General features: G+C 67.9%; 35 protein-coding genes (1 of these 35 only partly in view). 10 read left to right on the top strand and 25 right to left on the bottom strand.

The features are described 5' to 3' along the window. The 3 genes from Q9Q40_07890 to cas6 all read left to right on the top strand — a co-directional run. A partial coding sequence (locus tag Q9Q40_07890; protein ID MDQ7007139.1) for an AAA domain-containing protein occupies positions 1 to 354 on the top strand: 354 nt, incomplete at its 5' end. 6 nt (positions 355 to 360) lie between these two features. After that, positions 361 to 1479 carry a DUF1887 family CARF protein gene (locus Q9Q40_07885; GenBank protein MDQ7007138.1) on the top strand — a complete coding sequence of 373 codons (1119 nt, stop codon included), beginning with the start codon at positions 361 to 363 and terminating at the stop codon, positions 1477 to 1479. Further along, entirely contained in the window at positions 1476 to 2378 is a 903-nt protein-coding gene (gene cas6, locus Q9Q40_07880; protein MDQ7007137.1) for a CRISPR system precrRNA processing endoribonuclease RAMP protein Cas6, read from the top strand. Before Q9Q40_07885 ends, cas6 begins: the two co-directional genes overlap by 4 nt. Positions 2379 to 2444: 66 nt before the next feature. Here cas6 and Q9Q40_07875 read toward each other — a convergent pair whose 3' ends face one another. Both Q9Q40_07875 and Q9Q40_07870 read right to left on the bottom strand, forming a co-directional pair. Continuing rightward, positions 2445 to 4235: an ABC transporter ATP-binding protein gene (locus Q9Q40_07875; GenBank protein MDQ7007136.1), complete on the bottom strand. Its 1791-nt coding sequence runs from the start codon at positions 4233 to 4235 to the stop codon at positions 2445 to 2447. Next, positions 4232 to 5980, bottom strand: a complete 1749-nt coding sequence (locus Q9Q40_07870) for an ABC transporter ATP-binding protein (GenBank protein ID MDQ7007135.1) — start codon at positions 5978 to 5980, stop codon at positions 4232 to 4234. Before Q9Q40_07870 ends, Q9Q40_07875 begins: the two co-directional genes overlap by 4 nt. A gap of 207 nt (positions 5981 to 6187) precedes the next feature. Between Q9Q40_07870 and Q9Q40_07865 the strand changes: the two genes are divergently transcribed. Continuing rightward, positions 6188 to 6802: a superoxide dismutase gene (locus Q9Q40_07865; protein MDQ7007134.1), complete on the top strand. Its 615-nt coding sequence runs from the start codon at positions 6188 to 6190 to the stop codon at positions 6800 to 6802. 36 nt (positions 6803 to 6838) lie between these two features. On the opposite strand, the gene Q9Q40_07860 is transcribed toward Q9Q40_07865, so the two are convergent. From Q9Q40_07860 to Q9Q40_07845, 4 genes are all read right to left on the bottom strand, one after another. Beyond that, positions 6839 to 7063, bottom strand: coding sequence for an RND transporter (locus Q9Q40_07860; GenBank protein MDQ7007133.1), 225 nt, complete (start codon positions 7061 to 7063; stop codon positions 6839 to 6841). Then, on the bottom strand, positions 7060 to 7560 hold the full coding sequence (locus Q9Q40_07855; GenBank protein ID MDQ7007132.1) for a PH domain-containing protein: 501 nt from the start codon (positions 7558 to 7560) through the stop codon (positions 7060 to 7062). Before Q9Q40_07855 ends, Q9Q40_07860 begins: the two co-directional genes overlap by 4 nt. 12 nt (positions 7561 to 7572) lie before the next feature. Then, positions 7573 to 8085: a tRNA (N6-threonylcarbamoyladenosine(37)-N6)-methyltransferase TrmO gene (gene tsaA, locus Q9Q40_07850; protein ID MDQ7007131.1), complete on the bottom strand. Its 513-nt coding sequence runs from the start codon at positions 8083 to 8085 to the stop codon at positions 7573 to 7575. Between the two features lie 285 nt (positions 8086 to 8370). Continuing rightward, a complete protein-coding gene (locus Q9Q40_07845; GenBank protein MDQ7007130.1) occupies positions 8371 to 10071 on the bottom strand; it encodes an ATP-binding protein in 1701 nt (566 codons plus the stop codon). A gap of 161 nt (positions 10072 to 10232) precedes the next feature. Here Q9Q40_07845 and pyrB point away from each other — a divergent pair, with 161 nt between their 5' ends. After that, entirely contained in the window at positions 10233 to 11324 is a 1092-nt protein-coding gene (gene pyrB / locus Q9Q40_07840) for an aspartate carbamoyltransferase (GenBank protein ID MDQ7007129.1), read from the top strand. A 46-nt stretch (positions 11325 to 11370) separates the two neighbouring features. On the opposite strand, the gene Q9Q40_07835 is transcribed toward pyrB, so the two are convergent. From Q9Q40_07835 to Q9Q40_07810, 6 genes are all read right to left on the bottom strand, one after another. After that, positions 11371 to 14151: a prolyl oligopeptidase family serine peptidase gene (locus Q9Q40_07835; protein ID MDQ7007128.1), complete on the bottom strand. Its 2781-nt coding sequence runs from the start codon at positions 14149 to 14151 to the stop codon at positions 11371 to 11373. An 83-nt stretch (positions 14152 to 14234) separates the two neighbouring features. Next, positions 14235 to 15350: a hypothetical protein gene (locus Q9Q40_07830; protein MDQ7007127.1), complete on the bottom strand. Its 1116-nt coding sequence runs from the start codon at positions 15348 to 15350 to the stop codon at positions 14235 to 14237. Beyond that, on the bottom strand, positions 15347 to 16645 hold the full coding sequence (locus Q9Q40_07825) for a hypothetical protein (GenBank protein ID MDQ7007126.1): 1299 nt from the start codon (positions 16643 to 16645) through the stop codon (positions 15347 to 15349). The genes Q9Q40_07830 and Q9Q40_07825 overlap by 4 nt, the downstream gene beginning before the upstream one ends. 124 nt (positions 16646 to 16769) lie before the next feature. After that, complete coding sequence (locus Q9Q40_07820) at positions 16770 to 17249, bottom strand: biopolymer transporter ExbD (GenBank protein MDQ7007125.1); 480 nt, start codon at positions 17247 to 17249, stop codon at positions 16770 to 16772. Between the two features lie 4 nt (positions 17250 to 17253). Continuing rightward, positions 17254 to 18000 carry a MotA/TolQ/ExbB proton channel family protein gene (locus Q9Q40_07815; protein ID MDQ7007124.1) on the bottom strand — a complete coding sequence of 249 codons (747 nt, stop codon included), beginning with the start codon at positions 17998 to 18000 and terminating at the stop codon, positions 17254 to 17256. A 19-nt stretch (positions 18001 to 18019) separates the two neighbouring features. Next, entirely contained in the window at positions 18020 to 18487 is a 468-nt protein-coding gene (locus Q9Q40_07810; GenBank protein ID MDQ7007123.1) for a hypothetical protein, read from the bottom strand. Positions 18488 to 18744: 257 nt separating this feature from the next. Between Q9Q40_07810 and Q9Q40_07805 the strand changes: the two genes are divergently transcribed. Then, positions 18745 to 19512: an alpha/beta fold hydrolase gene (locus Q9Q40_07805; GenBank protein ID MDQ7007122.1), complete on the top strand. Its 768-nt coding sequence runs from the start codon at positions 18745 to 18747 to the stop codon at positions 19510 to 19512. A 15-nt stretch (positions 19513 to 19527) separates the two neighbouring features. On the opposite strand, the gene Q9Q40_07800 is transcribed toward Q9Q40_07805, so the two are convergent. After that, complete coding sequence (locus Q9Q40_07800; protein MDQ7007121.1) at positions 19528 to 19704, bottom strand: hypothetical protein; 177 nt, start codon at positions 19702 to 19704, stop codon at positions 19528 to 19530. A 290-nt stretch (positions 19705 to 19994) separates the two neighbouring features. On the opposite strand from Q9Q40_07800, the gene Q9Q40_07795 reads away from it, so the two are divergent. After that, on the top strand, positions 19995 to 20780 hold the full coding sequence (locus Q9Q40_07795) for an exodeoxyribonuclease III (GenBank protein MDQ7007120.1): 786 nt from the start codon (positions 19995 to 19997) through the stop codon (positions 20778 to 20780). 304 nt (positions 20781 to 21084) lie between these two features. On the opposite strand, the gene Q9Q40_07790 is transcribed toward Q9Q40_07795, so the two are convergent. From Q9Q40_07790 to Q9Q40_07775, 4 genes are read right to left on the bottom strand one after another with little or no spacing between them, the layout of a single operon-like run. Continuing rightward, a complete protein-coding gene (locus tag Q9Q40_07790; GenBank protein ID MDQ7007119.1) occupies positions 21085 to 24537 on the bottom strand; it encodes a methylmalonyl-CoA mutase family protein in 3453 nt (1150 codons plus the stop codon). A 4-nt stretch (positions 24538 to 24541) separates the two neighbouring features. After that, positions 24542 to 24934 (bottom strand): MerR family transcriptional regulator, encoded by a 393-nt coding sequence (locus tag Q9Q40_07785; protein MDQ7007118.1) that lies wholly within the window; start codon positions 24932 to 24934, stop codon positions 24542 to 24544. Between the two features lie 50 nt (positions 24935 to 24984). Then, positions 24985 to 27105 carry a GDSL-type esterase/lipase family protein gene (locus tag Q9Q40_07780; protein MDQ7007117.1) on the bottom strand — a complete coding sequence of 707 codons (2121 nt, stop codon included), beginning with the start codon at positions 27103 to 27105 and terminating at the stop codon, positions 24985 to 24987. Then, positions 27102 to 27602 carry a hypothetical protein gene (locus tag Q9Q40_07775; protein MDQ7007116.1) on the bottom strand — a complete coding sequence of 167 codons (501 nt, stop codon included), beginning with the start codon at positions 27600 to 27602 and terminating at the stop codon, positions 27102 to 27104. The genes Q9Q40_07780 and Q9Q40_07775 overlap by 4 nt, the downstream gene beginning before the upstream one ends. A 179-nt stretch (positions 27603 to 27781) precedes the next feature. Here Q9Q40_07775 and elbB point away from each other — a divergent pair, with 179 nt between their 5' ends. Then, complete coding sequence (gene elbB, locus Q9Q40_07770) at positions 27782 to 28441, top strand: isoprenoid biosynthesis glyoxalase ElbB (GenBank protein MDQ7007115.1); 660 nt, start codon at positions 27782 to 27784, stop codon at positions 28439 to 28441. 109 nt (positions 28442 to 28550) lie between these two features. Next, positions 28551 to 32552, top strand: a complete 4002-nt coding sequence (locus Q9Q40_07765; protein ID MDQ7007114.1) for a S8 family serine peptidase — start codon at positions 28551 to 28553, stop codon at positions 32550 to 32552. A 45-nt stretch (positions 32553 to 32597) separates the two neighbouring features. Here the strand turns inward: Q9Q40_07765 and Q9Q40_07760 are convergent, their stop codons facing one another. Then, positions 32598 to 37052: a hypothetical protein gene (locus tag Q9Q40_07760; protein MDQ7007113.1), complete on the bottom strand. Its 4455-nt coding sequence runs from the start codon at positions 37050 to 37052 to the stop codon at positions 32598 to 32600. Positions 37053 to 37173: 121 nt separating this feature from the next. Between Q9Q40_07760 and Q9Q40_07755 the strand changes: the two genes are divergently transcribed. Further along, positions 37174 to 37908: a single-stranded DNA-binding protein gene (locus Q9Q40_07755; protein MDQ7007112.1), complete on the top strand. Its 735-nt coding sequence runs from the start codon at positions 37174 to 37176 to the stop codon at positions 37906 to 37908. A gap of 46 nt (positions 37909 to 37954) precedes the next feature. Here Q9Q40_07755 and Q9Q40_07750 read toward each other — a convergent pair whose 3' ends face one another. The 7 genes from Q9Q40_07750 to Q9Q40_07720 all read right to left on the bottom strand — a co-directional run. Next, complete coding sequence (locus tag Q9Q40_07750; protein MDQ7007111.1) at positions 37955 to 39886, bottom strand: AMP-binding protein; 1932 nt, start codon at positions 39884 to 39886, stop codon at positions 37955 to 37957. Next, positions 39886 to 41046 (bottom strand): homogentisate 1,2-dioxygenase, encoded by a 1161-nt coding sequence (locus tag Q9Q40_07745; protein MDQ7007110.1) that lies wholly within the window; start codon positions 41044 to 41046, stop codon positions 39886 to 39888. Before Q9Q40_07745 ends, Q9Q40_07750 begins: the two co-directional genes overlap by 1 nt. 43 nt (positions 41047 to 41089) lie before the next feature. After that, positions 41090 to 41908: a phenylalanine 4-monooxygenase gene (locus tag Q9Q40_07740; protein MDQ7007109.1), complete on the bottom strand. Its 819-nt coding sequence runs from the start codon at positions 41906 to 41908 to the stop codon at positions 41090 to 41092. A 141-nt stretch (positions 41909 to 42049) separates the two neighbouring features. Next, entirely contained in the window at positions 42050 to 42526 is a 477-nt protein-coding gene (locus tag Q9Q40_07735) for a GAF domain-containing protein (protein MDQ7007108.1), read from the bottom strand. Continuing rightward, positions 42526 to 43485, bottom strand: coding sequence for a CsgG/HfaB family protein (locus tag Q9Q40_07730; GenBank protein ID MDQ7007107.1), 960 nt, complete (start codon positions 43483 to 43485; stop codon positions 42526 to 42528). Before Q9Q40_07730 ends, Q9Q40_07735 begins: the two co-directional genes overlap by 1 nt. 185 nt (positions 43486 to 43670) lie before the next feature. After that, positions 43671 to 44264, bottom strand: a complete 594-nt coding sequence (locus Q9Q40_07725; protein MDQ7007106.1) for a Spy/CpxP family protein refolding chaperone — start codon at positions 44262 to 44264, stop codon at positions 43671 to 43673. A 245-nt stretch (positions 44265 to 44509) separates the two neighbouring features. Further along, on the bottom strand, positions 44510 to 45806 hold the 3' portion of the coding sequence (locus Q9Q40_07720; protein ID MDQ7007105.1) for an AMP-binding protein. 434 nt of this gene lie beyond the right edge of the window; 1297 of the gene's 1731 nt are visible here — the last part of the coding sequence; the start codon falls outside the window, past its right edge; it ends in the stop codon at positions 44510 to 44512.

The raw sequence follows: 45806 nt of genomic DNA, 5'->3' as shown, positions 1-45806 counted from the left end.
GCCATCGGTTGGCCGAAGAAGATCATGGTGGCCACGCCGTACCGGGCGCAGGCGAAGTTGCTGCGCGAAGTGGTGGAGCCCATTGACGAAGACAAGATCATTGCGGGGACGGTGCATCGAATGCAGGGAGGAGAGGCGGATCTGGTGTTCTTCGACCCCGTGGTTCCAGACAGCCCCTTCGTGCAGACCATGAGCGTAGCGCCGAGGCTCATCAACGTGGCTTTGAGCCGGGCACGCCAACAACTCGTGGTTTTGGGAGCGCCTACAGAAATCGGGAAGAATCCCTTCCTGGCGCCGCTGTTGGACTGCGCTGAGCGCTGGGTTCCCCAATGGGAACTCCTGCGGGGGGAGTAGGCGGCCGTGAAGGGGGTCGCCTGCGTCGTGTCGGGGCAGAATATCCCGCATATCGAAGTGTTGCTGCATCTGAACCCGGCTAGAATCGCCTTGTTGGAAACTGACGTCATGCGTCGTTACCGCCGCGGGGACGACATGCTGGAGGCGCTCGAACTGGCCGGTATCGGCGGCGAGACGGTTTGCGGTCGGTATCGCGTCGAGCGGCAGGACGAGCCGGGGGCCACGATCCGCGCGATGCTCAGGGTGATGCGAGAGCACGACTACTGCGAGTGGAGCGCCGTGATCGCCGGGGGAACGAAACCCATGGCGATCGGCCTGTGGGAGGCGCTCGCCGATTCCGGTGGCGCCGTCTACTACGTGGATGCCGCAAGTCCGGAGGTGCTGGTCGATCTGCGGACGGGCCGCAGAGAAACCCTGGAGCGCAGAGTTTCCCTGAGAGTATTTTTGCGGAGCTACGGTTTTTCAGTGGGTACATGCCGCCAGACCCGGCACTGGGAGAGGATGGCCGACGTAGCCCGTCGCGTCGCGCTTCTGGATGCGCCCGTGTTTCTTGAGTCAATGGCGGACGAGGGTGTGCGGTGGCCTCCGAATGCTCCCGCCGCGTTGATCAAAAACCTCGAACGCGCGTTCGGTGCCGGCGTGAACAGTGCGGCGGAGGTCGGGGCCGAGGCGCGGCGCTTTTTGTCCGGGCAATGGCTTGAGATCTTTGTCTGGAGCCTGCTCGCACGGCACGCGAAGGCTGTGGGGATAAGAGATGTCGAGGGCGCTCTGCAGACTGTCCACCGCCGGAGCCGAGTGCGAAACGAGATCGACATCGCTTGCATGGGGCGCGACGGTTTGCTGGTTTTCGAGTGCAAGACGAGCGCTAATCGGCTCGACGCGGCTCTGTACAAGCTTGAAGCGGTGATCGGCCAGTTCCGGGCACTGGCCGTGCGGAGTGTTCTCGTGGCGGCCGGCCTGCGCCGTGACGGCGAGATGCTGGGCGCGTTGCGCCGCAGAGCCCAACATCTGGGGTGCCATGTGGTCGGGCATGATGAAATCGTCGCCTTGGCGCGCAAGCCGGATTCCGCTCGGCTGGTCGAGAGAATCCTGCTGCCGCCGCGTCGAGAAAGGGGGACGGCGTGAGCACCGGTGAGATCTATGCCCAGGCGGCAGCCCGCGTCCGGCGGCGCAGGATGCGCTTTACGCTGCAGTTGGAGCGCCCGTTGAGGCTGCGTTTCCCGGCGGCCCTTTTACGGGGCGGGCTGGGTAATCTTCTGCGCAGGCGCTACTGTCGAAGCCCCTCCCAACGGTGCCACGGTCGACACCGCTGTGCTTATTGCGAGCTGTTCGAGGCCCGTGGAGAGGCGGCGGGCGGGGGATGGGCCGGCCGGCAGAAGTCCGCGCCGGTACCACTGGCGATTCGTTGTGAACCCGGCGAGTGGGCGGCGGGACGCATGGTGGTCGAACTCTTTGGACAGGCGGTCGATCACGGTCGAGTCATCAAGGACGCTTTCGAAGAAATGGGTGAGCGCGGCCTGGGTCGGGAAAGAGTGCGTTGTGCCTTCCGGGCCGATGAAGGGTGGCAAACGGTGGAGGGTTGTGACGAGGGGATTCGGCGCATCCTGGGTGGATTGAGCCGGGCCGGAGGATTGCGTGTGCGGAGCGAGTCGCCGCTGCGGGTCAAGGCCGGAGGTCGTTGGGCGCAGGCGGTCGGACCGCGGTTGATGATTGTCAATGCGGCCCGGCGGTTTTCCGCTCTCGCTTGTGAGTCGCCCGAGGTCGGTAGTCTGCCGGCGCCTTGTCGAGAGCTGCTTGAACGGGCGGCGTCGATCCCACTGCGCCAGGTGCGCTGGGTCTGGACGGACAGGCACCGATATTCTTCGCGGCAGCGAAGGCGGGTTCCGATGGGGGGCGTTGAGGGCGGCTTCGAACTGGATATTCCAGATGTGGATCTGCTCTTCTTTTTCGCCCTCGCCGAATCGGTGGGGATCGGCAAGGGCATTCCCTTCGGTTTCGGACGCGTGAAACTCGAAACCGCGTGAGGCGTGCTCGTGCTTCGGTGGGAACTTATCGCGATGGGGCTCGGCGCGAGCGCGATGTGATTCTCCTCACCCCCCGGCCTGTAACGAGTAGAGGGTACGGTAGATGCCTGCCTCGATCGCCATCAGCTCGTCGTGGGTGCCGGATTCCACCAGGCGGCCGCGGTGCAGGACGAGGATGCGTTCGGCGGTGGAGGTGGTGGCCAGGCGATGGGCGATGATGATCGACGTGCGGCCGGCCAGCAGGCGGGCCAGGGCTGTGCGGATCAGGGCCTCGGTACTGGAGTCCACCGAGGCGGTGGCCTCGTCGAGAACGACGATGGCCGGGTCGAAGGCCAGCACCCGGGCGAAGCAGATCAGCTGGCGTTCGCCAACCGACAAATTGCCGCCCCGCTCCCGCACCGGCTCGTCGTAGCCTCCCGGCAGACGCCGGATGAAGGGGTCGGCACGAACCGCCCGGGCGGCCCGGCGAATTCTCTCGGGGGTGATGCGGGGGTCCGACAGGGAAATGTTGCTGGCGATGGTGCCGGCGAAAAGGAACGGATCCTGGGGCACGACTCCCACCATCCGGCGCAGGGTGTGCAGGTCGAGGGCGCGGATGTCGACGCCGTCGACGAGGATCCGCCCGCGGTCCACGTCGTAGAGGCGCGAGAGCAGGCGGATCAGGGTCGACTTCCCCGATCCCGTGGCCCCCACCACAGCCACGGTCCGTCCGGGCTCGATGGTGAAGTCGAGGCCCCGCAGCACGGGAGCGGCGGGATCGTAGGCGAAGTCCACCTTCTCGAAGCGGATCGCCCCCCGGGGGGAGGTCAGCGTCACGGGCTCGGCGGGGGAGACGATGTCCGCGGGCGTGTCGAGAAGCTGGAAGATGCGCTCGGCGGCGGCCATGGCCGATTGCATCACCGTGTAGCGTTGGGTCAACTCCTGCAGGGGGCGGAAGAAGCGCCGGGAATACTCGATGAAGGCCACCAGCGTGCCGAAGGTGATGTGGTCGTCCATCAGTCGCAGACCCCCGGCCCAGAGGATGGCGGCCAGGGTCAGCGAGCCGAGGAGTTCGGCGATCGCGGAGAAGGCGGACTCGTAGGCGACCGCTTGCAGCTCGGCGTCTCGATGGAGCCGGTTGAGGTCTCCGAATTCCTCCCCGGTGCGCTGCTCACGGCCGAAGAGCTGCACCAGGCGCATGCCGGAGACCATCTCCTGGATGAAACCGTTGAGTTCCCCGATCAGCGCCCGGGCCCGGCGGTAACTCCAGCGCACCCGCTGGCGGAAGAACCAGGAGATCCCCAACATCGGCGGCACGATGACGAAGGTCACCAGGGCCAACCAGGGATCCATCAGGACCAGGATCACGACGATCGCGGCCAGGCGGAAGAGGTCGGCGAAGATCAGCACCAGGCCGGACGAGAAGGCTTCCTGGATGGCCTCCACGTCGGTAGTCACCCGGGCCACCAGCCGCCCTACCGGGTTGCGGTCGAAGAACGATGAGGACAGGGCCTGGAGGTGGGCGAAGAGCCGGGTCCGCAGGTCGTAGACCACGCCCTGGCCCAGCTTTTCCAGGCTGTAGATCTGCCCGTAGCGCAAGGCGAATTCCGCGAGGAGGAAAGCGCCGAAGGCCAGCGCGTAGAGGGCCAGAAGTCCCCGGTGGCCGGGAATCACCGCCCGGTCCACCGCCAGTTTGACCAGGTAGGGCTGGACGAGTTGGGCGGCACTGCCGGCGAGCACCATCAGCAGGCCGATGGTGACCAGCGCGCGTCGCGGCCGAACCAGCGGCCACAGCCGGCGGAAAAGCCGCGCGTCATAGACCTTGCCGGCCTGCTCCTCGGCCAGCGCGGCGCCGGCGACCTTCCCCGCCCGGCTCATTCCCGGTCCAGCCGGCGGGTGAGATGCGAGTGCCTGTGGAGCTGGGCGTAGAGCCCGCCCAGGGCGAGCAGTTCCCGGTGGGTGCCGTCCTCCACGATGCGCCCCCGATCCATCACCAGGATGCGATCCATGGTGGTGGCCGCCGCCAGGCGATGGGTGATGAAGAAGGTCGTCCGCCCCTCCATCATTTCAGCCAGCTTCTCAAGGATGCGGGCCTCGGTATCGGCATCGACCGCCGAGAGGGAATCGTCGAGGATCAGCATGCGCGGCCGGCCGAGCAGGGCGCGGGCCAGGGTCACGCGCTGGCGCTGGCCGCCCGAGAGGGTCACGCCGCGCTCGCCGATCAGCGTGTCCAGGCCGTTGTCGAGAGCCGCGATGTCAGGCTCGAGCTGGGCCAGGCGAATCGCCGCCGCCACTTCGTCGTCGCTCGCCCCGGGCCGTCCGAAGGTGAGGTTTTCCCGCAGGGAGCGCGAGAAGAGAAAGCCGTCCTGGGGCACGTAACCGATGGACGAGCGCAGGCGGCGCGGGTCGATGTCGGCCAGGTCTTCCCCGTCGAGAAAAATCTTTCCCGGCGGAACCGGGTAGACCCGGCACAGGAGGTTGGCCAGGGTGCTCTTGCCCGCTCCCACGGGACCGACGACGGCCACTTTCTCTCCCGCGGCCACGCGCAGGGACTCGATCCGCAAGGGGTGGTGCTCTCGGCGATCGTCGTAGCGGAAGTCCAGGTCCTCGACCCGGAGGGCGCCCCGAAGGGGCCTGGAGACGGCCGGGGGCGAGCCGCGCCCGGGGGCTGGGATGGCCGGTTGGGCCCGGAAGACATCGAGCAGCCGCTCGGTGGCCGCCGCTCCCCGCTGAAAGACGTTGATGATCCAGCCCAGGGCGATGGTGGGCCAGGCGAGCATGCCCAGGTAGGAGTTGAAGGCTACGAACTCGCCGAGAGTCAGCCGGCCCTCGATCACGTGGGAGCCTCCCAGGGCGAGAACGATCAGGGTGCCGATGCCGGCGACGGCACCCACCGAGGAGATCATCGCTCCCCGCAGCGCCGCCACCGACAGGCAGCGGCTGCGGTACTCGGCGGAGGCCGCTTCGAAGGCGGCGATCTCGCGCTCTTCCTGGGCATAGGTCTTGACCTGGGCGATGCCGGCGAAGTTTTCCCGGGCCTGTTCGGAGAGCGAGGCGAGTTGCTCCTGCACCGCGCGCGAGCGTTGGTAGATTCGGCGGGAAAGGCGCTGGGCGACCAGCAGCACCACGGGGAAGGGGAGAAGCGCCACCAGGGTCAGGCCGGGGTCCAGGCTGAGCAGCAGGCTCAGCGCGGCGGCGTAGGCGATGGCGGTATTGAGCACGTTCATCACCGCCGGCCCGTAGAAGGAACGGAGCTGGCGCAGGTCGTTGACCACGCGCGACATCAGGTCGCCGGTGGAGTGGGCGTCGTAGTAGGGGGCGTCGAGAGACAGCAGGTGGGCGAAGAGCCGGTCGCGGATTTCGCAGGTGATCCGGCGGGAATTGCCGAGGATCATCAGCCTCGAGAGGGTGCGGATGGCCGCCTGCGCCAGGGCGATCAGGCCCATCGTCCCGGCCAGCAGGGCCAGGCGTCGAGGGGCGACCCCCGCCCGCAGGGCGTCGATGCCCCGGCCGAGCAGCAGGGGTAGGGTCATCGCCAGGGCATGGGTCACCAGCAGGGCGACGAGCCCCGCCAGGTAGCGGCCCCGGTAGCCCCGGGTCCATGTCCAGAGGGTCCCTAGCATCGCTCGTCCGGCCGCCGCATCTGGGCATTCTGCGCTCAAGATCGTGGCGAAGCCAAAGGCGGGGTCGGGTGCGCGGGGGCGGCATTCAGGGTAAACTAGAAAAAGTAATCCACTATCAAGCCAACGTTAGATTTCGAGCGTTTCCGCCTGGCTCCCAGGCCCTGGCCGGGACCGCGGGCAGGCGCTCCCCGCAGGAGGTAACACAAGATGTCTCACCAACTTCCCGAGCTTCCCTACGCCCCCGACGCCCTCGAGCCCCATATCGACACCCAGACCATGGAGATCCACCACGGCAAGCATCACGCGGCCTACGTGGCCAAACTCAATGCCGCTCTCGAGGGGCACCCCCAGTTCCAGGACAAGCCCCTCGACCAGCTCCTGGCCGACCTCGATCAGCTTCCCGCGGAGATTCGCACGGCCGTGCGCAACAACGGCGGCGGCCACTACAACCACAGCCTCTTCTGGAGCCTGATGGGACCCGGTGGCGGGGGCGATCCCACCGGCCCCGTGGCCGAGGCCATCGCCCGGGACTTCGGCAGTTTCCAGGCGATGGTCGAGCGCTTCAACACCGCCGGCGCCGGGCAGTTCGGCAGCGGTTGGGCCTGGCTGGTCTGGACCCCCGAAGGCAAGCTGGAAGTGATGAGCACACCCAACCAGGACAGCCCCCTGAGCCAGGGTCGTATTCCCGTGCTGGGCAACGACGTGTGGGAGCACGCTTACTACCTGAAGTACCAGAACCGGCGCCCGGACTATCTCAAGGCCTGGTGGAACACGGTCGACTGGAAGGCGGTCAACAACCGCTTCGAAGAAATCATCCGCTGATCGATCGGGCGCTCTTCGCGGTACGGAGGGCGCCCTTCACTTTGCCCCGGCCGTGACCCGGCGCAACCATCGCAGGGCCAGCAGGGTCGGGGCCGCGCCGTGGAGGAGCAGGTCGAAGATGTCGATCGGACGCTCCAGGTCGCCCGCGGCGAGCATCTTCAATTTCTCCGCCAAATGAGGCTCGGGCAGGAAAGGGGCCAGCCCCAGGGTCAGGCTGCCGATCACCAGCAGGCTCCAGGGGATCCGGTCGAGCCACTTCACCGGAAGGGTTCCCGGGACGTGCGGACGCCCTCCGGTCCGGTGGTGAGGCGCCGGCCCGCGGCCTCCACCGCACGGCGGATGGCGTCGCGCAGTTCCGCGGGGTGGTCGGTGCCGATGCGGAACTTGCGCTCCCCCTCGAGGGTCAGTTCCACCGCATCCAGGCCCCGGACGTCGCACATCCAGCCAGGGGGCGCCAGGCGCATCCCGAAGCCGTACCACCAGTGGTTCCGCACCGTGCGCACGGCCTGGATGCGCTCGAGGGGAAAGCGCCGGCGGATCATCCCCAGGCCGTATCGGGCCGTGACCGCGGAGCCGTCCACCGTGACGGTCAACCAGCCGAAGAGTCCGGCCAGGGCGGCCCCGCCCAGGGGGAGGGCCAGCCGAATCGCCGGGTGAACTGCCCCGGGCGGGAGCAGCAGGGTCGCCGCCACGATCGCGGCCATGGCCAACAGGACGAGGTGTCCCGACTGGGTGTGCTGGTAGAGCGGAGTCGTCATGATCGGGAGCCATTATTCCTGTTCGGGCTCCGGAAGGACAGGGCCCCGGTAGTCTCGTCGCCCACGGCGCCGGCGCTCGGCGGGAAGGACCCGGTCGAGCCAGCCCCGGTGGACGGGATCCCCCGGGTCGGGAGCGGCGTAGAACGGCTTGATGTCGAGCAACGGTGTGCCGTCGAGAACGTCCAGGTCCGTCAGCAACAGGCGCGGGCCTTCCACGCCCCGCAGGCGAACCAGGCTCATGCCGATGGGATTCGGTCGCCACGGCGCCCGGGTGGCGAAAATGCCATGGGGCTGGTCGTCCATGAAGGGAACGCACTCGAGCCGCGTCTGCTCCACCCTGTGCAGGTGATAGAGCAAGTAGGCGTGGGAGAACTCCTCCAGTCCGGCCAGGCCCTCGATCAGGTCGGGCCGAAGTTCCGCGTAGCCCTCGATGCCGCGACTGAACTCCGGTTGGACGGGGATGGCTTCGAGCTGTCGATGCGGGCTGCGGATCACTCCGATGGGCTTGTAGACGATGGTGGCCATGGTTCGCTCCCGGTGGACAGGCCATGGTGCCAGTCTTCGGCGGCCGGAGCGAGAGCCTGTATCCTCGAGGGCCACGGTGCATCTGATGATTGCCGGCATGCGGGCCGGCGCGGGAGATACCCGGCGTGAGTGATTTCTGGCTGAGTCTGCTGCTCTTCGTGGTCTGGATCGTGCTGATGCGCTGGGTCCTGCCCAAGGCGGGGGTCGGTACCTGAATCGGCGGCACCTGCGATCTTCCCGGTCGGGAAGAAGACGAAGACGATCCCCGCTTCCGCGAACGCTGATTCAGCGCTGTTTCGGGGCGGGGGCCTCGGCTCCCGCGCCCATGTGGGCACTGGTCTCCATCGCCCTGGCCACAGCGAGCAGCAGGTCGCGGCGCGTCACCGGCTTGCTGACGAAGCCGTCCATTCCCGCTTCCAGGCAGGCCTCCCGGTCCTCGGGGAAGACGCCGGCCGTCAGGGCCAGGATCGGGACGTGGCGGGGGCTGTGGTGCTCGAGGGCGCGGATCGCGCGGGTCGCGGTGCGGCCGTCCATCACCGGCATCCGCACGTCCATCAGGACCAGGTCGATGCTCTCGTCCAGTCGATCGACCGCTTGTTGCCCGTCGGTCACCTCGATGACCCGGTGCCCGGCCTTTTCCAGCATGCGGCCGACCACCTTGCGATTCACCGGGTTGTCCTCGGCGACCAGGATGCGCAGGGAACCGATTTCCGAGGCGTCGCCGGTCAGGCTCGCGGTCTCCAGGCTGCTGGCGCCGGGCTTGTCGCCGAGGGTCGTAGGGCAGCTGAAGGAGAAACTGAAGCGGCTTCCCTCCCCGGGCGTACTCTCCACCTCCAGCCTGCCGCCCAGCAGTTCCACGATCCGGGCGGAAATCGTCAGTCCCAGGCCCGTTCCGCCATGGATGCGCGTGGTCGAGGCGTCGGCCTGGGTGAAGGGCTCGAAGATCCGTCGCATCTTCTCCGGCGGGATGCCGACCCCCGTGTCCCGCACGGCCAGGGTCAGGCGTGACCGACCCCCGGGCTCGGGCTGGGCCGAGGCTTCCAGCACGACCTGTCCTTTCGCTGTGAACTTGACCGCGTTGCCGAGCAGGTTCAGCAGCACTTGCCGCAGGCGCAGGGGGTCGGAGACGACGCAATCGGGAAGGTCGGTCAGGGCTTCGAGATGCAGCAGCAGGCCCTTGTCCATGGCCTGGGGCAAAATGGCGCGCAGTGCCGCTTCCAGGTGCTCGAGCAGGGGGAACTCCTTTTCCTCGAGTTCCAGTCTGCCCGACTCGATCTTGCTCAGGTCGAGCACGTCCTCGATCAGCATCAACAACGATTCCGCGGACTGGCGGGCGGTGGTCAGGTAGTCCCGCTGTTCGGGATCCTCGGCGTGGTCGAGGGCCAGTTCGATCATGCCCAGCACACCGTTGAACGGGGTGCGGATCTCGTGGCTCATGTGGGCGACGAACTCGCTCTTGGCGCGATTGCCGGCCTCGGCCCGGGCCGCCGCGGTTTCCAGTTGAGTCGCCTGGTGTCGGAGTCGCGCCTCGGCCTCGCGGCGTTCGGCGATCTCGACTTCCAGGGCCCGGCGCTGGCTTTCGGTCACCAGCAGGGCGCGGATGAAGCTGCCGATGACCAGGACCAGGCCGGTCATCATCAGGAGATCGCCCCCCGCTTCGATCCGGGGGTGCCAGGCGGGACTGGCCGGACCACCGGCGCGCGCCACCTCCATGGCCTGGTGCAGGATCGCGCCGGCGGGCAGGAGAACCACCCCGGCGGCGAGCATGCGGCCTGAGCTGTAGGCGTAGCGGACCCGGCCCATGGTCCAGGCCATCGCCGCGATCAAGAGAACGACCCCGGCCACGACCAGGAGCAGGTGCAGCGCCAGGGGGGCTCCCGAGACAAAGCTCGCGATGCCTGCTGCCTCCAGCACGGCGCCAAGCCCCAGCAAGCTGCCTGGCACCAGCCAGCCCAGCCCGGGCCGGCGTCTTTCCTCGCTCGGCATCGCGGTCCCTCCACCCCGGAGGAACTTAGATTCCGACGCGCCCGGCGTCTACTCGTCTCCGGCCCCGGGGGCGCGGGCGATGCTGACGGTTCGGGAGCGGCCCGCTATGATGGCCGGCGGCGGCGCCCGCGGGTGGCAGGCGCCCCCTGAGGAGGTACGCGGTGATCGACATCTCCCTGGCCGACTTCCTTTCCCTTCCCGATTCAGCCAAAGTGGGCTATATCAAGGACTTCGGTGTCCTCTACGCGCAGCAGTTCTCACGTGAGGATCTCGACGCCTACTGTCGCCTGGCGGATGCATCCCGAGACCTGCACAAGGTGCCGGAAGGTCGCGAACTGATGTCCAGCCTGCTTCGCCATCGCATGGTGCTGAACTTCTTCGTTCAGCCCTCCTCGCGCACGTTCATGTCTTTCAACACCGCCCAGGCCTTTCTCGGCATGAGCCGCATGTCGGTGCGGGACATCAACATCTCCTCGATGTCCAAGGGCGAGAGCCTGGTCGATTCAGTGAGGACTTTCATCTCCTACGTCGACATGGTCGTCATGCGCCACAGTGACGAAAACGCGGCGGCGGCCGCCTTCTGGACCGCGATGAAGGCCCACCGCCGTATCGAGGTCCATGGGCAGGAGCGTCCCGTGCCGATCATCTCGGGCGGATCGGGAACCAAGCAGCATCCCACCCAATCCCTGCTCGATGTCTATACCCTGCAGAAGTCGTTCAAGGAGCAGGGGGGGATCGACGGCAAGACGATCATGCTCGTCGGGGACCTGGCGCGGGGGCGCACGGTGCGCTCCCTGGCCTACCTGATGAAAAACTACAGCGGCGTGAAGCTGCTCTTCGCCGCTCCCGAGAAGTACCAGATGCTCGACGATATCCTCCGGTTCCTTGACGACAATGGGGTGTCGTGGAAAAAGATTGCCTCGATCTCGGAGGGGATCGACGAGGCCGATGCGGTCTACATGACTCGCATCCAGGACGAATACGACGAACTGGCCGCGGGCACTCACGAGGCGGCCTCCAAAGATTTCGTCTTCACGATGGAGCACCTCGCTCGCATGAAGTCCACGGCCTGCCTGCTGCATCCCCTGCCCAAGCGGGACGAAATCGAGATCGAGGTGGACTACGTCAACGATCGGCGCGTGATGTACTGGCGGCAGGAGCGCAATGGGATGTGGATGCGGGTCGCCATCATCGCCCGGCTCTTCGGCGTCGATTCCAGGATTCTCGCCGCGCAGCAGGAGCTTTGCGCCTGATCCCCGCCCCGGGGGCTCGGGGCGGGGGCCTGCCGCGGCCCTGGCGTCAGGGCCGCGCGAAACTCTGCAGCTCGCCGTGGCCCGGAATCGTGCCCGTGGGCGTCGGCAGGGAAATCTCGTAGGCGACAGTCATCCGCGGATCGGTGGCGATCCAGAAGGTGCCGCCGCCGCCTTCTCCGTCGAGATCCGCCAGGCGCATGCGGAAGGTGTCGAAGGTGCCGGCGGGTGTGCTGCGCGACTCCTTGCCCTCCACGGCGACCGACCACAGGCGGATGCGTTGCCGCTGCACGTCGAAGGTGCGCAGGGTCGCCTCGTAACCCTCGGCCAGGGGTAGGGCGGCGAAGACGGCGGCCAGCGCGCTGTCGTCGCCGTAGACCGGTGCGTCGAGAGCCACGTCGACGGCCATCGGACCGCCGGGGGCCTTGATCTCTCCCTCGATCTTCCGGGTGGTGAAGGTCAGGTCGAGGGAGACCGGGCCCTGCCGGGCGCTGCGGCTGCGGGGGAGCAGGGTCTCGGCATCGAGGATGTAGGTGTCGGTGCCCTGGCCCATCGGGCCGCTGACCTGGGACTCGATCTGCCAACTCTTGCCGTCCTCGCCGGCACGGATGGAGCGCCGGCTTTCCAGTTTCAGTTCCCGGTTTTCGGGCAGCTTCAGGATCGTCGTGAAGGCCTGGTCGAGGGGAACGATGGCCGCCGGGACCAGTCGGGGCAGGGGGGCGGTCCGGGCTTTTTCGGCCAGGGAGCCGGTTCGGGGCATGGTCACCGACGCCGGGTCCACCCGCAGGGCGTCGAGTCGCTCGGCCAGGGCGGCGGGCATTTCCTGCTGGTAGCGGCCGCCGATATGGCGGGCGAGGAAGGCCTCGATGGCCGCGAACATCGCCAGGCGGTTCTGCGCTCCGGCGAAGCCGTGGCCCTCGTCGGGTGCGACGAGGTACTCCACCTTGCGACCCAGTTCCCGGAGGGCGACGACGATCTGGTCGGCCTCGGCCTGCTTCACCCGGGGGTCGTTGGCGCCCTGGATGACGAGCAGGGGGGCCTGGATCCGTTGCGCATGAAAGAAGGGAGACTGCTCGATCAGGCGCTTGCGGTCCGCCGGGTCGTCGGGGTCGCCCACCCGCATCAGGAACATCTTGCGGATCGGTTTCCAGTAAGGCGGGATGGAGTTGAACAGGGTGATGATGTTCGATGGACCGACGATGTCCACGCCGGCGGCGTAGAGTTCGGGGGTGAAGGCCAGGCCGGCCAGGGTCGCGTAGCCCCCGTAGGAGCCCCCCATGATGGCCACCCGCTTCGGATCGGCCAGGCCCGAGTCGACCAGGTACTTCACCCCGTCGCTCAGGTCGTGTTGCATGACCCCGGTGCCCCAGCCTGCGTTGCCGCCGTTGAGGTGCGCTTTGCCGTAGCCGGTGGAGCCCCGGAAATTGGGTTGCAGAACCACGTAGCCGCGGTTGGCCAGGAACTGGGAGAAGCCGTCGTAACCCCAGGTGTCCCGGGCCCAGGGGCCTCCGTGGGGCAGCAGAACCGCCGGCAGACGCTTGCCCTCGACGCCCTTGGGGACGGTCAGGTAGGCGGGAATCGTCGCGCCGTCCCGCGCCGGGTAGCGTACCGGACGCATCGTGGCCAGGTGTTCGGAGGGCAGTTCGGGCCGGGAATCGTAGAGCTTGGTGACCTTGCCCTGCTTGCGGTCGTAGAGGTAGACCGAGCCGGGGTTGACGTCTCGGCTCACCGACACGATCCACAGGCTTTCGTCGGCGGTCATCGAACCCACACGGATCTCGCCGTCGGGAAGCTGTTTCTCAAGCCGGTCGAGATCGCGTCGAAAGGCCTCGGTGCGTGGATAGATGCGGGTCCTGTCGCCGATGTAGTAGGTGGCGATCAGCTCGTCGCTGAGGTCCGAGAAAATGGCGCCTCCCAGGTCCACTTCACCTTCGGGGTCCTCTTCCACCAGTTCCGTCTTGCCGCTTTCCAGGTCGAAGAGCAGCAGGCGCTGGAGGTCCACCTGTTTCCCGGCGTTGCTGCGCAGGTAGACGTGCCGGCCATCCTTGTGGAAACGAATCGGGGTGCAGGTTTCTTCGAACGAGCAGGAGTAGATCGTCTTGCCCGACGCCTCGCCACCGACGAGGAAGATCTCTCCGCCGCCTTCCTCGTTCATCCTCCAGCCCAGGCGGGTCCGTCCCTCGAGATCGGTCAGGAACGCCGCTGCGCCCCAGGTGTTCTCGACCATCAGCGTTCTCTCGCCGCTGGCGATGTCCAGGGTGTAGACGTCGTGATAGGCGGGATCGCGCTGGTTGAGGGCGATGACGATCCGGTTCGGAGCGTTCTTGGGCAGGCTGAGAATCATCGCCCGGACGTTCTCGATCGGCGTCAGGTCACGGGCGACGGGGACACCGTCGGGCCCCGGCTCGCCGGCAGGGTCCAGGGCGTAGATGTGGAAGTTTTCGTTGCCGCCCTTGTCCTGCACGTAGAGCACGTAACGGGAGTCACGGCTCCAGAAGTAGCCGCGGACGGGGCGGGCGGTGTCGGCGGTGATCGGCCGCGCCTTTTCGAAGGGCTCGTCGATGCCCCGGATCCAGATGTTCATCTGCCCCTTGTAGGGCCGGCGGAAGGTGATGAAACGCCCGTCGGGGGAAACCTGGGCCCCGCTGATCTCCGGATCGCCGAAGAAGAGTTCACGATCGAGCAGGGGGGGGAGCTGCTCGAGCCAGCCGTCGTCCGTGGCCGATGCGGAAGCGCCGGGTTCGTCGACCGCCGCGAGAGCGGGCAGGGCGGCGGAGGGAAGGAACGTGACGAGAAGGACGAAAATCCGGGACAAGGACCGTGGGCGCATGGCTTCCTCCTGGGGCATCCTTCACGCTACCGGAGATCCTCCCCTCGCACCACGCCGCTCGTTCGCCCGGTGTGACCGTCGGGTCAGAAGCGCAGCTTGTGGGTCTTCCCGGGGGGGAGGGTGATGAACAGCAGGATCGGCTGACCGTCGCGCACCAGGTCGAGGCGCTCCGGATCGGTGCGTAGGGTGACCTCCGAACGCTGGGTGACGATGATCTTGTCCGGCAGCCGCCGCTCGCAGGAGGCGCCGGTCTGAACGACGAAGGTGCCGTAGTGAAGGTTCTCGAGCCGGGAGACGGGAAGGCCGTTGTGGATCAGCCGGGGTGTGCAGCCGTCCTGCAGATCGTTGAGGGCGAACGAGAAGGTGTTGGGGTTGACGACCACCGGATCCGGGGTGCTGCCGGCGACCACCTGGAGGTCCGTGGCCGGTACGGTGCCGTCGGCCGAGGCCACCCGGTAGTGACCGGGCGGGAGCACCACTTCGAAGTCCTCCCGGCCTCCGTGGACTCGCGTCGCGAAGCGCTCGGCGGCCAGGTTGAAGACGGCCTCCGTGTGGGGATCGGTTTCCGCCGTGACCCGCAGCAACGCCAGGGAAGCCCGCTGGGCGGCGCTCAGTTCCTGGACCTGGAAGCGGGTGACCTCGCCGGCACTCCAGAACAGCTCGAGGCGCTTGACGACCTCTTCGGCGGGGGCGATGCGGTAGACCAGCTCGGTGGCCTCGGGCAGCTCGCCTTGCCGACCGAAGAATTCGAGGCCTTCGCCCCAGCCCGAGGGCTCCTGTCCCATCAGTTCCACCGCGCGGCGGTAGTGGTGGATGGAACTTTCCATGTCGATGCCCTCGGCGTGGAGCAGGGCCGCCTGCAAGTGGGCCCGCGCCACGACGCGCGCGAAACGCTCCTCGATCCGCGGGTCGTCGACGAAGAGGCGGCTGAGTTCGTAGCGGCTATCCATCTCGTCCACGTAGTGGGAGACGTCGAAGACCAGCGCCCTGGCGAGGTCCTGGCCCACGCTTTCCCGCGCCAGCACGACCTGGTAGCTCAGCACCGCCCGGTAGAGGTCTTCGAGAGCCGCCAGCTCGGCGTCGGTGTCGAAGAGCGGAGCGCCCTGCGGGCTCGCGGCCCCGCCGTCCCGGGCCATGCCGGCGCCGACGGCGAACAGAATGACGAGCAGCGCGACCGCGGTGCCGCGCAGGTGCTTCATGGCCGGCCTCCTTTCCCCGTGTCGTGCTCGACTATCGTGGCCTGGCGACCCATGCCGAACTGGCGAAGGATGTTGGCGTAGTTCTGGCGGTAGGGCTGGACCTCGTCGCCTCCCAGCTTGCGCAGGGCCTGCTCGTAGGCCTGCTGGGCGTGGCGCAGAGCCTCGAGTTTCATACCGAAGTTGGCCTCGGCCCGGGAGAGGTCGAAGTAGGCCACCTCGTCGCCCTCCCACTGGAAAGCGATCGCTTCCCGGGCCAGCTCGAGCGATTCGCCGAAACGCCCGGAGTTGTAGTGGGCATAGGCCAGAACGTGCAGGCTGGTGCCGTACTGGACCTGGATTTCCGGCTCCGCCGGATCGAGCTTGAAGGCCTGGCGGGCATATTCCACGGCGCGCAGCCGGTAGTCGTAGCCGTCCTGCCGACTGGCGAAGTCCGACATCTGGCGGTAGATCTCCGCCCGCTCGGGCAGGCCCCGGGTTTCGGCGGCCGCTTCGGAGAACAGGCCGAGGACTTCCTCGGGATCGGCGCCGTCGGTGTTCATCAGGTCGAGACCGGACTGCCAGAGAACGCCGGCGCGGACGTTACCCCGGTCGAAGCCCACGACCCGGTAGAGTTGGGCGAAACGGTCGGTGAAGCGGCCTCCGAGGCCCATCCGGCAGGCTTCCCGCACGCGCACCAGGTAGATCTCGGGTGCCGTGGATTCGCGGGCCATCTCGAACGCGCGGCTGATGTAGAGCAGCAGGTATTTTTCGAAGGCCAGGAATGGCTCGTCGTCTCGCGGGACAGTCCGCAAGGTGTCGCGACGAGAGATCAGGGCCTTGAGAAAATGCCAGTTGGCCAGGTTCTCCAACTCCAGGTTACGGAAATTTTCGCTCTTGAGTTTTTCGTAGCACGCGGTGGCCAGCACGTTGTGCTTGAAAAAAGGGTCATCCTGGAGGATGTGCAGGCTTTCCTGCATGGCGCCCAGCACATCGCGTTGAAAGTCGTAGGAAAAGGACGGCGGGTCGGCCTTCCAGACTTCGAAGCGCGCGTGTCCACCGATGAAGGCGACCAGCGCATAGTCGGAACCGGCGTGAGGCAGGCCGAAGCCGTCGAGGGCCTCGACGTAGCGATCGGCCGCTCCCGCCGCCTGTCGCCACTGCCGGTCGTTGTAGGCGGCGATGGCTTCGCGTTGGATCTCGGCCAGGCGATCGACGGGGGTGGGTTCGGTCGCCGCGCCCGGCGACAGAGCGCCGAGGGCGACCAGGACAGCCAGCAGCAGCATGGAGTGGCGCCGGGGAGCGCGTGGAGAGTTCATGGTGCTTCGACCTCCAGGGCCTCTGGTACGGAAAGGCGGGTCAGGGGCCGGAGAAAACCTCCGTCCCGCTGCGGTACGGGGCCGGTCGGGCGGGTTGCCGAGACCGGGCGGTGGAGGGGGCTGCTCATTTCCCCGCCCGCTCCTGCTCGAAAAGAACCTGGGGTGTGATGCCGCGGTCGAGGCAGGCCATGATCGCGTTGAGAGCGGCGCCGGCCGGGGATCGGCGGTCGGCGGTGATCAGGACTTCCATCGTGCCGGCCGGGTCGGCGCCCCCGTCGTCGGGGTGCGTACCGGTGATCCACCCCTCGAGGGCCCGGGAGATCGCCTGGTAGGCCTCGATGGAGGTGGTATCGACGACATCCAGTGGCCGGTGATCGACCAGGATGGTGGCGTCCTCCAGGACTGCGATCTCCAGCTTTTCGCGCTCCTGGGGGCGCAGGGCCGTCGCCTGCTCGGGATCCCGCGGGGGGAGAACGAGTTTTTCGCGCACGGTCTTGTCGAAAGAAGAGGCGACGAGGAAGAAGATGATCAGCAGGAAGACCACGTCGACGGCCCCCTCGAAGCCGTCTTCCATGTCGAAGCTGAACCGCTCGCCGCGCCTCATCGGTTCACCTTTCGAAAAGTCGCTGGTAGACCAGGAAGAGCTGATCCTCCCGCCGGGTGATGGAATGCATGACGAAGGTCTTGAGCACCATGGCCAGTGTCTTGAGTACCAGGCCGATGACGGTCGTGATCAGGGCGATCTGGATCGACAGCGCCAGGTCCGCGGGAGTGACCGAGTCCTGGATCGAAATCTCGTAGAAAGCGGCGACCATGCCCACGGCGGTGCCCAGAAAACCGAGGGCCGGAGAAACCACAGAAGCGAAGGAAAGAAAGACCAGGTTGCGCTTGAGTCGATCGAACTCTTCGTCCTGGATCGCCAGCCAGACGCTGGCGGGCCGGGCGCTTTGGGGCCCGTTCTCGCCGAGGAAGCGCAGCAAGATGTGGGCGAAGACCGTCTCGTCGCCCGCAAAGGCCTCGCGGGCGGTTCCGATGATGCCGGTGGTACCACCGTCGGCCTGGAGCGAGGCGCGCCACCGCTCGGTCCGCGGGCGGTCGAAAATTTGGGGGTCGCGAAGTTCGAAAAACAGGTAGTGCAGGAAGATGCCGACGATCAGGGAGAGAATCACCGCGAAGGCGAACATGATGAAGGCGTTGAGGGGGACGACGAAGCGGGTGATGACCTCCGAGAGCATGTCGATCATGCTTCGCCCGCGGACCACGGAAAGTCCCAGCAGGGCGCTGGCGCTCAGCAGCGTCACCGCGTAGAAGAGCAGGCGGGCCGAGCGCACCCTGCGCCGGGGCGCGTCGATCACCGGGAATCTCCTGCCCGCGTCATGGGTGTTCCGGCGGCGCCGCCACGCAGATCACGGTGATCCGGTGGAGGTCCGACTGGCGGCCGTCGGTGGCCAGGGCTCTGATGTCCAGGTCGTTGGCGCCGGCATGCTGGAGTTCGATGTCCGGAAACTCGAAATAGACCCGGTACGGCGCCTCCCGGGCCGCTGGAGGCACCCGGGTGAAGCGCACCATGTCGTTGGGCTCCGCCGGTCGCAGGCGGGCGCTGCGGTTGGCCAGGGTGACCCGGTCCACGCTCGAGCGGGAAAAGACGACCCCACTGATCTTGATCCGCCGTCGGCTGGTAACGGTTCCGAAATCGTGAAAGACGATCAGGGGGCGGTAGCGGCTGCTGTCGGTCCTGATCGCCGGGGAGGGATCGTCGACTCCAGGGCTGCTGCCGAATGTCACCGGCAACGGCCAGCCCAAGGTCGCCAAAGCGACCAGGCAGGCCACGTAACTTTTCATGGCTTCTCCCCAACACGGTGAGCTGCGACGCCGTCGAGTATAGCCTGCATGAGGCGATTCAGGGAGGGCGGGGAGCGCCGCCATGCAGATCGGCCCGGGTCGCACCCGGCCCGCCGCGCGCCGTTTTCTCCCCGCCGCGGCCTCGCCTCCCTGCCGTCCCCTATACGCCGCTTCCCGCGGGCCGGCTGATTTTCCGGGGCCGGACCCCTTGGCGGGGGCGGAAGGGGGCCGCATGATGGGGCGGCAGGAGGTTCGAGATGCATGTCGTGGCGAGGTTGACGGCTCTGCTGGTTGTCGCATCGATGACCCTGCTCCCCTCCCTGGGAGAGGGAGAGCCCACGGTCAGGGACTTTCGCCTGGACACCAGCGATGGTTTCGAGATTGTCGGCGACCTCCACCTCGGTGGCGGAGCCGATGCGCCGCTGGTCGTGCTGCTGCACATGTTTCGCTCGGACCGCCGGTCCTGGCACCGGCTGCTGCCCGAACTGGTGTCCTCGGGTTTCAACGTGCTGGCCATCGACCAGCGCGGTCACGGGGCGTCGAAGATGCAGAACGGCGAGAAGGTCAAGGCCAAGCTGCTGCCCCGGAGCCAAAACGCCGCATGGATCCGGCGGGGGGCGGGGGATGTCGTGGCCGCCGTCGAGCAACTCCGGGCGGAGGAAGGCCTGCGCCCTGCCTGCGTGGCCCTGGTGGGAGCCTCTTACGGGGGTACGATCGCCCTGCTCGGCGCGGCCCGGCTGAACGCGGTGTGTGGCATCGTCCTGCTCTCACCGGGCATCGACTACTTCGGGGTCGATGTGACCGACGCGGTCGGGAGCTACCCGGCCCGCGCGCGGATATTCGTCTCGGCCGGGGACCGGGGGTCGGTGGGCAGTGCCCGCAAGATCAAGGAAATGCTCGGTAAGCGTGCCCTGTTGACGATCTACGAGGACGGTGGGCACGGCACCAAGCTGCTCGAGACCCATCCCGACGCTGTCGGCTCCATCGTCGACTTCCTGGAAAGTGCTTCTCGTTCGGTCGAGTAGCGCTGCCGCGTGGCACTAACGGGAGGCGAAGTCCGCGGGCCGGGCCAGGCCTTCGGTGGGCAGAGTGACGCTGGCTCTGTCTCCCCGCTCGAGCCAGTTGCGGGCTCCGGCGCTCAGCCCGGCGGCGACGAGGGTCAAGAGGACGATGCTGGCGATCAATGCCAGCCTCCTGAAAAAAGGCACGTTGTTCATGATGTGAAGCTCCCGCTGCTACTTCCTGTTGTGGACTCGTGGGTGTTTCGCAGTGGTCGGAATGAAGACGCCCCCCGCGCGGGTGTCCCGCCCTGGTGGACGAACTGTACCTCATGCGCCGGCAACTTCAAATGAATAAAACTTGAACCGTCTTTGAGCCGTGTCAGAATGGTTCGTGCCGTGCCGCAAGCGTCCGTTTCGGCACCACTCCCGGAGCGGCTTGACGCTCGGGCTCGGGCTGGCAGAATCCCGAGGCTCCGGTGAGTGGGGGGCAGGGAGGCGGGTCGGCGATGAAGATCCTCTCGTGGAATGTCAACGGCCTGCGGGCCTGTGAGCGCAAGGGCTTCCTGGACTTCCTCCGCGCCGAGCAGCCGGAGATTCTCGGCCTGCAGGAAGTGCGGGCCCGCCCCGAGCAACTCTCCGAGGCCGTGCTCTCCCCTCCCGGCTACCACACGGCTTTCACCGCCGCTGCCCGGCCCGGCTACAGCGGCGTCGCTCTCTATGCGAAGACGGCGCCCGACCGGCTCGAAACCGGCCTCGGTGAGCCTCGCTTCGACGAGGAGGGGCGCTTGCAGATCGCCCGCTTCGGTCGGCTGGTGGTGGCCAACGTGTACTTTCCCAACGGCAACGGGAAAGAGCGGGACAACAGCCGCGTGCCCTACAAGCTCGACTTCTACCGCGCCCTCGAATCGCGCCTGGCGCGCCTGCGTCGCGGCGGGATGCGGGTGCTGGTGCTCGGCGACTTCAACACCGCCCACCGGGCCATCGACCTGGCTCGCCCCAAGCAGAACGAGAAAACCAGCGGCTTTCTGCCGGAGGAGCGGGAAGAGATCGACCGCTGGATCGCCGCCGGGTGGGTCGATACCTTCCGCCACTTCGAAAAGGGCCCCGGCCACTACAGTTGGTGGAGTCAGCGCCAGGGTGCCCGCCAGCGCAACGTGGGGTGGAGAATCGACTACGTGATGGCCTCACCGGCGGCGATGAAGTTCGTGCGGCGGGCGTTCATCCTGCCGGAGGTGATGGGCTCGGATCACTGCCCGGTGGGCGTGGAGGTCGATCCGGCGATCTGCGGGTGAGCCGTCGGCGCCGCGATCGCGCGCCGGCCTGATTCCGAACCCCGGCCAGTGGAGCTGCCGGCAGGCGGCTATCAGGCTACCGACTTCTGTCGACACCGTCTTCCGCGGCTTCAGCTCTTGCCGTTCAGGGCCATCTGTCCTGACATCGCTTTCTCCCGGTGTCCTCGGCGTTCAGCGCCTGCCGGCCGTAGTGCCATCTCAGGACCTGGTCCGTTCGCGAGCGTCCTGGTCACGGAACGCCATGGACTGTGTCACGTGACACGTGTCAAGAGCTCCGCTTCCGTTCGCCTGCCGACAGATCAGCTCACATCGACCGCCGGTACTGGCCGCCGATCTCGTAGAGGGCGGTGCTGAGCTGGCCGAGGGTGCAGACCTTGGAGGCTTCCATCAGCTCGGCGAAGATGTTGCCGCCGGCGAGGGCCGTGCGGCGCAGGTTGGCGATGGCCTCGGCGGCGCGGGACTCGAAGCGCTGGTGGATCTGCCGGACCTGCTCCACCTGGGCCTGCTTTTCCTCCTCGGTGGAGCGGATCAGCTCGGTTTCCACCACGCCGTCGCCGGTGTCGGGGTTGAGGAAGGTGTTGACGCCGACGATGGGCAGGCCGCCGGAGTGCTTGAGCATCTCGTAGTGCAGGCTCTCTTCCTGGATCTTGCCCCGCTGGTACATGGTTTCCATCGCGCCGAGCACGCCGCCCCGGTCGCTGAGGCGAACGAACTCGTCGAGCACGGCCTCCTCCACCAGTTCGGTGACCAGCTCGGCGATGAACGAGCCCTGGAGGGGGTTTTCGTTCTTCGTCCAGCCCAGCTCCCGGTTGATGATGAGCTGGATCGCCAGGGCGCGGCGCACGGAATCCTCGGTTGGGGTCGTGATCGCCTCGTCGTAGGCGTTGGTGTGCAGGGAATTGCAGTTGTCGGCGATGGCGTAGAGGGCCTGCAGGGTGGTGCGGATATCGTTGAAGTCGATCTCCTGGGCGTGGAGGGAGCGGCCGGAGGTCTGGATGTGGTACTTGAGCTTCTGGCTCCGTTCGCTGGCCTGGTACATCTCCCGCATGGCCACCGCCCAGATCCGGCGGGCGACCCGGCCGATCACCGAGTATTCCATGTCGACGCCGTTCGAAAAGAAGAACGAGAGATTGGGAGCGAAGGTGTCGACGTCCATGCCCCGGGCCCGGTAGTACTCCACGTAGGTAAAGCCGTTGGCCAGGGTGAAGGCGAGCTGGGTGATGGGGTTCGCCCCGGCCTCGGCGATGTGATAGCCGGAGATCGAAACCGAGTAGAAGTTGCGCACCCGGTGATCGACGAAGTACTGCTGGATGTCGCCCATCATCTTCAGCGCGAAATCCGTGCTGAAAATGCAGGTGTTCTGGGCCTGGTCCTCCTTGAGGATGTCGGCCTGGATCGTGCCCCGCACCGAAGCCAGGGCCTGGGCTCGCAGCTCTTCGTACTCTTCGGGGGGCAGGAGCTGGTCGCCGCTGACCCCCAGCAGGCCCAGGCCGCTGCCGTCGTGGCCCTCGGGCAGTTCGGCCCGGTAGACCGGCGGCCGGCCGCCGCAGAGCCGGACGATCTTCTCCTGAGCCTGCTCCCAGCGCCCTGTCTCCTTGAGCCTCTTCTCGACGAGCTGGTCGATGGCGGTGTTGAAGAAGAAGGCCAGCATCATCGGTGCCGGGCCGTTGATGGTCATCGACACCGATGTGGTCGGTGCACACAGGTCGAAGCCGGAGTAGAGCCGCTTGGCGTCGTCCAGCGAGCAGACCGACACGCCCGAGTTGCCCACCTTGCCGTAGATGTCGGGCCGCGGGTCGGGGTCGTCGCCGTAGAGGGTGACCGAGTCGAAGGCCGTCGACAGGCGGGCGGCGGGCTGGGCCTTGGCGACGAAGTGGAAGCGTCGGTTGGTGCGCTCGGCGGTGCCCTCCCCGGCGAACATCCGGGTGGGGTCCTCGGCGGTGCGCTTGAAGGGGAAGACCCCGGCGGTGAAGGGGTAGGCGCCCGGAACGTTTTCCAGTTGCAGCCAACGGGTCAGCTCGCCCCAGTCCCGGGTGGTGGGCAGGGCCACCTTGGGGATGCGGGTTCCCGACAGGGTGGTGTACTGGGCCGGCACCTTGACCTCGCGGCCCCGCACCTGGTAGGTGAACACGTCGGAGGCGTAGGCCTGCTTGAGCGCGTCCCAGCCGGCGAGCTGCTTGCGGATCGCCGGGTCGAGATCAGCCAGCACCTCGTGGTAGCGCTGGCGCAGGGTGAGCACCACCGGATCGGCGCCCTTCTCGGTGAGCTGCCGGGAGTCGTAATCCTGGTCGGGTGGGGGGGGCGTCTCGCCCAGCTCTCGCAGGGCGCGAGCCAGGCCATCGGCCCGGGAGGCCAGGTCCGCCTGGCGCTCGCTGCGACGCTTGTAGTCACGAATCGTCTCGGCGATCTCGGCCAGGTAGCGCGCCCGCTCGGGAGGCACCACGGTGGGGACATCGGAGATGCGCTCGGGAGGGGGGGCGTGGCGCCAACTCCGGGCGTCCTTTTCGTCGAGGCGACTCATCATCCAGGAGAAGAGCTGGTCGACCCCCTCGTCGGCGAAACGACTGGCGGCGGTGAGGAAGACCGGCATCTGCTCGACCGGCTTTTCGAACAGGCCGTGGTTGCGCTGGTACTGCTTGCGTACGTCCCGCAGGGCATCGATGGCGCCGCGCTTGTCCGCCTTGTTGAGCGCGACTCCGTCGGCGAAGTCCAGCATGTCGATCTTCTCGAGCTGGGACGGCGCGCCGTATTCGGGGGTCATCACGTAGAGGGAGAGGTCGCAGAGGTCGACCACCGCCGAGTCGCTCTGGCCGATACCGGCGGTTTCCAGGATCACCAGGTCGAAGCCGGCGACCCGCAGCACCAGCAGCGCATCGCTCAGGGCCGAGGCGGTGGAGACGTGGGCCTGGCGGGTGGCCATCGAGCGCATGTAGGCCCGCGGTCCCTTGACGGCGTTCATGCGGATGCGGTCGCCGAGCAGGGCGCCGCCGGTGCGACGGCTGGTGGGATCCACCGAGAGAATCGCCACGCTGCGGTCGTCGAACTGGGTGAGCAGTCGCCGCACCAGTTCGTCGGTCAGTGACGACTTGCCCGCGCCGCCGGTTCCGGTGATGCCCACGACAGGGGGAGGGTTGTCGCCGAGGTGCTGTTCGAGTCCGGCGCGGATCGCCGCCAGGCGCTGCTCGTGCCCCGCTCCTTCGAGCAGCTCGATCAGGCTGATCGCCCGGGCCACCGCCGCCGGTTCCCGCTCGAACAGCCCCCCGGGCAGGTCGTCGTCGGGCTGCACCAGGGGCCGGTCGGCCCGGCGCATCAGGTCCTGGACCATGCCCACCAGGCCCAGGCGCCGGCCGTCTTCCACCGAGTAGATCCGCTCGACTCCCCGCCGCTCCAGCTGCTCGATTTCGGCGTCGGTGATGGTGCCGCCGCCGCCGCCGAAGACCTTGATCCCGGATCGGCCCCGGTCGGCCAGCAGCTGGACCATGTAGGTGAAGAACTCCATGTGACCGCCCTGGTAGGACGAGACGGCGATGGCGTGGACGTCTTCCTGGATCGCCGCGGTGACGATCTCGTCCACCGAGCGGTTGTGGCCGAGGTGGATCACTTCGGCGCCCTGCTGCTGGAGCACCCGGCGCATGATGTTGATCGCCGCGTCGTGACCGTCGAAGAGGGAAGCGGCGGTGACCAGCCGTAGCTTTTGCCGAGTGCTGAAGGTCTCGTTCTCGCGGGGGGTGCTGGAGCGGGTTTCGGTGGTCGACATGGGCTCACTTTCCTCCCTGGCGTCGGGCGCGGATGCGTTGGCGATACTCGCGGAGTTGCCGGCCGAGCTGCTCGAGCTGGCGCACGCGGTCGGTGACTTCTTCGATGTGGGCGTCGAGCAACCTCTCGAGTTCGTCCAGCATGGCGGGAGTGCTGCCGGCGTCGAAGGCCCGGGCCAGCGCTCCGATCTCGTCGAGGGTCAGCCCGAGGGTCTTGAGCCGGGAGATGAATTGCAGGCGTTCGAGGGCCTCGAGGTCGTAGAGGCGGCGGCGGCCGCCGCCCCGGGCCGCCGGGTGCAACAGCCCCAGCTCCTCGTAATAGCGGATGGTCCGGGAGCTGACTGCGGCCCGGCGGGCCAACTCGGAAATGTCGAAAGCGTGGGTCTCGGCGGGATCCATGGCCCGGGGAGGATAGGCTATCCCCCAGTTTACGTCAACTGCGGAGCGAGTCAGGGGCAGGTGCTTTCGCTCCGCGTTCGCTCCTGGCCGCCCGAAGTGAAACCGGAGGGGCTTTCCACTCCGTCCACGTGACCGGTGACCAGGAAGTAGCGATCACCGGCGGGCACCTCGGCCGCCGGCACGGTGGTCTTCAGCCGGCCGTCCCCCGCGGGGGAGGTGGGAGCATCGCAGCGGGGATCGAAGCCGCTCGCGCCCCCGTGGTCGAACGCGCCCCGGGCGTGGAGGGGCGCGAGGCTGCCGGCGTAGAGACTGTAGGCCGCCGAGCCCGCCAGCTCGTCGAAGGAGAACTCCAGCGCGCCGTCGCCGAGCCGGGCGACAGCCAGGCCGGTGACCTCGGGCGGGCGCTGCTTTTCCTGCCCGTAGATGTCGAGCCACACGGCGTCGATCACGACCTGGTAGTCGTCCCCGGCGGTACCGGCCACCGGCGAGGCGAGCAGCCGAAATGCGGTACTCGCCACCTCGTCCATGGTCAGGGGAGGCCAGGTGTAGCCGCGCCCGTCGGCGCTGATTTCGGGATTCCTGGTCAGGGTGGCGCTCACCGTGCGGTAGGTGGGTACGTTGGGCACCACCAGGGTTTTCATGTCGCCGTAGTCCGGATCTTCGTCGGGCTTGTTGGGGCCTCCCGAGCCGACGATGGGCGTGTAGTAGTCCCAATCCGTCGGCTTGAAGGCATGCCCCGCGGGGGCCCGGAACAGGCCCCCTACCGAGGCCTCCACCCGGTAGAAGTCGTCGGTCACCGTGCCCGTGGTGCGATAGCGGATGCCGGCGATCACCCGGGAGGGAACGATCTCGTCGTACCAGTCGGGAAAGCCGGCGAGGCGAAACTCTTCCTGGCCGATACCCAGGCGCACGGAGGCTCCCGCCCCGCTGTCGGCGCCGTCGAGAGCCGCTTCGGGGTCGGTCACCTGGGCCCCGTTGCGGGTTTCCCAGGTGGTGGGGTAGAGCCGCCGGACCCGGCGCAGGTAGCCATGGTCCACCCCCGTGGCGCTGGTCGCCCCCAGGGGGTCCTTGGGGCCCAGGTTCACGCCGCCGAGGGCCTCCCAGAGCTTTTCCCGGATGATCTCGTAACCCCGCCCGCGCGGATGGATGTCGTCGCCGAGGATGTGACAGATCTGGTTCTGGAAGCCGTTGCAGCCGGCCTGCAAGTCCTCGTGGGAGTACTCGAGAAAGACCTCTGCGTTGGTCACCCGCCGGGTCTGTCCCCAGGCCACGTCCCGCAGCATCTGGTTGAGGATCGGCAGCCACTCGATGTGGAAGGGCTGACTGTCACCGCCGGGGCAGCTCCAGGCCAGGTTGTCGTAGAGCGTATTGAGTTCCACGTCGGCCTGGGGCAATTCGGAGACCAGGGCGGAGAGGATCTCCTGCAGGTTGGCCCGCGAGTCGATCATCTCCGCGGCGGCGATGTTGATCTCCTCCTGGGTCGGGTTCGCCCCGGGTTCGTTGTTCAGCAGATCGTTGCCGATGATCGAGATGGTGACGAGTTGCGCGCCCTCTTCGATGACCCGGAAGACGTTGTTCGTCTCGCCCCCCTCGTCCACCAGCAGGTCGTCGGTATGCTCACCCTTGATCGCGGCCTCGTCGAGTTGCACGCTGGCGTCGGGAGCCACGCAACGCAACCGGTCGCGGACCTGCTTGGAGTACCAGAAAGCCGAGGTGTCGAAGCAGGAATTCCAGTTCCAGGCGATGGAGTCACCCATCGATGAATACAGAACTGAGCCCGCGCTCAGGTTGTCCAGCAGGTTGGGGGCCACCGCGTAGCGGCGCAGGCCCACCGGATGGGTATAGCCGGGACTGCCCTCGGCGCGCTCGTCGGTGCGGCCGAGGGTGCGGCGCCACTGGGGCGGATCTTCCACCCGCAGCAGGTAGCAGCCGTTGCCCGGCGTGAAGGAGAAGCTGCCGTCGGCTCCGGTGAGCACCACCTCGTCCACGGCGCCGCCCGCGTCGGACCGGCCGAAGAGCCGCACGCTGACCCCTTCGACCCCGGGCTCGTCCGCCGCGCGGACGCCGTCGCCGTCGACGTCGTCGAAGATCACGCCGGAGACCTGTTGGGCGGCGGCCAGGTCGGCGGTGGCCAGCAGCAGGGCGAGGACGACGAGCGTCGGGCCCTTCATCGTCCCGCCTCCCGGACGAAGACACGGTGCCAGGCAAAGCCGCCACGGACCCTCCCCCGGCGTTCGAAGCGCAGGGTGACCCGGCATTCGAGGCGGTCGTCCCCGGCCAGGGTCCACTGCTCGTCCACCAGCAGGTAGGTGTCGTCACCGGGAGCCGGCAGCACCCGGTAGGAGGCCGTGGCCGAGCGCAGGTCGGGCGCCACGGTCGAACGGACCCGGTCGAGCCGGGCCGCTCCCCCGGGAGCCGGGTAGGCGGGCCACTCGGCCTGCAGGTCATCGGCCCACAGCAGCCGGCCGGTCAGAGCCGCCCCCCGCGTGCGGAAGACCACCTCGAGCCGGTCCCCGGGCCCCTGGAAGTCGTGACGCCCCTCGCCGTAGTACTGTTCGCTCAGCCGCCAGCGGCCCTCGAGGGTCGTGGGCCCCGAGGCGACGACGGCGAGGCCGGCGCCCAGCAGCAACACGCAGAAGGCGAAAAGACCCCGAACGATTCTGGCCATCAGCCGATTCCTCCCGTCCAGACTTTACCGCGAAGGAGGTGAGTCGGAAGAGGTTTTTCACCCTCGCGGTTTCCGCGCGCCCGTTCGATCATGGGAGACTCACCGCCTGGACAGCTCAGGATTCGAAACCGGCGCCAGCGGTTAGAATTTCAGGGCACCACCCAAGGAGACGATGCATCATGGCAAAGAAGATCGGAGTCGTGCTTTCGGGTTGCGGCGTCTACGACGGGGCCGAGATCCACGAGTCGGTGATCACCCTGCTGGCCCTCGACCGGCAGGGGGCCGAGGCGGTGATCTGCGCCCCCAATGTGGAACAGCTGCACGTGGTCGATCACCTCAGTGGCGAGGTGGTGGAAGGGGAGACCCGCAACGTGCTGGTGGAATCGGCCCGCATCGCGCGGGGCAAGATCACCGACCTGGCCGAGGTGCGGGCCGAGCAGCTCGACGGGCTGATCCTGCCCGGCGGCTTCGGCGCGGCGAAAAACCTCTGCGATTTCGCCGTCAAGGGAGCCGAGTGCACCGTTCATCCGGAGGTGGCGCGGATCGTCCGGGAGGTCCACCAGGCGGGCAAGCCGGTGGCGGCGGTGTGCATCGCCCCCGCGGTGCTGGCCAGGGTGCTCGGTGACCAGGGCCCGGCCCTGACCATCGGCAGCGATGCGGAGACCGCCGCGGCCCTCGAGAGTCTCGGCGCCCACCACGTGGCCTGTCCTGTCCGGGAGCGGGTGGTCGACTCCGACCGCAAGTTGATCACCTCGCCGGCCTACATGTTGGCCGAGAGCATCTCGGAGGCCGCCGAGGGCATCGAGAAGACCGTCGCGGCCCTGCTCGAGATGGCCTGAGGCCCCCCGCATCTGGCCCTGGTCTGGCGCGGAACCTAACTTTTCCCTGATCCGGGACACCGGTCCCTTCGGTGAGGGGCGGGGCTTGCCCCGGCAGTGGGAGCCGCCGATGCGGGGTTCAAGACGTTGCCTGTTGTCCGTTTTCGTCTGCCTTGTGCTGGTCGTCGCCGGTACGAGCTGGGCCGTGCCCGCGCCCCCGGTGCGGGCACGGGTGGTCAAGACCCCCGCCACGATGCGGGCTCTCGAGAAAGCCGGCGGCCGGGTGGTGGAAGACTACGGGACCTTCCTGCTGGTGGAACTGCCCGACGGCCGCGGGAACCCGGCGGCGCGTGCCCTCGGCTCCGCCCTGAGCTGGCTGCCCGACGACCGCTGGGTCGGTCTGCGGGACTACCCCTTCGAAACCAAGGGACAGAAACTCTTCGCCGAGAGGGCTCCCGCCCGCTTGTTGCGGGACCAGTACCCGGACGACCGGCCCGAGCTGTTCATCGTGCAGTTCGCCGGACCGGTGCGGGACTCCTGGCTCGAAGGGATCCGCCGCCACGGCGGCAAGATCATCGACTACGTCCCCGACTACGCCTACGTGGTCCTGATGCGTCCCTCACAGCTCGAGAGCCTCAAGAGCGCACCCGGAATGCGCACGACGGCCGGGGAGTCCCCGGTGGCCTGGACGGGAATTCACCAGCCGGCCTATCGCATCTCTCGTCAACTGCTCGATCGCAGCGGCAAGGTGAAAGTGGACCTGCTGCTGCTGGACAACGAGGCCGGCCGGGCCCTGGCCGAACGCCTGGCCGGCGAGGCCGAAGTGTTGCTCCCCTTGCGGGAGGCCGCCCCCTACCTGCGCCTGCGTCTGCTCCTCGACGCGGCGAGACTCGAAAAGCTGGCCTACGAGCCCGGCCTGTACTGGATGGAGGAGTGGGTCGAACCCCGTCCCTGTGGGGAGGTCGGCGCGCTGAACATGGCCGGACAGGCGGTCAACGGCGAGGCCGGCGGATTCGGGGACGCGGGCATGGGATGGTTGGCCTGGCTCCAGGCCAAGGGTTTCGATACCTCCACGCCTTCGAGTTTCGTGGTCAATGTCACCGACACGGGGCTCGACAAGGGCAACCGCGCGGGCAACTGGCACCAGGACCTCTACGACGCCGCCGGCAGCACTTCGCGGGTGGTCTACGTCAAGGACTGGACCGGCGACGCGGGCGGCGCCAACGACGGCACCGATGGTGACGGCCATGGCACCAACTGTGCCGGCGTGGTGGGCGGCTACAACAACGCTGCGGGCAGCGGCAACGGCGAGGTCAGCGGCAACGGTTACCACTTCGGCCTGGGTGTCGCTCCCTTCGTCAAGCTCGGCGGCTCCAAGGTGTTCAACTACGCGGGTAGCTGGAACATGACAGGCACCTACGCCCAGCTCGAGGGTTTCGCCTGGTCCCAGGGGGCCCGCATCAGCTCCAACAGCTGGGGCGCTGCGAACAACAGCTACACCACCGATGCTCGTACTTTCGACACGCTCGTACGGGACGCCTCCGGCGATCCGGGCAACCAGGAGATGATCATTCTCTTCGCCGCCGGTAACGACGGACCGGCGGCCAACACCGTCGGTTCACCGGGTACGGCGAAGAACGTCATCACCCTCGGGGCCGCCGAAAACTGGTGGCCGAGTTACAACTCCTGCGGCTGGCCCAGCGCGATGCAGGATTCCCCCGGCGACGACATCGTCTACTACTCGAGCCGCGGGCCCACCGCCGATGGCCGGCGCAAACCCGACCTGGTGGCCATCGCCAACGGGTGGAACACGATTCGAGGCCAGTTCGCGGGTACCGGCTGCGGGGCGCCCTTCGATACCGGTGACGGGACTCTCTATCGCAATTTCAACGGGACCAGCGCGGCGACTCCCGCCGCCGCCGGAGCCGCCGCCCTGATCTACCAGTGGGCCCTGGATCATGGATCCGCCCCGCCCAGCCCGGCGATGATGAAGGCGATCCTGGTGGCTACCGCCCGGGACCTGGCCGGCGGCGTGGACTGCACGGCGAGCGACGGTACCGGCCCCACGCTGCAACCCGTTCCCAACGACAGCCAGGGCTGGGGCCTGGTGGACCTGGGGCGGGCGCTCGACGGCACCGCCACCGTGAGCAACGATCAGCAGCACACCTTCGCCGCGACAGGCGAGGAGTACCGCCAATCGGTGGTGATCGACGATCCGACCAAGCCGGTAAGGGTCGTGCTGGCCTGGACCGACGCGCCGGGCAATCCGGGGGCGGATCCCTGGATGAACGACCTCGACCTGCAGGTGACCCATGGCGGGTCGACCTACCTGGGCAACGTCTTCAGCGGCGGCCTGAGCGTGACCGGCGGCACGGCCGACTTCCGTAACAACCTCGAGAGTGTCTTCCTGCCCGCCGGTACCACGGGAAGCCTCGAAATCGTCGTTCGGGCCGCGAATATCGCAGCCGACGGTGTTCCCGGAAACAGTGACGCCACCGACCAGGACTTTGCGCTCTACGTCTACAACGGCACCGAGTGCACGGCGCCCGCGGCGCCGGCGAGCCTTTCGGCGACAGCGCCGTCGGACAACCGCATCGATCTGCAGTGGTCGGCGGTCGGCGGCGGTATCACGGGATACGCGATCTACCGGTCGAAGACATCGGGCGGACCCTACAGCCAGGTCGATACGGTGGGCGCCGCCGTGACCAGCTATTCGGACACGACGGTCTCCGGTGGCACGACCTACTACTACGTGGTGCGCTCGATCCTCAATTGCGAGTCGCCGGATTCGGTGGAAGCCAGCGCTGCGGCCACCGGTGTCTGCACAGCGCCACCGGAGTTCAGCGGTCTGTCCGGCGCGACCAGCGCCGGACAGAGCACCTGCGGCGTCTCGCTGAACTGGAATGCCGCCGTCTCCCAGTGCGGAGGCCAGGTGACCTATCGGATCTACCGCTCGACCACTTCCGGCTTTACGCCAGGCAGCAGCAACATCATCGCCGCCGGGCTGAGCGGAACGTCCCATACCGATACCAGCGGTGTCCAGGCGGGGACAACCTATTACTACGTGGTGCGGGCCGTGGACTCGGTGGGCGGGCTGGTCGATACGAACGTCGTCGAACGCAGCGCCTCGCCGGCCGGTCCTGCGTCGGGTCCCGTGACTTACAATTCCACCGACACCCCCCGGGCGATTCCCGACAATTTCCCTCTCGGCATCACCTCGACCCTCACGGCCACCGGGAGCGGAACGTTGGCCGACGTGCAGCTCGACGTCAACATCACCCACACCTACCGGGGCGACCTGGTCGTCAAGCTCACTTCGCCCCAGGGAACGTCGGTCACCGTGCACAACGGCAGCGGCGGAGCGGCCAACGATATCAACACCACCTACGACCTGCTGACGTCGCCCGACGGGCCGGGAAGCATGAATGACTTCGATGGCGAAGAACTGTTCGGAGACTGGAAGCTCCAGGTGTCGGACAACGCCAGCTTCGATACCGGGACTCTCCAATCCTGGTCCCTGCAGGTGGAGACCCTCGGCTCGTGCACGGTGGGAGCTTCCGGCCGGCCCGGAGAAGTCTCTCCTGCCGGGGACGCCGGCTTCACCCGCGGCAGCGGCAGCGTGGTGAACCTGGGCTTCACCGCCGGCGTCGGGTCCACGGACACGACGGTCTACCGGGGCAGCGCCAGTGCCGGCCTGACGGGCCTCGAGTGGGTGGCGGCCCACTGTTCCCTCGGGACCAGCGGCACGGCGAGCTTCGATCCGGGAACCCCGGCCGCGGGATCGATGTTCTATTTCGTGGCGGTAGCCAACGACGGCCAGCAGGAGGGCTCCTACGGCCACGATTCCAGCGGCGGCGAGAGAGTCGACGCCAACGGGCTGGGCTGCGATTATCCGCAGATCCTGGTGGCGCCGGGGCCTGTCGCGCCGGGCAAGAGCCTGGCTCCCCGACCGGGCGCGCCCGCCGGTCCGAGATTCCGGAAGCCGCTGACGATCCCGCCGCGTCTGCGCGCCGAGCCACGGGAAAGCGGCTACCGGCGCGGTGAGGGACGACCGGCTCCGGCCCCCGCCTCCTGGAAGGGGGCTGTCGCCCGAACCGTCGCATCCTTCCCGGTGGAACCGCCCTGCCCCTGAGGGGCGGTGCCACCCGGAGGCGGCGGGACGCGCCGGGCCTCCGGCTCAGAGGGGACCCTCCTGGCCGCATCCATCGACGGCGGAGACCCGGTAGGAGGTCAGGCTGCCATAGGTCGCGCCTTGCCGGTGGCGGAACGTGCGCGTCGTGGAAGTGCCGAGCAGGCTTTGCTGCGAGAAGTCCGCGCCGTCGAGGGTGTAGATCTTGTAGCGCGGCGTATCGACGGGGTCGGACGACCAGTCCAGGAGCACGTCGTCGCCGTCCAGGCTGAGCCGGATCGTTCCCACCGTCGGCGGCGCCGCGCAACCGTCACATCCACCGCTGAGGTCCACGGTTTCGAAATCGTCGACCTCGGCCTCCACCAGGGAGCCGTCGGCCAGATCGCTGGCGATGAAGCGCAGGCGCATCTGGGTGGTGGGTGTGATCCCGGCCGGCAACTCCCACTCGACGTGGGTGAACACCTTGCCTTCATCCGATACCTGTGTCTGTTCGACGAGGCTCCACGTGGCGCCGTCGTCGTTGGAGATTTCCACGGTCCAGGTGTCCGTACCGGGCGTCGATCCCGTGTTGTTGGAATAGTAGCGCACGTAACGCACGGCGGGTCGCTGCATGCCGGTCAGGTCGAAGAGATCCGAGAGCAGGGTGGTGGTTCCCGAGTCCACGTCGTTGTCTCCCAGGCCGGGGCCGCTCAGGCCCGTCACCCAGCACTGGGTCCCCGATGGGCAGTTCCCCGGCTGGGCGTCGGTGTCCACCGGATCACCGAGTTCCCACAGGCCGGTGGTGGCGTCGTTGGTGCCCGAGCGGGCCCAGCCCGCGGCTCCGGTCTCGAAATTTTCGCTGAGGCGCACTTCCGGCAGGACCGTGGCGGCGGCGGTCTTTTCGACACCGTTGCCGTCTTCCAGATCCGCCTGGTCAACCGCGCGGACCACGTAGTAGTAGTCGGTTTCGGGCTGGAGCCCGGCATCCACCAGGTTCGTTTCGGTGGTCTGAGCCACCAGGTTGGCGGGGCCGGGCGTGAACCCGGCGGTGGTGGAGCGATAGACCCTGTAGACCACCGGTGTCGAGCAGGTTTCCCGGGCGGCGGCCCACTCCAGGTCGGCCTCGCCGCAGCCTGCGCCGGAGACGACACGGGTCAAACCGTCGAAGAGCGGCGGCTTGGTATCCGGTGTCGTGGGCGCGGCGGCGCTGCGGTAGACCAGGTTGTCTTCCTCGCCGGAGCGCGAGTCGTACGCCCGGACCACGTAGTGGTAGTCCTGGCCCGGGACGAGCAGGGTATCGAGGTAGGAAAGGCTCGTCAGGCCGGAGGCGACCAGCGTTCCCGGGCCGGGTGTGAAGTTCGGCGAGGTGGAACGGTAGACGTTGTAGGTGATCTCCGCGTTCTGGCAGTGGGTAGTGGCCGCCTGCCAGCTCAGCGTGTTCTCCGCGCAATCGGGTCCGGCCAGGGCCTGGTCGAGACCGTCGAAGGAAGGGGGTGTGAAGCAAGGGGGGGTCGTGTCGCAGACGGCCTCGGTGATGCGGAAGTCGTCGAAGGCTCCTTCGACGATGCTTCCCGTGTCGATCCCGTCGGCCACCCGCACCCGCACCCGCACCTGGTCGGTCAGGGTGATGATCGAGCCCAGGTCGAAGGAGACCCGGGTCCAGGCGGGTGCCGTCACGTTGTCGTCGAGCCACTCGACGAGCTGCCAGGTGACGCCCCCGTCGTCGGAGGCTTCGACCCGGAAGAAGTCGCCCGGGTCGTCGCCCAGGTCCCGGTTGGCATACCACCGCTGGTAACTGAGGGTCGCCTGGGAGAGGGCCGAGAGATCGAAAACCGGCGAGAGCAGCACCACCTCGCCGTCATCCACGTCGTCGCCGCCGTCGCCGCCGCCGTTGGGGGCGGTGAACCAGCAGGAACCGCCCGCATCATCGGAGTCGGATCCGGGCTGAAAGCCGGTGGCGTCCGGCACGCCGCGAGTCCAGTCCCCGGTGGTGGCGGTGGAGGAAGCCGCGTCGAAGATCCAGCCCTGGTCCGTCTCGAAGGTGTCGGCCTGGCGTTCTTCGTCGACGCCCACGCGGATCTTGAAATACTGGGTGTCCACCGGGCATCCGGTGGCGTCGGAGGCGGTGAAGGTGAAATCCACGTCGGAGCCGCAGGCCACGGTATCGTCCAGGCTGAAGCGGAAGCCGTTGTCGTTCTCGGCGCTGCCGAGGCCGGGAATGTCAGGGAAGGTGTCGGTGGCGATGTCCACCGTCACGCCGGGGGTGCCGGTGGCGATGGTTCCGCTGACGGCGGTCCCCGCCGTGGTCGAGAGATCTTCGAGGGTCAGGAAGAGGTCGACGGCCTCGCCCGGGTCCACGGTACCCGAACGGTTGCCGGCGGGGACGTCGTCGGTGCGCAGGTCCACGATGCCCAGAAGCGGGCGCTGGGGGCCGGTGGCGGTCTGCACGTTCTCGATGGTCGAGCGGCAGGACGCGCTGTCGACCGCCTCCACCACGTAGTGGTAGGTGTAGCCGGGCAACGCCTGGGTATCGGTGTAGCTCGTACCACTCACCGTGGCCAGGGGGAGCAGGGCGAGCCGGTCATTCAGAGGGTTCCGCAGCACGTTGTATTCCACGGCGCCGGCGACGGCGTCCCAGCTCAGGGTCACCCCGTTGCAGCCGTCGGTGATCGTCACCACGGGTTCGGCGGGGCGGCTGCAGTAGGGAGAAGACACGACGGGGTCGCCGGCGATCTCGTGCAGGTCGAAGGCGTCGAAGATCTCCTGGCCGTTGGGTGTGCCGTTGGCCAGGTTGCCGTCGTCGTCGTCCACCGCCAGGTAGGCGTCGTAGATGCTGTCGGCCTGGTTGGGCAGGTAGGTGCCGGACTGAGGCAGGGAGGCGAAGAAGATACGCTCGAACTCCTGCCAGCCCGTATGGTAGCCGTGCTTGGCGGCCAGGGCCTGTCCCAGGTCCCAGCCGGCCTGGCCGTAGATCTCGCCTTCGCAGTGGCATTCGAGGCCCAGGGGGCCGGAACACGATCCCGTTCCGCACTTCTGGGAAGCATTGGAGCGGGTCATCAGGCCCTTCGAGGTGGTCTCCTTGTCCACGTTGCGCACGCCCGCGCCGGAAGTGCGGAAGTAAGGGCCGATCACCGGATCACGCTGGTAGATGAAGGCCACGTGGTCGGCGGTGCCTTCACCGGTGGCGGAGTCGCCACCGAGGGTGTTGCCGTCCAGGCCATGACCCCACTCGTGCTGCATCACGTCGGCGATCTCTCCGGTGTTGTTGCAGCCGCCTCCCGAGCGGTAGAAGTTGGCGCTGCCGTTCCAGAAGGCGTTGCAGGTGTCGTTGATGTTGACGTTGGTGGTGATGGTGGAATCCAGCCAGGGGAGGGAGAGCCACTTCTTGGCCAACAGCCGGATCATGTTCAGGTGATAGAAGCTGTTCCGCTCGGCTTTCGTCGATACGCCGTTACCCACCTCGTCGCTGCCGCCGAGTCCCAGCTTCAGCCAGCCCAGGCCCAGGTCGCTGGCCGCGTGGTCCTGGGGGGGATTCGTGCAGCCGTCCTTGCACTCGGTGCGGAAGAACCGTCCTTCGAGTCCACTGGCCACGGGTCCACCGGCGTAGAGGTAGTAGCCGGCCCGGTCCGTGACCGATCCACCCTCCGTCTGGGCCAGGGGGAAAGGCCGCTCGACCTCTTCGTCCACCACGGTGCGGCCGTAGACGCCGCCGGTGATGCGGCCGTAGGCGTTGGCGTCGAAGAACTCCAGGACCCGTCCGGTGCGCGCATCGACCCGGGCCGTCCAGGTCGGCGCTTCACCGCCGCGGCGGAAGGCTACTTCCCAAACCAGGTGGTGGCGCAACTTGCCACTCTCCGCGACGGGAAGGAAGAAGGAACGGGCCTCGCCGAAAACTTCGTCGACTTCGGTGCGGCCGCCTGCGTGGTCGAACATCGCCGCGATGGCCTGGTCGGTGTCGATCACCGCTTCGGTGCTGTCGATCGATCCGCCCAGCAGGCGGGTGCCGAACTGGATCAGGCGACCGCTGTTGAAACGAAAGAAGACCCGTGCCCCTTGCACGCGCCTTCCGGCGACCAGCCAATCGAAATCGATGAAGGCGACGCGGCCGCCATCGATCAGCATCGAACGGGTGGTGGACAGGACGAGCCGTCCGACAGGAGGGGCGAGCAGTCCCGGATGGTCGGCGATCAGCCGCCGGGCCCAGGTTTCGAGGTCGGTCAGGCTCGGGGGCGCGGCGCCGAAATCGAAGGCCGCCAGGCCGCTTCCGGAAACGAGGGAGGCCCGCCCGGAGTCGGCCTCGAGGCGACCCCACCATTGACCTCCCGCCTCCCTGCGAAAGGCGTCCAGCGGGCCGGTGGCCGCCCGGGGGTCGGTGTCGGCGAGTACCGCGTCGCCGCCGGCGGCCGCTCGCACGACCTTGTCCGCCAGGCTTCCGCCGTCGTGGGGCGCCAGGGCCAGGGAGAGACCGGCGCAGGTGAGAAGGACGCAGACGACGATCCCGCGGGGGATGGAAAAGCGACTCATCGGGGGGGCTCCTGTGGACTCGAAGCGACACGGCTTGCCGCCATCATATACTGCGCCGTCCGGCGCGCCGCCATCGCGAGGCGCGGTGGCGGGCGAGGACTACGGAGAAGGGGAGAGAGCGATGGGTACTGCCGGCAGACGCCTGGTGCGCGTGGCCCGCGAGTTGGGATCCCGCGCCGCCGAGCTGCGTTTCGGCGGTGAGGTGAGTCATGTCTACAACCCCTTGATCTATGCGTTCGAGTCCCACCGCGACTACCTCGAGCGTTTCGGTGGATTGGGCGCTTCGGTGGTGCTGCTGGGCATGAACCCCGGACCTTGGGGCATGGCCCAGACCGGGGTGCCGTTCGGCGACGTCGTGCTGGTACGGGAGTGGATGGGCATCTCGAGACCGGTGGACCGACCCGCCCGCGAGCATCCGGCCCGCCCGGTAGAGGGCTTCGACTGTCCGCGGCGGGAGGTCAGTGGATCGCGGCTGTGGGGTTGGGCGAAGGAGCGGTTCGGGGCGCCGGAGAACTTCTTTACATCGTTTTTCGTGCTGAACTACTGCCCCCTGAGTTTCATGGAGGCCAGCGGGCGCAATCGCACGCCGGACAAGTTGCCCGCGGCGGAGAGGCAAGCGCTCTTCGAGCTGTGCGACCAGGCGCTGGTGGAGATGGTGCGGGCGCTGGCGCCCCGCTGGGTGATCGGAGTGGGGCGCTTTGCCGAGGGGCGGGCGCGGCGGGCTCTCGGGGGCATGGGCCTCCACTTCGGAGCGATTCTCCACCCCTCGCCGGCGAGCCCCGCCGCCAATCGCGGTTGGGCCGGACAGGTCGAACGGCAACTCGGCGCGCTCGGCATCGACCTTCCCCGGCGTTGAGGCCGGGTCCGGGCGCCTGTCCGCCGCGCCGGGGCCGCTCCCCGGTTCAGCGCAGGCCTTCCACCGCCTCCGGGTTGGCCACCGAGGCCAGCGAGCCGGGATCTTCTCCGGCCAGAACGCGGCGGATCACGCCCCGGACGATCTTCCCCGAACGCGTGGTCGGCAACGCCGCCACCCAACGCACCTCCGAGGGACGCATCGCCGGCCCCATCAATGCGGCTACGTGGGCGGCCACTTCGGCGGCCAGGGTGTCGCCGGCCTGCCCGGGGTCCCGGGCCACGGCGACGAGCACCAGGCGCGTGCCCTTGACCGGGTCGTCCAGGCCCACGGCCGCCGCTTCGCGCACGGCGGGGTGCGCGACGGCGGCGGCTTCGACCTCGCCGGGACCGATACGCTTGCCGGCGATCTTGAGTGTGTCGTCGGCCCGTCCCGTGAGAAACCAGAAGCCGTCGTCATCGATGTAGGCCCAGTCCCCGTGGGCCCAGACCTCCTCGCCGAAGCGCTCGAAATAGGTGCGCAGGTAGCGCTCGGGGTCGCCGAGGAAGCCACGGGTCATGTTGGGGGCCGCGTTACGGCAGACCAGGTGACCGACCTCTCCGCGCACGGAACGCCCCTGCTCGTCGTAGACGTCCACGTCCATCCCCAGGGCGGCGCCCTGGAGCGAACAGGCCTTGAGCGGCTCGGTGGGCAGCGGCGCCAGCAGGCAGCCCATCAGTTCGGTGCCGCCCGAGATGTTCATCACCGGGCAACGACCCGAGCCGGCGACCCGGAAGTACCACTCGTAGGAGGAGGCGTCCCAGGGTTCACCGGTGGAGCCGAGAATGCGCACGCTGGACAGGTCATGTCCGGCGGGCCACTGCTCGCCGTGGGCGGCGAGCACCCGCACCGCCGTGGGGGCCAGGGCCAGGTGCGTCACCGCGTGCCGCGCCACCATGGCCCAGATGCGGTCGGGGCCGGGGTGATCCGGGCTGCCGCCCAGCAGCACCACCGTGCCGGCATGAAAGAGCACGCCGAGGATCTCCCAGGGGCCCATCATCCAGCCGATGTCGGTCAGCCAGAACATGGTCTCGCCCCTGCGCAGGTCCAGGTGGTAGCCGACCTCCTTGGCGGTGACGATCTGCACACCGGCATGGGTGTGCACGACCCCCTTGGGCTTGCCTGTCGTGCCGGAGGTGTAGAGCAGCAGCGAGCGGGCGTCGGCGTCGAGGGCCGTGGTGGGCCACTGGGAAGGGGCGGCGGCTTCCACTTCGTGCCACCACAGGTCCCGTTCGGGATTCCAGGGAATATCCTCGCCCGTGCAGCGCAGCACGATGATCGTTTGCAGGTGCTGGGCCAGGTCGGCGGCGCGATCGGCGGCGGTTTTCAGTTCGAGGGGCTTGCCCTTGCGGCGCGTACCGTCCGCCGTGAGCAGCACCCGGGCCCGGCAATCGTCGAGACGGGCGGCGAGGGCTTCGGGGCCGAAGCCTGCAAAGACCGGGACGGCGACCGCGCCGATCTTCAGGCAGGCCAGCAGGGCGACCACCACGTCGGCCGTCATCGGCAGGTAGAGGCCCACGGCGTCACCGACCCCCACGCCCTTGCCTGAAAGGGCCGCGGCCAGGCGGCAGACTCGTTCGGCGAGCCGGCCGTAGCTCAGCCGGGTCACCGCGCCGTCGTCGTCTTCGGCGATCACCGCCGTGCGCTCGGCGTGGCGCGCGAGGTGCCGGTCGAGGACGTTGTGGACCAGGTTCAGCTTGCCGCCGAGAAACCAGCGGGTCCAGGGCAGGCCCCGGCTGTCGTCGAGCAGCGACTCGTAGGGTTCGAGCCACTCGATGCCCAGGTCTTCGATGATCGCCGGATAGAACCAGCCCGGATCCCGGGCCGCCCGGCGCCGCAACTCCGCGGTGTCGGCGATGCCGTGACGCCGCATCAGGCGGGCCACGTTGGAGTTTTCGAGGTCGTCTTCCCGGGGACGCCAGATGATCGGACCGGTCTCCATCAGCGGACCCAGCTCGTGTTGTAGCCGGGGTCCTCGATGGACCGGGCGTGGGAGGTGGGATCGAGAGGCTTGAAGGTGTCGATCATCACGGCCATCTCCGAGGTGGTGCGGGTGCCGATGGACGCTTCGTACGTGCCCGGGTGGGGTCCGTGAGGCAGGCCCATCGGGTGATAGGAGATCGAGCCCGGCCCGATTCCCTTGCGCGAGGTGAAGTTGCCCTCCACGTAGAACAGCACCTCGTCGCAGTCCACCGACGAGTGGGGGTAGGGGCAGGGAATCGCCTTTTCGTGGAAATCCACCACCCGCGGCACGAAGGAGCAGATCACGAAACCTGCGCCGGCGAAGGTGATGTGAATCGTCGGCGGCAGGTGCACCAGGCCCGTACGGGGCTGGTAGGCGCGGATGGGGAAGGCGAAGGGCCAGACCATGCCGTCCCAGCCCACCACGTCGAAGGGGTCATGGCTCATTTCCAGGGCGCTCAGGCGGCCTCGGCGTTTGGTGACCAGGCGCCGCGGCGGGGCCAGGGTCGTGGGACCGCCCTCGGGCCAGCGCGGCGGCCGGAAGTCCCGGTGGGAATAGGGAGCGTCCATCTTGAGTTGACCGGCGGCGTTGCGGAACTGGGCCGGCAGATCGATGTAGCTCAGCCCTTCCATGATCAGTAGCTCGGCGGGGCCATCGATGCGCCAGCGATGGGGCACACCCCGGGGCACGTAGACATAATCCTGCTCGTCGAATGCCAGCTCACCGTATGGGGAGTCGAGTCGACCGCTTCCGCGGTGCACGAAAACCAGCTCATCGCCGTCCCCGTTGGCCACCAGGGTCTCGTCGTCCTGGTCGGGGTGGGCGATCCAGATCGCGATATCCGGGTTGACGAGAATACGGCGGCGACAGAGGAAAGGGGATCCGCCCCGGGGGATCTTGCCACTGAGGTAATGGCGCCGCTCGAGATTGCCCGGAGCGGCCGGGCCTCCGGCGCCGGGATGCTCGCCCAGGTCTTCAGCGGCCGCGACCCAATGGGGCGGTCGCCGGTGATAGAGGATCGAGTAGGAGCCATCGAAGCCCTGGCGCGTAAAGCAGTGTTCGTAGGTCAGGGCCCCATCGACCTCGAAGACGGTGTGGGGCTTGGGGGGAACGGTGCCCCGCTGGAGTCGGTGGATCATCGTCTCCTCTCCCTTGCGTCGCTGGAGAAGGCCCGCGGCGCTTTCACAGGCCGTGCTTGATGCGCTCGATGAAGGCGGCGACCAGGTAGAAAGCTTCGCGGATGCTGCAGACCTCGTAGAGGATCGGCTGGTAGGTGGTGATCGGGTTCTCGATCTGTCGCGCCTCGTCCGGATCGAAGCGGCGAATCTCGGGTTTTTCCTCCACCGCGTGGGCCAGCTCGCCGGGGCTCGAGAGCAGGCCCGCGCCGTAGGCCTTCAGCTGACCGGCTTGCCGGACCACGCCGAACTCGATGGTGTACCAGTAGAGCCTGCCGAACTGGAGGATCTGCTCGTCGCTGCCCCCCACCGAGCCCTCGCCGATCTTCTGCATCAGGTCGGCGTATTCGGGGATCGCCAGCATCGGCACATGACCGAGCAACTCGTGACAGACATCCGGTTCGGGCGTGTAGTGAGGCGTGCTGTGGTGGCGGATGTAGGCGGTGGAGGGAAAGATGCGCTGGGCGAGGGAGGCGAGGAAATCGCGGCTCTCCACCAGTCCGGCCACCGGTTGGATCCGAAAGCCTGTCTTACTTTTCAGGTAGTCGTCGATTTCGGCCAGCTGGGGAATGCGGTCGGGAGAGAAGCCGATGTCTCCGAAGGCCTCGTTGTACTCCCGGCAGGCGTGGGTGGGATACAATCTGGTAAGCCCCTCGTAGACCTGCTTCCAGGTGCGGTTTTCGGATTCGGTGTACTCGATATGCGGCGGCGCCTGTCCGGGTTGATGCTCGAGGGCCCGGCGGGCGATCTCGTCCCGCCGCCGCCGGTACTCCGGATCGTTGAACCCGGGGTGGTCCGCTTCAAGTTCGATGATTCCGGTGCGCATCTGTGTCTCCTCGGGTCACCAGGGCCCACCAGAATATACAGCAGCTCCCGCGCCCCGCGCGGGCGTGTCGTCCGAACCCGGCGCGTTCCGCGGCTCGTTGGAAAGGCGTCCGGTGGGGAAAGAGGCTCGCTCGCCGGATGGCTAGGCGGACTGTTCGGGATAGACCAGCGCGGTGATCGCTTCGAGCCCCGCGATGTCGGTGGACGTGAAGGCGGCGGGGCGCACGGAATCCACGTCGAGGACGGCGACGAGTCGGTCATCGCGGCGCACCGGCACCACGACTTCGCTGCGGGAGCGGGAGTCGCAGGCGATGTGGCCCTCGAAGGCGTGGACGTCGTCGACCCGTACAGCCTGGCCGGTTTCGACACAGCGCAGGCAGACGCCCCTGCCCCGCTTGAGCACCGCGCAGGCCAGCGGACCCTGATAGGGGCCGACCACCAGGTCTGCTCCCGTCCAGCGATAGAACCCGGTCCAGGAGAAGTGGGGCATCTTGTGATGCAGCAGGGCCACGATGCTGGCCATGCGCGCCGTGGCGTCGAGGCCCTGGTCGTAGCCGGCGAAGAGTTCGGCGAGCTGCGTGCGAATCCGCGCGTAACGGCCGGCGAGGGCGTCTGCCATCACTTCATCGAGATCTTGTTGCCGGCCGCAAAGCCCGAGCCGGAGACCGGACGTGCCACGGAGAGCTTGGCGCCGGCGACCTGAACGATCTCGATTTCGCCGATTTCACTCTCGATACCGCCCAGGTTCTCGCCGGTATCCGGATCGATGATCGCTTCGCCCAGGGCGGTTACCGCGAAGCGGTCCCCGGCCTTGACGCCGGAGGCGGATCCCAGGTTGACGTAGATCTTGTCCCCCGCGACCTTGGCGATCTTGCCCACCAGGCCGCCGCGCAGGGTCGAGGGATCCACGTTGGCGGCGCCGGCGGCGATATCCGCGGCCAGTTTCTCGACGGCTTCGGCCAGTACCTTGGAAGCCATGCCGCTGTCCCAGTTGGTGCCCAGGTTGGCGCCGGCGAACTCCCCCTTGGCGAATTTATGGGTGCTCGCGGCCTCGCCGACGGCCAGGATTTCGGCGGTGGTGGTGTCGACCAGTCTTGCCGTCAGGGCGCAACTGCTGGTGACCAGCTTGCCGCCGAGGCCGCGCCCCCATTTCCACTTGCCGATCTGGGGCAGCCTGCCGCCCTGCTCCTTGATGCCGAATTCCGTGACGGAACCGATCACCACGAGCTGCACACCGAGGATCTTGCCGATGCGGGCGGCCGTGGTGGCGTCGATCCGGCCGCTGTCTCCCAGGTTTTGCTCACTCAGCACGGCGTCGAGCCGCTGGCGCTCGATGACCCGGAAGCGGCCTGTCTTGAACAGTTCCTCCGCCAGGTTGGCCGCGGCGGTCTTGGACAGGTTCGACCAGTGCCAGGAGTAGCGCCAGCTTCCGTGAAGCGCCTCGGTGTCGAAGTCGATCACGGCGACGCGCAGGCGGGCATCGTCCTTGGCCACAGCGGTCGAGACGGACGAGAACAGCGCCGCGGCCAGAACGAGGACCGGCACGGCGAGGGCGGCAAGACGGGATTCGCGGATCATGAGACCTCCGGGCTGAGAGCGGGCAGACCTGCGCTGCCGTCCCCGATGCTGGGACGGGGGACACTTTCAAGTATTGCCAAGGGGAGGTCGGGGTCAAGAGGCGGCGGGGACGCCGGTCCGGGCCGAAGAGATCGGCGCCCCGCGGGGGCGGGGCGCCGGGGGAGGGTCGGCCTGCGCGGGATGCATCAGGCAGGGGGACCGCCGCCGCAGCCGGGATGTCCGCGGCGCTTGCCGTGGTGGCCGTGCCCGTGTGTCGGCCCGTGGCGGCGGTTCGGGGGTGTATCGGCCAGTTCGCGCAGCTTCCCGCGCTGTTCGGGGGTGAGCACTTCCAGCACGGCCAGGCGCATGTCCACCATCTTCTCGTACCACTGCCGCCGAAGCTGCGCGCCTTCCTTCCAGCGGGCCAGGATCTTTTCCTTGTCCGGCCGTTCCGCCTTCCAGAGTTCTTGCATGGCCTGCCGGTGGGCGGTGAGCTGCTCGAGAAGGTCGGCGTTTTCGGCGATCCGGGACTGGCGCACGGCCCGGATCCGGGCGCGCTGGTCGGCGCTCAGGCCGAGGCGGGCGAAGACCCCGGGGCCCAGGGGACCGGGACCGAAACCCAGGGCCGCGGGTCCGAAAGGCGGGGTGCCCGGGTCGTGCGGGCAGTCTGCCGGGGGCGGGCCGCCGTGGGGGCCGCCCGCCCCGGCCGGGGCGGGAGCGGCGCCGGCAGGGAGTGCGACGGCCAGGGCCGCCAGAATGGGAAGCAGGGGGGCATGTGACACGTAGCGGGGGAATCTCATAGCGCTTTCTCCTGGGCCCGCCGGCGCGGCGGGCCTCGGCTGGGCCTGCGGGCCGGGGGCGGGTCGTCCCACGGGCCTGTAAAGCAAGTCACGTGCCAGCTGGGCCGGGAGGCTGGTGCGGGGGCTATCCGGCGGCCTGTCCGGGAGTTGGGGCGAGGCCGCCGGCGCACCCGGCGCCGGCGGGAGCCGGGGAGTGCGGATTCTGCATGGCGGGGAGTGCGGATTCCGCGCCCGGGGGGGGCGGTTCAGGAACGGCGCTGTTCGAGGTAGAGCCGCTCGCAATCTTCCCGTCGCACCTTGCCCGAGGTGGTGCGCGGAATCTTGTTGACGAAGACGATGTCGTGCAGCGGAACGCCGAACTTGGCCAGCACGTAGCGCTTGACCTCGTTGATCAGCTCCCGGGCGTCGGAAGAGACCAGCTTTTCCACCCATTCGGCGGCTTCCTGCTCGGGAATATTCTTGATCCAGCCGTGGGGACCGCCCCGTTTGACCAGGTGCTGGAAGATCTTGATCTTGGCCTTGACCGCGGGGGTCATCTTGCCCAGTGGAACGCTCAGCAGCACGACCCGCTCCGTGTCGTCGCAGACGATGGAGAAGACATGGACCTTGCCGCGCTCGAAGAAGGGAAGCTGCTCGAGTTCGGCGACGATGTCGTGGGCGTAGAAGTTCTTCCCGTTGATGATGATCAGGTCCTTGAGGCGGCCTGTGATGTAGAGCCGGCCGGCCTCGTCGAGGGTGCCCAGGTCGCCGGTGCGCAGCCAGCCGTCAGAGAAGAGTCGCTTGTTGGCGCTCTCGTCGAGGTAGCCGGCGGTGACGGACGTTCCCTTCAGCCAGACTTCGCCGATCTCGCCCGTCGGCACGTCCGCGCCGGACTCGTCGACGATGCGGAGCCGGAAGTCACCCAGCGGTCGGCCCACCGAGGGGACCTCGATGCCGTCGATGGTCCGGGTGATGATCTCTTCCCCCAGGTCGGGGCAGGTGACCACGAGGGTCGCTTCGGCCAGGCCGTAGACCGGGCGTAGAACGCGGGGGCCCAGGCCGAACTCCTCGAACTTTTCGCGGAAGCGCTGGAGGGTGGACGGTCGCACCGGCTCGGCACCCACGTAGAGATATTCGAGGCAGGACAGGTCGATCTCGAGCTCGCGCAGTTGCTGGCGTCGAATCCTGTCGGTGCACAGATCGAGGGCGAAGTTGGGACAGATCGACGCGCGTGCCCGGCTGCGGGAGATCGCCTCGATCCACGAGATCGGGCGCAGCAGGAAGCGAATCGGGTTGAGCAGCGTGGCATCCCGCGGATAGTGCCAGAGGGTGGCGAAGAGGGTCGCGATCAGCCCCATGTCGTGGTAGAGCGGGAGCCAGGCCACGCCGGCCTCGTCGGGGTGGCGGCGACCGACTTCCACCAGGAGCCGCACGTTGTCGATCACGTTGCGGTGAGAGATGCGCACGCCCTTGGGTTGGGAGGTGCTGCCCGAGGAAAACTGCACGAAGGCCAGTTCGTCCTCGGTGACCCGGGCCCGGGGCGGCGGAGTGATGGATTCGGCG

This window comes from Acidobacteriota bacterium (assembly GCA_030949985.1).
Lineage (GTDB): Bacteria > Acidobacteriota > Polarisedimenticolia > J045 > J045 > JALTMS01.
Note: the sequence above shows the minus strand (reverse complement) of the source record. Positions and strands in the feature narration are given on the sequence as shown.

What these genes read in the sequence shown, in the direction of transcription:
- Q9Q40_07875 (MDQ7007136.1), bottom strand. Translation starts at nt 4,235, where the DNA reads ATGAGCCGGGCGGGGAAGGTCGCCGGCGCCGCGCTGGCCGAGGAGCAG.
- Q9Q40_07870 (MDQ7007135.1), bottom strand. Translation starts at nt 5,980, where the DNA reads ATGCTAGGGACCCTCTGGACATGGACCCGGGGCTACCGGGGCCGCTAC.
- Q9Q40_07865 (MDQ7007134.1), top strand. Translation starts at nt 6,188, where the DNA reads ATGTCTCACCAACTTCCCGAGCTTCCCTACGCCCCCGACGCCCTCGAG.
- Q9Q40_07855 (MDQ7007132.1), bottom strand. Translation starts at nt 7,560, where the DNA reads ATGACGACTCCGCTCTACCAGCACACCCAGTCGGGACACCTCGTCCTG.
- tsaA (MDQ7007131.1), bottom strand. Translation starts at nt 8,085, where the DNA reads ATGGCCACCATCGTCTACAAGCCCATCGGAGTGATCCGCAGCCCGCAT.
- Q9Q40_07845 (MDQ7007130.1), bottom strand. Translation starts at nt 10,071, where the DNA reads ATGCCGAGCGAGGAAAGACGCCGGCCCGGGCTGGGCTGGCTGGTGCCA.
- Q9Q40_07835 (MDQ7007128.1), bottom strand. Translation starts at nt 14,151, where the DNA reads ATGCGCCCACGGTCCTTGTCCCGGATTTTCGTCCTTCTCGTCACGTTC.
- Q9Q40_07830 (MDQ7007127.1), bottom strand. Translation starts at nt 15,350, where the DNA reads ATGAAGCACCTGCGCGGCACCGCGGTCGCGCTGCTCGTCATTCTGTTC.
- Q9Q40_07825 (MDQ7007126.1), bottom strand. Translation starts at nt 16,645, where the DNA reads ATGAACTCTCCACGCGCTCCCCGGCGCCACTCCATGCTGCTGCTGGCT.
- Q9Q40_07820 (MDQ7007125.1), bottom strand. Translation starts at nt 17,249, where the DNA reads ATGAGGCGCGGCGAGCGGTTCAGCTTCGACATGGAAGACGGCTTCGAG.
- Q9Q40_07810 (MDQ7007123.1), bottom strand. Translation starts at nt 18,487, where the DNA reads ATGAAAAGTTACGTGGCCTGCCTGGTCGCTTTGGCGACCTTGGGCTGG.
- Q9Q40_07805 (MDQ7007122.1), top strand. Translation starts at nt 18,745, where the DNA reads ATGCATGTCGTGGCGAGGTTGACGGCTCTGCTGGTTGTCGCATCGATG.
- Q9Q40_07800 (MDQ7007121.1), bottom strand. Translation starts at nt 19,704, where the DNA reads ATGAACAACGTGCCTTTTTTCAGGAGGCTGGCATTGATCGCCAGCATC.
- Q9Q40_07795 (MDQ7007120.1), top strand. Translation starts at nt 19,995, where the DNA reads ATGAAGATCCTCTCGTGGAATGTCAACGGCCTGCGGGCCTGTGAGCGC.
- Q9Q40_07790 (MDQ7007119.1), bottom strand. Translation starts at nt 24,537, where the DNA reads ATGTCGACCACCGAAACCCGCTCCAGCACCCCCCGCGAGAACGAGACC.
- Q9Q40_07785 (MDQ7007118.1), bottom strand. Translation starts at nt 24,934, where the DNA reads ATGGATCCCGCCGAGACCCACGCTTTCGACATTTCCGAGTTGGCCCGC.
- Q9Q40_07780 (MDQ7007117.1), bottom strand. Translation starts at nt 27,105, where the DNA reads ATGAAGGGCCCGACGCTCGTCGTCCTCGCCCTGCTGCTGGCCACCGCC.
- Q9Q40_07775 (MDQ7007116.1), bottom strand. Translation starts at nt 27,602, where the DNA reads ATGGCCAGAATCGTTCGGGGTCTTTTCGCCTTCTGCGTGTTGCTGCTG.
- elbB (MDQ7007115.1), top strand. Translation starts at nt 27,782, where the DNA reads ATGGCAAAGAAGATCGGAGTCGTGCTTTCGGGTTGCGGCGTCTACGAC.
- Q9Q40_07765 (MDQ7007114.1), top strand. Translation starts at nt 28,551, where the DNA reads ATGCGGGGTTCAAGACGTTGCCTGTTGTCCGTTTTCGTCTGCCTTGTG.
- Q9Q40_07760 (MDQ7007113.1), bottom strand. Translation starts at nt 37,052, where the DNA reads ATGAGTCGCTTTTCCATCCCCCGCGGGATCGTCGTCTGCGTCCTTCTC.
- Q9Q40_07755 (MDQ7007112.1), top strand. Translation starts at nt 37,174, where the DNA reads ATGGGTACTGCCGGCAGACGCCTGGTGCGCGTGGCCCGCGAGTTGGGA.
- Q9Q40_07750 (MDQ7007111.1), bottom strand. Translation starts at nt 39,886, where the DNA reads ATGGAGACCGGTCCGATCATCTGGCGTCCCCGGGAAGACGACCTCGAA.
- Q9Q40_07745 (MDQ7007110.1), bottom strand. Translation starts at nt 41,046, where the DNA reads ATGATCCACCGACTCCAGCGGGGCACCGTTCCCCCCAAGCCCCACACC.
- Q9Q40_07740 (MDQ7007109.1), bottom strand. Translation starts at nt 41,908, where the DNA reads ATGCGCACCGGAATCATCGAACTTGAAGCGGACCACCCCGGGTTCAAC.
- Q9Q40_07735 (MDQ7007108.1), bottom strand. Translation starts at nt 42,526, where the DNA reads ATGGCAGACGCCCTCGCCGGCCGTTACGCGCGGATTCGCACGCAGCTC.
- Q9Q40_07730 (MDQ7007107.1), bottom strand. Translation starts at nt 43,485, where the DNA reads ATGATCCGCGAATCCCGTCTTGCCGCCCTCGCCGTGCCGGTCCTCGTT.
- Q9Q40_07725 (MDQ7007106.1), bottom strand. Translation starts at nt 44,264, where the DNA reads ATGAGATTCCCCCGCTACGTGTCACATGCCCCCCTGCTTCCCATTCTG.